This is a genomic window from Archangium violaceum (assembly GCF_016859125.1).
Lineage (GTDB): Bacteria > Myxococcota > Myxococcia > Myxococcales > Myxococcaceae > Archangium > Archangium violaceum_A.
In genome coordinates this window covers 1,247,832-1,304,936 of sequence record NZ_CP069338.1, presented here as the reverse complement: position 1 = coordinate 1,304,936, position 57,105 = coordinate 1,247,832, and the positions used below count along the sequence as shown (strand labels likewise).

Annotated in this window: 47 protein-coding genes (2 of these 47 running past the window's edge); 28 read left to right on the top strand and 19 right to left on the bottom strand. The window is 70.0% G+C overall.

The features are described 5' to 3' along the window. Both JQX13_RS05565 and JQX13_RS05560 read right to left on the bottom strand, forming a co-directional pair. Positions 1-236, bottom strand: partial view of a hypothetical protein gene (locus JQX13_RS05565; protein ID WP_203408031.1) — the 5' portion only. It extends 160 nt beyond the left edge of the window; the window shows 236 of its 396 coding nt (coding positions 1-236); the start codon lies at positions 234-236; its stop codon lies beyond the left edge, outside the window. A 68-nt stretch (positions 237-304) separates the two neighbouring features. Next, complete coding sequence (locus tag JQX13_RS05560) at positions 305-1,852, bottom strand: 4-alpha-glucanotransferase (protein ID WP_203408030.1); 1,548 nt, start codon at positions 1,850-1,852, stop codon at positions 305-307. A gap of 159 nt (positions 1,853-2,011) precedes the next feature. On the opposite strand from JQX13_RS05560, the gene JQX13_RS05555 reads away from it, so the two are divergent. From JQX13_RS05555 to JQX13_RS05535, 5 genes are read left to right on the top strand one after another with little or no spacing between them, the layout of a single operon-like run. Beyond that, positions 2,012-2,593, top strand: a complete 582-nt coding sequence (locus JQX13_RS05555; RefSeq protein WP_239014557.1) for a DNA-3-methyladenine glycosylase — start codon at positions 2,012-2,014, stop codon at positions 2,591-2,593. A gap of 33 nt (positions 2,594-2,626) precedes the next feature. Continuing rightward, the gene (locus JQX13_RS05550; RefSeq protein ID WP_203408028.1) at positions 2,627-3,241 is read left to right on the top strand and encodes an RNA polymerase sigma factor; all 615 of its coding nucleotides are present in this window, start codon (positions 2,627-2,629) and stop codon (positions 3,239-3,241) included. Between the two features lie 60 nt (positions 3,242-3,301). Further along, entirely contained in the window at positions 3,302-3,541 is a 240-nt protein-coding gene (locus JQX13_RS05545; protein ID WP_203408027.1) for an anti-sigma factor family protein, read from the top strand. Beyond that, positions 3,538-4,605, top strand: a complete 1,068-nt coding sequence (locus tag JQX13_RS05540; RefSeq protein ID WP_203408026.1) for a radical SAM protein — start codon at positions 3,538-3,540, stop codon at positions 4,603-4,605. The genes JQX13_RS05545 and JQX13_RS05540 overlap by 4 nt, the downstream gene beginning before the upstream one ends. Before the next feature lie 11 nt (positions 4,606-4,616). Continuing rightward, positions 4,617-5,231, top strand: a complete 615-nt coding sequence (locus JQX13_RS05535) for a DedA family protein (RefSeq protein ID WP_203408025.1) — start codon at positions 4,617-4,619, stop codon at positions 5,229-5,231. 53 nt (positions 5,232-5,284) lie between these two features. Here JQX13_RS05535 and JQX13_RS05530 read toward each other — a convergent pair whose 3' ends face one another. Then, positions 5,285-8,440, bottom strand: a complete 3,156-nt coding sequence (locus tag JQX13_RS05530; RefSeq protein ID WP_203408024.1) for an ABC transporter substrate-binding protein — start codon at positions 8,438-8,440, stop codon at positions 5,285-5,287. A gap of 70 nt (positions 8,441-8,510) precedes the next feature. Between JQX13_RS05530 and JQX13_RS05525 the strand changes: the two genes are divergently transcribed. Next, a complete protein-coding gene (locus tag JQX13_RS05525) occupies positions 8,511-9,533 on the top strand; it encodes a lasso peptide biosynthesis protein (protein ID WP_239014556.1) in 1,023 nt (340 codons plus the stop codon). A 12-nt stretch (positions 9,534-9,545) separates the two neighbouring features. On the opposite strand, the gene JQX13_RS05520 is transcribed toward JQX13_RS05525, so the two are convergent. Further along, positions 9,546-10,571, bottom strand: a complete 1,026-nt coding sequence (locus tag JQX13_RS05520; RefSeq protein WP_203408022.1) for an arginine N-succinyltransferase — start codon at positions 10,569-10,571, stop codon at positions 9,546-9,548. Between the two features lie 314 nt (positions 10,572-10,885). On the opposite strand from JQX13_RS05520, the gene JQX13_RS05515 reads away from it, so the two are divergent. Together JQX13_RS05515 and JQX13_RS05510 are read left to right on the top strand one after the other, a co-directional pair. After that, positions 10,886-11,809: a polysaccharide lyase gene (locus tag JQX13_RS05515; protein WP_239014555.1), complete on the top strand. Its 924-nt coding sequence runs from the start codon at positions 10,886-10,888 to the stop codon at positions 11,807-11,809. A 57-nt stretch (positions 11,810-11,866) separates the two neighbouring features. Further along, a complete protein-coding gene (locus JQX13_RS05510) occupies positions 11,867-13,384 on the top strand; it encodes a pyridoxal-dependent decarboxylase (RefSeq protein ID WP_203408021.1) in 1,518 nt (505 codons plus the stop codon). A gap of 15 nt (positions 13,385-13,399) precedes the next feature. Here JQX13_RS05510 and JQX13_RS05505 read toward each other — a convergent pair whose 3' ends face one another. Further along, positions 13,400-13,702 carry a hypothetical protein gene (locus JQX13_RS05505; RefSeq protein ID WP_203408020.1) on the bottom strand — a complete coding sequence of 101 codons (303 nt, stop codon included), beginning with the start codon at positions 13,700-13,702 and terminating at the stop codon, positions 13,400-13,402. Between the two features lie 177 nt (positions 13,703-13,879). On the opposite strand from JQX13_RS05505, the gene mug reads away from it, so the two are divergent. The 5 genes from mug to JQX13_RS05480 all read left to right on the top strand — a co-directional run bounded on the left by mug (position 13,880) and on the right by JQX13_RS05480 (position 21,815). Further along, positions 13,880-14,392 (top strand): G/U mismatch-specific DNA glycosylase, encoded by a 513-nt coding sequence (gene mug / locus JQX13_RS05500; protein ID WP_430384151.1) that lies wholly within the window; start codon positions 13,880-13,882, stop codon positions 14,390-14,392. 202 nt (positions 14,393-14,594) lie between these two features. After that, entirely contained in the window at positions 14,595-15,902 is a 1,308-nt protein-coding gene (locus tag JQX13_RS05495; protein WP_203408019.1) for a pyridoxal-dependent decarboxylase, read from the top strand. Positions 15,903-15,945: 43 nt separating this feature from the next. Then, positions 15,946-17,226, top strand: a complete 1,281-nt coding sequence (locus JQX13_RS05490) for a TIGR04013 family B12-binding domain/radical SAM domain-containing protein (RefSeq protein WP_203408018.1) — start codon at positions 15,946-15,948, stop codon at positions 17,224-17,226. A gap of 114 nt (positions 17,227-17,340) precedes the next feature. Continuing rightward, the gene (locus JQX13_RS05485) at positions 17,341-18,597 is read left to right on the top strand and encodes a metallophosphoesterase family protein (protein ID WP_203408017.1); all 1,257 of its coding nucleotides are present in this window, start codon (positions 17,341-17,343) and stop codon (positions 18,595-18,597) included. Beyond that, the gene (locus JQX13_RS05480; RefSeq protein WP_203408016.1) at positions 18,594-21,815 is read left to right on the top strand and encodes an ATP-binding protein; all 3,222 of its coding nucleotides are present in this window, start codon (positions 18,594-18,596) and stop codon (positions 21,813-21,815) included. Before JQX13_RS05485 ends, JQX13_RS05480 begins: the two co-directional genes overlap by 4 nt. 39 nt (positions 21,816-21,854) lie before the next feature. On the opposite strand, the gene aceA is transcribed toward JQX13_RS05480, so the two are convergent. After that, positions 21,855-23,141, bottom strand: a complete 1,287-nt coding sequence (gene aceA / locus JQX13_RS05475) for an isocitrate lyase (RefSeq protein ID WP_203408015.1) — start codon at positions 23,139-23,141, stop codon at positions 21,855-21,857. A gap of 73 nt (positions 23,142-23,214) precedes the next feature. Next, the gene (gene aceB / locus JQX13_RS05470; RefSeq protein ID WP_203408014.1) at positions 23,215-24,861 is read right to left on the bottom strand and encodes a malate synthase A; all 1,647 of its coding nucleotides are present in this window, start codon (positions 24,859-24,861) and stop codon (positions 23,215-23,217) included. A 249-nt stretch (positions 24,862-25,110) separates the two neighbouring features. On the opposite strand from aceB, the gene JQX13_RS05465 reads away from it, so the two are divergent. Then, entirely contained in the window at positions 25,111-25,476 is a 366-nt protein-coding gene (locus tag JQX13_RS05465) for a PspC domain-containing protein (protein WP_203408013.1), read from the top strand. Between the two features lie 192 nt (positions 25,477-25,668). Then, entirely contained in the window at positions 25,669-26,235 is a 567-nt protein-coding gene (locus JQX13_RS05460; RefSeq protein ID WP_203408012.1) for a Uma2 family endonuclease, read from the top strand. On the opposite strand, the gene JQX13_RS05455 is transcribed toward JQX13_RS05460, so the two are convergent. Continuing rightward, complete coding sequence (locus tag JQX13_RS05455) at positions 26,236-26,718, bottom strand: MOSC domain-containing protein (protein ID WP_239014554.1); 483 nt, start codon at positions 26,716-26,718, stop codon at positions 26,236-26,238. Positions 26,719-26,831: 113 nt separating this feature from the next. Here JQX13_RS05455 and fumC point away from each other — a divergent pair, with 113 nt between their 5' ends. Both fumC and JQX13_RS05445 read left to right on the top strand, forming a co-directional pair. Then, positions 26,832-28,229, top strand: coding sequence for a class II fumarate hydratase (gene fumC, locus JQX13_RS05450; protein WP_203408011.1), 1,398 nt, complete (start codon positions 26,832-26,834; stop codon positions 28,227-28,229). A 41-nt stretch (positions 28,230-28,270) separates the two neighbouring features. After that, positions 28,271-31,846 (top strand): serine/threonine-protein kinase, encoded by a 3,576-nt coding sequence (locus tag JQX13_RS05445; protein ID WP_203408010.1) that lies wholly within the window; start codon positions 28,271-28,273, stop codon positions 31,844-31,846. A 264-nt stretch (positions 31,847-32,110) separates the two neighbouring features. Here the strand turns inward: JQX13_RS05445 and JQX13_RS05440 are convergent, their stop codons facing one another. Further along, a complete protein-coding gene (locus JQX13_RS05440) occupies positions 32,111-33,052 on the bottom strand; it encodes a LysR family transcriptional regulator (protein WP_239014553.1) in 942 nt (313 codons plus the stop codon). A 159-nt stretch (positions 33,053-33,211) separates the two neighbouring features. Here JQX13_RS05440 and JQX13_RS05435 point away from each other — a divergent pair, with 159 nt between their 5' ends. Together JQX13_RS05435 and JQX13_RS05430 are read left to right on the top strand one after the other, a co-directional pair. Beyond that, on the top strand, positions 33,212-33,793 hold the full coding sequence (locus JQX13_RS05435; RefSeq protein ID WP_203408009.1) for an SDR family NAD(P)-dependent oxidoreductase: 582 nt from the start codon (positions 33,212-33,214) through the stop codon (positions 33,791-33,793). A gap of 36 nt (positions 33,794-33,829) precedes the next feature. Then, a complete protein-coding gene (locus JQX13_RS05430) occupies positions 33,830-34,825 on the top strand; it encodes an SMP-30/gluconolactonase/LRE family protein (RefSeq protein ID WP_203408008.1) in 996 nt (331 codons plus the stop codon). Between the two features lie 53 nt (positions 34,826-34,878). Here the strand turns inward: JQX13_RS05430 and JQX13_RS05425 are convergent, their stop codons facing one another. Continuing rightward, complete coding sequence (locus JQX13_RS05425; protein WP_203408007.1) at positions 34,879-35,571, bottom strand: hypothetical protein; 693 nt, start codon at positions 35,569-35,571, stop codon at positions 34,879-34,881. 87 nt (positions 35,572-35,658) lie between these two features. Beyond that, positions 35,659-37,299, bottom strand: coding sequence for a sigma 54-interacting transcriptional regulator (locus tag JQX13_RS05420; protein WP_203408006.1), 1,641 nt, complete (start codon positions 37,297-37,299; stop codon positions 35,659-35,661). 112 nt (positions 37,300-37,411) lie between these two features. Here JQX13_RS05420 and JQX13_RS05415 point away from each other — a divergent pair, with 112 nt between their 5' ends. Together JQX13_RS05415 and JQX13_RS05410 are read left to right on the top strand one after the other, a co-directional pair. Next, positions 37,412-38,506, top strand: a complete 1,095-nt coding sequence (locus tag JQX13_RS05415; RefSeq protein ID WP_203408005.1) for a D-TA family PLP-dependent enzyme — start codon at positions 37,412-37,414, stop codon at positions 38,504-38,506. 47 nt (positions 38,507-38,553) lie between these two features. Beyond that, positions 38,554-39,009, top strand: coding sequence for a DoxX family protein (locus JQX13_RS05410; RefSeq protein ID WP_239014552.1), 456 nt, complete (start codon positions 38,554-38,556; stop codon positions 39,007-39,009). A gap of 15 nt (positions 39,010-39,024) precedes the next feature. Here the strand turns inward: JQX13_RS05410 and JQX13_RS05405 are convergent, their stop codons facing one another. Then, on the bottom strand, positions 39,025-39,771 hold the full coding sequence (locus JQX13_RS05405) for a hypothetical protein (RefSeq protein WP_203408004.1): 747 nt from the start codon (positions 39,769-39,771) through the stop codon (positions 39,025-39,027). A 90-nt stretch (positions 39,772-39,861) separates the two neighbouring features. After that, positions 39,862-40,548, bottom strand: a complete 687-nt coding sequence (locus JQX13_RS05400) for a phospholipase D-like domain-containing protein (RefSeq protein WP_203408003.1) — start codon at positions 40,546-40,548, stop codon at positions 39,862-39,864. Between the two features lie 96 nt (positions 40,549-40,644). Here JQX13_RS05400 and clpP point away from each other — a divergent pair, with 96 nt between their 5' ends. Together clpP and JQX13_RS05390 are read left to right on the top strand one after the other, a co-directional pair. Next, entirely contained in the window at positions 40,645-41,262 is a 618-nt protein-coding gene (gene clpP, locus JQX13_RS05395; RefSeq protein ID WP_203408002.1) for an ATP-dependent Clp endopeptidase proteolytic subunit ClpP, read from the top strand. 142 nt (positions 41,263-41,404) lie between these two features. Further along, complete coding sequence (locus JQX13_RS05390; protein WP_203408001.1) at positions 41,405-41,764, top strand: hypothetical protein; 360 nt, start codon at positions 41,405-41,407, stop codon at positions 41,762-41,764. 10 nt (positions 41,765-41,774) lie between these two features. Here JQX13_RS05390 and JQX13_RS05385 read toward each other — a convergent pair whose 3' ends face one another. Both JQX13_RS05385 and JQX13_RS05380 read right to left on the bottom strand, forming a co-directional pair. Beyond that, positions 41,775-42,749 carry an alpha/beta fold hydrolase gene (locus tag JQX13_RS05385; protein ID WP_203408000.1) on the bottom strand — a complete coding sequence of 325 codons (975 nt, stop codon included), beginning with the start codon at positions 42,747-42,749 and terminating at the stop codon, positions 41,775-41,777. A gap of 88 nt (positions 42,750-42,837) precedes the next feature. After that, complete coding sequence (locus JQX13_RS05380) at positions 42,838-44,520, bottom strand: bifunctional metallophosphatase/5'-nucleotidase (protein WP_239014551.1); 1,683 nt, start codon at positions 44,518-44,520, stop codon at positions 42,838-42,840. Positions 44,521-44,605: 85 nt separating this feature from the next. Here JQX13_RS05380 and JQX13_RS05375 point away from each other — a divergent pair, with 85 nt between their 5' ends. Continuing rightward, on the top strand, positions 44,606-46,417 hold the full coding sequence (locus JQX13_RS05375; RefSeq protein ID WP_203407998.1) for a M48 family metallopeptidase: 1,812 nt from the start codon (positions 44,606-44,608) through the stop codon (positions 46,415-46,417). 6 nt (positions 46,418-46,423) lie between these two features. Here the strand turns inward: JQX13_RS05375 and JQX13_RS05370 are convergent, their stop codons facing one another. Further along, positions 46,424-47,617: an SRPBCC family protein gene (locus JQX13_RS05370; RefSeq protein ID WP_203407997.1), complete on the bottom strand. Its 1,194-nt coding sequence runs from the start codon at positions 47,615-47,617 to the stop codon at positions 46,424-46,426. A 144-nt stretch (positions 47,618-47,761) separates the two neighbouring features. Here JQX13_RS05370 and JQX13_RS05365 point away from each other — a divergent pair, with 144 nt between their 5' ends. After that, positions 47,762-48,058, top strand: coding sequence for a hypothetical protein (locus JQX13_RS05365; protein WP_203407996.1), 297 nt, complete (start codon positions 47,762-47,764; stop codon positions 48,056-48,058). Positions 48,059-48,121: 63 nt separating this feature from the next. Here the strand turns inward: JQX13_RS05365 and JQX13_RS05360 are convergent, their stop codons facing one another. The 3 genes from JQX13_RS05360 to JQX13_RS05350 form a co-directional block, all read right to left on the bottom strand. After that, entirely contained in the window at positions 48,122-49,945 is a 1,824-nt protein-coding gene (locus JQX13_RS05360; RefSeq protein WP_203407995.1) for an AMP-dependent synthetase/ligase, read from the bottom strand. Between the two features lie 115 nt (positions 49,946-50,060). Then, the gene (locus JQX13_RS05355) at positions 50,061-50,489 is read right to left on the bottom strand and encodes a hypothetical protein (protein ID WP_203407994.1); all 429 of its coding nucleotides are present in this window, start codon (positions 50,487-50,489) and stop codon (positions 50,061-50,063) included. Between the two features lie 18 nt (positions 50,490-50,507). Then, a complete protein-coding gene (locus JQX13_RS05350) occupies positions 50,508-50,984 on the bottom strand; it encodes a hypothetical protein (RefSeq protein WP_239014550.1) in 477 nt (158 codons plus the stop codon). A 353-nt stretch (positions 50,985-51,337) separates the two neighbouring features. Here JQX13_RS05350 and JQX13_RS05345 point away from each other — a divergent pair, with 353 nt between their 5' ends. The 3 genes in view from JQX13_RS05345 to JQX13_RS05335 are tightly spaced (at most 1 nt apart) and all read left to right on the top strand, a layout consistent with a single transcriptional unit that may run on beyond the window. Further along, on the top strand, positions 51,338-52,762 hold the full coding sequence (locus JQX13_RS05345; RefSeq protein WP_203407993.1) for a WGR domain-containing protein: 1,425 nt from the start codon (positions 51,338-51,340) through the stop codon (positions 52,760-52,762). Between the two features lies 1 nt (position 52,763). Continuing rightward, positions 52,764-55,838, top strand: coding sequence for a hypothetical protein (locus tag JQX13_RS05340; protein ID WP_203407992.1), 3,075 nt, complete (start codon positions 52,764-52,766; stop codon positions 55,836-55,838). Next, positions 55,828-57,105: the 5' portion of an SWIM zinc finger family protein gene (locus JQX13_RS05335; protein WP_203407991.1), read on the top strand. The gene runs 369 nt beyond the window's last position; 1,278 of the gene's 1,647 nt are visible here — the first part of the coding sequence; the start codon lies at positions 55,828-55,830; its stop codon lies beyond the right edge, outside the window. The genes JQX13_RS05340 and JQX13_RS05335 overlap by 11 nt, the downstream gene beginning before the upstream one ends.

Below are 57,105 nucleotides of genomic sequence, written 5' to 3'. Positions count from 1 at the left end.
GTGCGGCAGGTCTCGGCGATGGCGTCGATGTCTCGCGTGCAGGTGCGCACGCAGTCATCCCAGTAGTCGTCGTCGGATGACGCGCACGACGTCGCGCCCTGGGTGGGGACGGCGCCTATCTGCCCGTAACAATAGCGCTGGCAGAGCCGCTCCTCGGGAGAGGGCGTCTCCGCGCACCCGGTCATCAGGGCGCCGAGGCCCACCAGCAGCACCGGCATGAGGCGGCGGTTCGTCATACGTCCCCCGGAGGTGGGCGCGGCGCCGGGCCACCCGCGGGGGAGTGGCCCGGGCCGTGGAGAGAGCCTCAGCGACGGGCCGAGGCGGTGAGGAGCCCCAGCCGCTCGGCGGCCGTGCGCGTCTCCTCGAGCGTGAGGAGATCCTCGACGTTCTGGGTGATGCGGTAGGACCAGTTGGCGTCGCTCATGGAGCCCGGCAGGTTGATGCGGTCGCGGGTGCCGAGCACGTCCTGCCAGGGCAGCACGCACAGGTCGCTGCCCGCGTTGAGCGCCGCGGCCAGCGTGGCCCGGTGGACGGCCGGGGAGAACTCGCGCGTGGCGGTGATGCTCTGGAACTCGGGGTAGACGCGCGCGATGGCCTGACGCTCGTCCTCCGAGGCCATCTCCCACCACTCGGCCACGGGCTCGGTGTCATGGGTGCCGGTGGTGACGAGCGACACGGCCGGGAAGTCATGCGGGTTGCGGTAGACGTGGTCGTCCCGCTCCCAGCGCAGCACCCGGTAGCCGGGCAGGCCCAGGTCCCTGAGGATGGTGCGCACGAAGGGCGGAATCACGCCCAGGTCCTCGGCGACGATGCCCGCGTCCTGTGACAGCAGGCGGAAGTGCAGCTCGCCGTAGCGCCTCCAGGCCTCCTCGTTGTCGGGGACGAAGCGGCCGGTGGGCGTCTGCTCGTCGCGGATCCACTGGCGGAAGTAGCCCACCGCGTGGTCCACCCGGCGCAAGTCGTAGTAGCTGGCGGCCTTGGCGGCGCGCGACTTGAGCCAGCGGTAGCCGTCCTTCTCCATCTGCGCGAAGTCGAAGTAGGGCAGGCCCCAGTCCTGGCCCGTGGCGGAGAAGGCATCCGGGGGAACGCCCAGGCGCGCGTCGCGGCGCAGCACGTCCCGGTGCGCCCACACGTCCGAGCTGTCCTGGCCGATGATGAAGGGCTCATCGCCGCACAGCAGCACGCCGCGCGCCTTGGCCAGCCCACGCACCGCGTTCCACTGCACCTCGGCCACCCACTGCAGCCAGGCGTGGTAGCGCACCTCGCGCTCCAGCCGCTCCGTCTCGGCCGTCAGGGCCGCGGCGTGCCGGTCCCGCAGGGGCTCCGGCCACTCCCACCAGGGGGTCTGGTTCCGCTCCTGGGAGATGGCGGTGTAGAGCGCGTAGCTCTCCAGCCACTCGCCCTGCTGCTGGCGCCAGTCGCGGAACTCCCGGGCGCGCGGACCGTTGGGCCACTCGTTGCGCTCGAAGTGCTCGAAGGCGCGCCGGAAGGCGGCGCCCTTGAGGCGGAAGACCAGGTCGTAGCGGATGCGGGGCGCCGCGCGCGCCTCGGCCAGCATGTGCTTCTCCTCGTCGGAGAGCGCCGCCTCGCCGCCGGTGGCGTGGAACTCGGGCAGCATCTCCAGGTTGATGAAGAGCGCGTTGAGACCGAACGCCGAGCGCGTGGAGTAGGGGCTGGGGTCGCCAGGGGCCGTGGGAAGCAACGGCAGCAACATCAGCAGGCGCTGACGCGCCGCCTCCATCCAGTGGAAGAGGCCATCGAGCCCGCCGAAGTCGCCGATACCGAAGTCGGTCCTCGAGCGGAGGGAGAAGAGGGGCAGCAGGAGACCGGAAATTCGGCCGGTGGAAGCCATGGTGCGCGCACAATGCACCACGCGCACCCCGCTGTGAACTGTCCTGTCGGCCGGACGTGCCGCGCCGTGCCCGCCCGCCATCCCGGAGGGATTCCGGGCATCCCGGCCCCACCCCAAGGGTTGACGGCACAATGGGCCGGCGGCATCCGTTCTTCGTCCGTGCGCCTCCCCGTCTCCTTCTATGCGCGCCCCGCGCTCACCGTTGCCCGTGAACTCCTGGGTGCCCACCTCATCGTCGACGAGGGGGGTTGGCGGCGCGTGGGGCGCATCGTGGAGACGGAGGCCTACGTGGGGGAGCACGACCTGGCCTGCCATGCCGCCAAGGGGCGCACTCCCCGGACGGAGGTGCTCTTCGGGCCGCCGGGGCGGGCCTACGTCTACCTCATCTATGGCATGTACCACTGCTTCAACGTGGTGACGGACGTGGAGGGGGTGGCGTCGGCGGTGCTGGTGCGGGCGGTGGAGCCGGTGGAGGGGCTACCCGCCGGGGCCCGGACGGACGGGCCGGGCAAGCTGTGCCGGGCCCTGGGGCTGACGCTGGCCCACAACCGGGAGGACCTTCAGGGCGCTCGGCTCCACCTCGAGGCGGGGACGCCCCTCCCGGAGGCGCAGGTGGCGCGCGGGCCGCGTATCGGGGTGGATTATGCCGGAGCATGGGCCCTGGAGCCCTACCGGCTCTGGCTTCGAGGCAGTCAACACGTGAGCCGTCCCCCGTCCAGCAGGCGTCGCGAGCGTGCTTGACGTGGGACGGCGTGACTGGAAGGGTGCGCCCACATGTCCGACGAGGCCGTCAAGGAAGAGGACCGGCAGCTCGTGGCGCGGGCCCAGGCCGGCGACATCAGCGCCTTCGAGGCATTGGTGGACGCCCACAGGGACAAGGTGTACGGCCTGGCGTTGCGGATGACCCGCTCCGAAGCGGATGCCGCTGAAATCACCCAGGACACATTCCTGTCCGCCTACCAACACCTCAAGGACTTCCGCGGGGATGCGGCCTTCAGCTCCTGGGTTCACCGCATCGCGGCGAACAACTCGCTGATGCGGCTGCGGCACCGGCGCGTGGTGCAGGCGGCCGAGGAAGAGCTCCAGGGCCCGGAGTTCACCGAGCGGGGGAGTCTGGCCGAGTACCCCGCACAGGACTGGAGCCGCAACGCCGAGGGCAAAATCCTCGACGCCGAGCTGGGGCGGGCCATCCAGGAGGCGACCGACCGGCTGCCCGAGGGGTACCGGGAGGTCTTTCTCTTGAAAGACCTGGAGGGGCTCAGTTACGAACAGATCGCCGAGGTGACGGGGGACACCATCCCCGCCATCAAGAGTCGGTTGCACCGGGCCCGCCTTGCGCTTCGCGACGCCATCGATCGATTCTATAATCAGAGTGATGTGCGCGAGTGAAACCCATCAGGGGGCTGGGCATCTTCGTGAGTAACGGGGCAAGCCACGGCCGAGGTTCGGATGTACACGTGTAAAGACGCCATCAACCTCCTGTTGGACTTCATCGATGGCGAGATGTCGCCCGAGGAAGCACAACGCCTGCGCGAGCATCTGTCCGGTTGCGCGCCGTGCATCGATTTCCTGCGGACCTACAAGGCCACGCCGGGGTTGTGTAAGCGTGCGCTGGCCCAGCAGATGCCGCAGGAAGTCTCGACGAAGCTCACCGAATACCTGCGCGCGCGCATCAAGTCCGCCTCGTGAAGCTCAACCTGAAGTCGCTGTCGCTGCTGGAGTTGCAGCAGGCCCTGGCCCCCGCGGAGCCCTCGCCCGTCGCGGTGCGCAAGGTGTTCGCCGCCATCTTCGCCCATGGCGCCTCCTCGGTGGAGGAGGTGTGCCAGGCACCCCAGGTGCCACGGCGTGTCGCGGACTTCCTACGTGGAAACACGGAGATGACCCGGCTGGAGGTGGTGGAGCGCCGCCAGGCCGAGGACGGCTTCGTGAAGTACCTCTTCGCCTCGCCCCTGGGGGGCCGGGTGGAGGCGGTGCGCATCCCCATCTTCGATGAGAAGTACGTGGTGTGCGTCTCCAGCCAGGTGGGTTGTGCGCTGGCGTGCGACTTCTGCATGACGGGCAAGCTGGGTTTCAAACGCAACCTGCGCACCTGGGAGATCCTGGATCAGGTGATGCAGATCCGCGCCGAGGCGGACAGGCCCGTGCGCGGCGTGGTGTTCATGGGGATGGGGGAGCCGCTGCTCAACTACACGGAGACCCTGCGCGCGGCGCAGATCCTCTCCCACCCGGCGGGCTTCGCCATCTCCGGCCCGTCCATCACCTTCTCCACCGCGGGCCATGTGCCGGCCATCCGGCGCTACGTGCGCGAGGGGCACCCGTACCGGCTGGCCTTCTCTGTGACGAGCGCCATCCCGGAGAAGCGGGTGAAGGTGCTGCCCATCGAGAAGACGCACCCGCTGCCGGAGCTGGTGGAGGCCATCCGCGAGTACGCCACCGTGCGCCGCGAGCGGGCGATGATCGCCTACGTCGCCATCAGCGGCTTCAACCTGGAGCGTGAAGATGCGCTGGCGTTGAAGCAGGCGTTCGAGGGCATCCCCATCAAGGTGGACCTCATCGACGTGACGGATCCAACGGGCAAGTACCTGCCACCCTCTCCCGAGGAGCTGAAGGCGTTCAGGGATCACCTGCAAATCCTGGGGGCGCCCATCGCCCGGCGGTATTCGGGAGGCAAGGAGATCGGGGCGGCGTGCGGGACGCTGGAAGCTTCACAATACGGGGGCGTGGTGCTGCCCCCGCCCGTCAACGCTGGTTAGTTTGACGGGGCATGGTCGAGTACCTCGACAATCTCATCGCGCACATCGGACTGTTGGGACTGCTGGTGCTCGGATTGGCGGCGGCACTGGAGTACGTGGTGCCACCGTTCCCCGGAGACACCATCACACTGCTGGGCGGGGTGTATGCCGTGCGGGGCGAGCACCCATGGCCCCTGGTGTTCCTGGTGGTGGTGGCGGGGAGCGTGGCGGGGGCGTTCATCAACTACCAGGTCGGGCGGTGGTTGGTGGGGCGCTTCGAGCGGCGGCCGGGAGACGCCTTCTTCGGCATCACCCACGCGCGGCTGGAGGCGGTGCAGGGGCAGATGCGGCACAAGGGGCCGTGGCTGTTGTTGGCCAACCGCTTCATCCCGGGCGTGCGGGGGTTGATCTTCGTGGCGGCGGGGGCGGCGCACATGCCGCGCAGCAACGCCCTCATCCTCGGAGCGCTGTCGGCGATGGCGCACACGGGTCTGGTGCTGGCGCTCGGGGCGGCGGTGGGCGGCAACCTGGAGCGGCTGGAGGCGCTGATGTGGCGCTACCAGCGAGCGGTCCTCGGGTTGGTGGTGGTGGGCGTGATGGCGGTGGTGGTGCGCGCCCTGGCGAAGCGCAAGTCGCCCGCCACCTGAGGGGCGAGCGCCGAAGCCCGTCGACGTCACCCGAATGACAGGGCCAGGGTCGTTCATCCACCCATTTGCGGCTCCTGCTTGTCCACCCACAAGTCCTCGAAGCGCACCTGCGGCGGCGTCTGGTGCAGCCGCAAGGCCTGCACCCGGCCGCTCGCGGCGGCGTGTATGCGGTGGTGGAAGAGGGGGATGATGGGACAGTCCTCGTGGGCAATCCGCTCCGCGAGCCGGTAGAGCTGCTTGCGCCGCTCGGGGTCGATGGTGACGCGCGCCTCCGTCGTGAGCTTGTCCAGCTCCTCGTTGCGGTAGCCCAGCGAGTAGACCGTCTGCGCCTTCGAGTTGAGGTGGAAGTAGAGGAAGTTGTCCGGGTCCGGGTAGTCGGCGAGCCACCCCACCCGGAAGGCGGGGAGCCGCCCCTCGCGCCGCCGCTCCGCGAACTCCTCCGCGCTCAGTTGCACGTGCTCGAGCTCCACCAGCCCCGCCTCCATCAAGAGCCGGAAGAGGACGGCGTCCTCGGCCGAGGTGTCACGTCCCACCGCGTGGTAGAGCGTCAGCTTCAGTTTCCGCATCCCGGCCTCGCGCAGCAGCCGCTCGGCCAGGCCGAGGTCTGGTTGCGGCTCGGGCATCACGCCCTCGTCGTCCAGCAACTCCGGGGGCGTCACCGTGCGGGCCACGCGCGCGCCCCTGTGGAAGCGGTCCACCAGCCCCTGGAAGTCCAGGCCCGCGCGGAGGGCCTTTCGGACACGCACGTCGCTGTACGGGGGCTCACGCAGGTTGAAGCCGAGGAACGACGTGGACGGCGTGGTGCTGGTGACCACCTGCTGTCCGTCCTGCTCGAGCGATTCCACGTGCTGGGCGAACAGGTGCGAGACGATGTCCACCGTGCCCTCCCGCAGCGCGCTCACGGCCTGCTCGCGAGACGCCAGCAGGTGGAACTCGAGCCGGTCCAGCAGGGGCTGTCCCCCGCGCCAGTAGGTGGGGTTGCGCTCGAGCACGATGCGCTCCGAGCCGAAGCTCGCCTGCCGGAACGGACCCGTGCCCAGCGCCTGTCCGTTCGGGTTCAGCCGGGCCACCGCCGTGCGCGGCAGGGCCATCAGATGGAGGAAGAAGGCCTTGGGCTCCACCAGCCGGATCTCGAGCGTCTGATCATCCAACACCTCGATACCCGACACCTCGCTGGCACGACCCGCCGCGAAGTCCCTGGCTCCTTCCACGTCCTCCAGCAGGCCCCGGTCCGGTGACTTCACCGCTGGATCCAGCAGCCGCTCGAAATGGCGCTTCACGTCGCGCGCGTTCAGGGGCGTCCCGTCATGGAAGGTGACACCCTTGCGCAGGTAGAAGCGGTAGCGACGTGCCGAGGGGTCCGCCTCCCAGCGTTCGGCCAGGTCCGGCACCAGCACGCCATCGTCCAGCCGCAGCAGGCTGGAGAAGACGCAGCAGCTCATCTCCAACAACTGGTTGTCCACCGCGAAGAGGGGATCCAACCCGCCCAGGGCCCGGACGAAGGCCGTCTGGTGGATGCCCGCGTGCAACGTGCCGCCCGGGTGCGGGGCCGGGAGCCGGAAGCGGAACACCTCGCTGTCCAGGCTGGCCGCTTCGTGCGCCAGCTGGTCCACCGTGCGGCTCAGTCCATCTCCGATGCGGATGACCTGGAGCGCGTCCTCGCGCACCCGCGCCACCTCCTCGCCAATGGCCGAGTCCCCGCGCATCAGCACCACGTGCGCCGCCCGGATTTCCTCGATGGCCGTGCTCAGCCGCACCACCGCGCTGGACAGGTCCCTGCCGGTGCGTGCCTGGCCCTCGGCCTTCTGCGAGGCCTCCTGTGCCAGCCGCGCCATCTGCTGCGTCTGGTGCACCAGCTCGCGCCCGTGCGCCGCCTGCTCCATGGCCGCCCGGGTCACGTCATCCACGCGCCTGGCCACCCGCCGGCTCGCCTCCACCACCGTGGAGCCCTGCGCCTCCAGCCGCTTCGTCTCCGCCAGCGTGGCCTCCACCGCCGAGAAGGTGCGCTGGGTGATGGTGCGAATCTCCATCAGCGCCTCGGCCGCGCGGTCTCCCAACAGCACGCCCGTGCCCGCCTGCTCCCGGCCCTCCTTCACCAGCGACACCGCCGTGTCCACCTCCCGGCGTACGCCGCCCACCATGCTGGCGATCTCCCGCGTGGAGCGCGCGGTGCGCTCGGCCAGGTTGCGGATTTCGTCCGCCACCACGCCGAAGGGCCGCCCCTGCTCTCCGGCCTGCGCGGCGATGATGGCCGCGTTGAGCGCCAGCAGGTTCGTCTGGTCGGCAATCTCCTGGATGACGTCCACGATGCGGCCAATCTGCGTGGAGCGCACCCCGAGCGAGTCGACCAGCTCCGCGGCCTTGCGGACCGTCTCCTCCACCCGGTACATGCCCTGGACGCAGTCGTTGACGAGCACCTCGCCGCGCTCGGCGGTGGCCGTCACTGCGTGGGCCAGTTGGTTGGTCTCCGAGGCACGGTGGCGCACCGCATCGATGCCCGTCTGCACCACCTGGACGAAGGCCTCGGCCTCACTGGCGAAGCGCGCCAGCTCGTCGCCCGAGGAGGCGATGTGGTGCAGCCGCTCGCTCATGGCCTGCACCTGCTGGGTGGTGCGGTGGGAGAAGTCGTCCAGCGCGAGCAGCGCCTCGGCCACCTGTCCGAGCCGCTCGCTCATCTCCCCCAGCGAGCCGTTGGTCTCCTGGGCGAAGCTCTCCAACTGCGTCACGCGCTTGCCGGCGGCCTGGAGGCTCTGGCCCATGCTGTTGACGGACTCCTGCGAGCGCCCCACCGCTCCGCCCTGGCGGCGCGCGGCCTCCAGCAGCACGCGCACCTCCTCGGACACGCCCTGGCAGGTGCGGCGCACGTTGCCCGTCACCCGCTGCACCTGGCCCAGCGCCCGGCGCAGGGAGAAGAGGAGTCGGCGCACCTCGCGCTCGTCCTCCATCCCCGAGTAGGCGGTGTGGGTGAGGTCTCCCTCGGCCAGCCGGGTGAGCAGGCTGGTGCGCTCCCGGGACTGCCTCGCCTCCCAGAAGAACCAGAAGGCATGGTGCGTCAGCAGCAGCACCAGGGGGGAGCCGATGACCAGCACGGACCAGCCCCGCCAGTCATTGGGTTGGCCGGTGAGGGCATGGAGCAGCCCGCCGATGAAGAGGGCAATGGCGAGCCCTCCGACGACCAGGAATGCGAGGAGGTGCTTTTTGGGGGCCATGAGAGAACGAGGACGTCCCAGGGTATCCCGCATTCTCGCCCGGATCCTCAAATCGGCGCAGACTGGGGGCGTGTTCGCTTTCGTCCCCGTGCTCCTGCTCGCCCTGTCGGCGGGAGGCGTTCCGCCCGCTTCCCCTCCCGAGGAGTCGGCCAGCTTCGTCTTCGCCTGGAGGGGCGTGCCGGTGGGCACCGTCTCCCTCACCTTCTCATCCGAGGCGAATCGCTTCCATTACACCTCGCGACACCTGCACACCCGCGGGGGTCACCTGGGGGAGCGCGTGCGGGAGGTTTCCCTCGAGACTGGCCCGGGAGGCACCGTGGTGGGGCGCACGAGCATCCCGCAGGCGTTGTGGCTGTGGCGGGGCCCCCCCGCCCTCGGGTGTGTGACGGGACGGGAGGAGCTGTCCGGCCGCGAGGGACCCCACTGCGTCACCGCTGTCCGGGGAGACGCGGTGGAGGGGACGATGTTCGGCCAGGCCTTCACCGCCCGCTACGACACGCGCGGACGGATGGTGATGTTGGAGGTGGGCGAGTCACGCTTCACCTCGGTGCCTCCGGGCGTGCGGTTGAAGCCTCCACCGGACCTCTTCTCACGGGGCCTGCCGGTGGAAGGGGAGGTGGGGCCGCTGTCCTTCTCGCCCCCGTGGCCTCTCGACGCGCGTCCCGAGTGGCTGACGACCTGGCGGGTCGGGGAAGCGCGAGCGCTCGCGGCGGCGGTCCACGCGGCCTTCGCGGAGAAGGGCCCCGGGGCCGCGGACTGGAACGAGAAGGGCGAAGGCGAGGCCGGTGGGTGTCTGGCCCATGCGCTGCGCTTCGCGGCCCGGGCGGCGGCGCGGGGGCAACGCGTGGCATTGGTGCACGGGCTGCTCGTCGTGGACGGAGGCCCCGCCCGGCCTCATGCGTGGGTGCGCGTGGGACTCGAGGGCGGCGGAACGTTGGACCTGGATCCCACCTCGTTGGATGCCGTCACTCCCGAGACCCACCTTCCCCTCGCGGTGGCCGAGCCGGGAGGGCCCTCGGTGGAGGCGGGGGAGCGGTGGTTGGCGCTGCTGCGCGGCGAGCACCGGGTGGTGCGCCGGCCTCGCGCGCGGTAGCGGGGCCCCTGCTCACTCGAAGGGGATGACGGACACTTTCGCGCCCGCGGGCGCGTCCAGCAGCTCCTTGGCCCTTGCCGGCAGGTAGGCGTTCTTGTCGTCCAGCCGGGCCATGGTGCGCACCGCGCGGAAGCGGTTGCGCCCCGACTCGCGCTCGAAGGCCACGAGCACGTCGTCGCCCTCCAGGTCGAAGTCCGCCTCGGCCAGTTTCACCGAGCGGTAGCGGCGCACCACGGAGATGTCCGAGAGGTTGGCCTCGAAGTGGGGGCCCCCGTCGAATGGATCGATGCGCTCCACGTAGCGGAAGCCGACGCGCTCCAGCATCCGCTGCACGCCCTTGGTGTTGGGCCCCACCTCACCGAGCACCTTCTGCACGCGCTCGGGGAAGAGCGACGCGTAGACGTCCGAGGAGGGGAAGAGCTCCTTGATGAACTCCTTGTTCTGCCGGCTGAGGCGATCCGCCTCCTGGTAGGTGAGGCCGGTGAACTTCTTGCCGCACGCCTCCCACAGCAGGCTGCGCCCGTCGGGCAGGAGCGGTGGCAACAGCTCGGCGAGCACCCGCGGGCGGAAGATCCGCTTGTGCATGGCCATGAAGAGGAAGCGCACGAAGGACAGCTGCTTGCCGGGCTTGTCCGGCGTGGCGCGGTAGGGCGGATCCACCACCAGGCCGCCGATCTCCGTGGGGCCCTCGTAGTTGTAGCCGATGGACAGCACCTTGTGCCGGAAGTGCCGGCCGATGGTGGCCGAGTAGTGCTCGCGCTCGGAGACGTCGTAGTAGATGTGCGGTGACTCGTAGGTGCCGTGCTGCGCGATGATCATCGACGTGCCGATGATCAACTCGTTGCGCACGTCCTCCAGGACGAAGAGGTATTCGCGCTCGAAGGGGTTCTTCACCTTGCCCGCGAAGCTCTTCACGGACTTGTCGATGATGGCCTCGAGCGTCTCCTCGTTGTTGGGCAGGTTGACGGTGTTGAGCACCGCGGCGAGCCGCTTCAGGCCGGGTAGGTCGGTCTTCTGGACATCGCGCAGGACGAGCATGGGTGTACCCGGATTCCCCCCCCTCATACGGGGGGAACCGCAGAGAGCGCGCACCATACACCACCCATGCACGCCGTCAGCCGGTTGCATGCCCGTTCCCTCCAACGCGCCGCGTTGAGACCGGTGCTCGTCCGGCTGGCCGCCCGGTTCACCCAATTCCTTCCACTTCTCGAGAGGTTTCCCAGAGGGAACAGCCGCTCCTCTGGCCGCCTGCCGGGCTGTCAAGGCGAAAGAAATAACAGCCGCTTGAAATAAAGAAGGAACGTGGGAGCGTGGCCCTCGTCGTTGAGTGTCAAACATCGTGAGGGCGCGCCTTGAGAAGACTCCTGGTTCCACTGCTCGCCATGTTGCTGTCGGGGCCGTCGTGGGCCGGTATCGTCTGGAAGGGGGACTTCGAAACGGGGAACACCTCCCAGTACTCGAGCGCCCAGCAGGTGAGCGCGGACCGGCTCCGGGTGGTCTCGTCACCGGTGTACCAGGGCCGCTACGCGCTCGAGGCCACGGTGAGGCAGGGGGATGACCCCATCAACTCCAGCGGCAACCGCAACGAGCTCGTCTACCAGGGCCGTGAGAAGGAGGGCTCGGAGTACTACTACCGCTGGCAGGTGATGTTCCCTGCGGACTACCCCAGCGTGAAGACGTGGCAGGTCTTCACCCAGTGGCACCACAATGGCTGCTGCGGCTCTCCTCCGGTGGAGTTCTTCGTCTACGGCGAGGAGATCCGCCTCACGCTCACCGACAGCGACACGCCGTGGAAGACGACGCTGAAGCGCGGCGAGTGGCAGGACTTCATCTTCCACGTGAAGTGGTCACCGGATGCGAGCGTGGGCTTCGTCGAGCTGTGGCACAACGGCCAGCTCGTGCTGCCCCGTTACGCGCACGCGACGATGTACCCGGGGGATGGCATCTACTTGAAGCTCGGCCTCTACCGGAGCGACACCGTGCAGCCCGTGGGCGTCGTGTACCACGACGGTTTCATGCAGGCGACGCAGCTGCGGGATGTGCTGCCTCCCGTCTCCTCGCCGGACGCGGGCACGCCAGCGCCGGACGCGGGCACGCCAGCGCAGGATGGGGGCGTCATCTCCACCTCCCCGCAGCCGGACAGTGGCTCCGCTGGCCCGCCGCTCCCCGAGGAGCCGGTTCGCGTCGGGTGCTCGAGCGCGGGCGGGCCGCTCTGGGTGATGGCGCTGCTGGGATTAGGTGGTCTGCTACGACGCGCCCGGCGCCGGGAGAGGTAGCGCTACCCGTCCTCCATGAGGCGTCGTATGAGACGCCCCATCGAGAGGAGAACCGGGATGAGCGACGCACGTGAAGGAGCGGTGCCCCACTTGAGCCCCGAGGAGTTCCGGCGGCTGGGCCATCGGATGGTGGATTGGATCGCGGACTATTGGTCCCGCCTGGAGTCCTTCCCGGTGCGCTCGGCGGCGGCTCCGGGCGAGGTGATGGCGAAGCTCCCCGCGCACCCGCCCGAGGAGGGACTCGGCGGTGACGCGGGCTGGGAGGCCGTCTTCCGCGATCTGGAGCAGGTGGTGCTGCCCGGCATCACGCACTGGCAGTCGCCGTCCTTCTTCGCCTACTTCCCCGCGAACGCCTCCGGGCCCGCGGTGCTCGGCGAGCTGCTGTCCGCGGGCCTGGGCGTGCAGGGCATGCTCTGGTCCACCAGCCCCGCCGCCACCGAGATGGAGACGCGCGTGCTGGACTGGTTGGCCGAGCTGACGGGACTGCCGGCCTGCTTCCGCTCGGACTCGGGCACCGGTGGCGGCGTCATCCAGGGCACCGCCAGCGAGGCCACCCTGGTGGCCATGGTGGCGGCTCGAGAGCGGGTGCGGCGCACGCTCGGCAAGGAGCGGGAGCTGGTGGCCTATACCTCCACGCAGGCGCACTCGTCCGTGTTGAAGGCGGCCATGCTGTCCGGCGTGGTGAGCGGCGTGGCGGATGACGTGCACCTGCGCCAGCTCGGGACGGACGCCGGGTACGCCCTGCGCCCGGACGTGCTGGAGAAGGCCCTTCGCGAGGACCTGGCCGCTGGCCGCCAGCCCTTCTTCGTGTGCGCGTCGCTGGGCACCACCTCCTCGGGCGCGATGGATCCGGTGCGCGCCATCGGCGACGTGCTGGAGCGCACGGGCGTACGCGGCGCGGGCGGCTGGCTGCACGTGGACGCGGCGTGGGCGGGCTCGGCGCTCATCTGCGACGAGCACCGCGCGATGTTGGACGGCCTGGAGGGCGTGGACTCCTTCGCCTTCAACCCGCACAAGTGGCTGCTCACCAACTTCGACTGCAACGCCTTCTACACGCGCGAGCGCAAGGCGCTGCTGGACGCGATGAGCGTGATGCCCGAGTACCTGCGCAACGCGGCCACCGCGAGCGGCGCGGTCATCGACTACCGGGACTGGCAGGTTCCGCTCGGCCGCCGCTTCCGCGCGCTGAAGCTGTGGTTCGTGCTGCGTCACTATGGCGCCAGGGGGCTGCGGGCCTACATCCGCGAGCACGTGCGGCAGGCGGAGCTGTTCGCCTCGTGGGTGAAGGCCGACGAGCGCTTCGAGCTGGCCGTGCCGCGCTCGCTGGCCCTCGTGTGCTTCCGGCTGCGGCCGAGGCCGGGCGAGGAGCCCTCGGCCACGGACGCGCGCAACCGCCAGCTGCTGGAGCGGCTGAACGCGAGCGGCAAGGCCTTCCTCACCCACACCGTGTTGCCCGGCGTGGAGGGCGCGCCCGCGCGCTACGTGCTGCGCATGGCCATCGGCTCCCCTCGTACCGAGGAGCGGCACGTGCGCGCGGTGTGGGAGCAGCTCGCCGCGCTCGCGAAGGAGTCGTGAGCCGCTGTCCGCCGCCTATTGGTTGATGGGCGGCTGCAGCACGCCGAGGCGCTCGAGGTCGTGGCTCATGGCCGCGCGCACCGCCTCGAGGATGGCATCGTCGGAGAAGTACTTCACGATGATCATCCCGGGGGAGACGAAGGAGAGCGCCCGGTCGAGCTGTCGCCGCAGGTGCTCGAGGGTGAAGAGGGTGAAGCCGAAGCGCCTGCCGTCCTGCAGGCGGACCACGACGTCCAGGCTGCCGTCCTGGTTCGAGGCGAGCTCATCGGCGACCAGGATGGAGGCAATCGTCCCATCCTTGATATCGAGGGTGCGCATGGTGGGCCGACTGTAGTCGCCCGCCAGGCGGGGAGGAGGGGCGGGGTGCGGCTCCCGTCCTCTGCTGCACCAATGCCGAGGGGGATGCCGACGCGAGGGAGACGGTATAGGTTCAGGGCACGGGAGGAACGCCTGAAGTCACCTCGCAGACCCACGAAGGAGGAGCTCCTCGCCGCCGTGGGGCGGACGATGCCGGACCTGATCGCGCCCGGGCTGCGGGTCCTCTTCTGTGGCATCAACCCCAGCGTGTACTCGGCCGTCGTGGGCTACCACTTCGCGCGGCCGGGCAACCGGTTCTGGCCGGCGCTGTACGCCTCGGGTTTCACGGAGCGTCTGCTCGCGCCGCACGAACAGGACGAGTTGCTCGCACGCGGCTGCGGCATCACCAACGTGGTGGACCGGGCCACCGTGTCGGCGGACGTGTTGACGGACGAGGAGCTCGCCGAAGGAGGGCGACGTCTGGATGCGAAGGTGCGGCGCTACCGTCCCCAGTGCCTCGCGGTGCTGGGCATCGGCGCATGGCGCACCGCGTTCAAACGCCCCAGGGCCTCGCTGGGTCCACAGCCGGAAACGCTGGGTGACACGCGCGTATGGGTTCTCCCCAATCCGAGCGGGCTCAACGCGCACTACCGGCCCGAGGACCTGGCGCGGTTGTTTCAAGAATTGAGAGTCGCGATGGCGTCGCGCTAATGGCGTGCTCGCTCGTGGCTGCTCTGTGAAGGGATTGAATCCCTATTCGGTGCGTTCCTGGCGCCGTGTGTCGTGATTCGTCACTCGACAGCGAAGCGCCCGACCGGGTACATCCGCTGTCATTCCCTTTCTTGATGATCCTTCCGGACGATCGGGTTTCACTGTTCGTGCGGAAGGTGTGTGCCCATCTGAATTCGCACCCATGAGCCCGTCCATCCACGCACTGGAGCGCCTGTTTTTCCCCGAGGGGAGTACCCCGGAGCAGCAGCGGCGACTGATGAGTCTGCTGGATCGGCTCGTCACGTCCGCGGGCCCGGCGCGGGAGTCCTCCCGGCGCGCGGAGGAGTGGGAGCGCGCGAGCACGCTCGATGATGGGCGCCGTGTCGATCCGCGTGAGCTGCCCGCGCGGGGCGAGAGCCTGGATGCGGTGGTGGCGCAGCTGCTGCATCTCATGAAGGGCTCCTCCTCCGGCCTGAATCTGCCCGGGCTGATGGGCGCCGTGGCCACGGTGCTCGCGAGCGGTGGCGAGGTGCGGGACGAGGAGGGACTCCGGGCGGACGAGGCGGAGTCGCGCGTCGTCGCCATGGTGTCGCGGATGGTGGGCTACGACGCGGAGCGGAGCGGAGGCCGCGTCCTGTGGAGCGCACGCGCGGCGGTGCTCGCGGGGTTGCGCGTGGCCCTCGCGAAGCATGCGCCGGAGGCCCGGCGGAAGGGGGTGCCGCGCAACCTCTATTGCTTCGCGGTGGAGTCGGGAGACGACGCCCTGCTCGAGGCGGTGGAGACCACGGGCCTGGGTGGCTACCACCTCATCCGCGTGAGGAAGCGCGAGGACGGCACGATGGATCCGGTGGATCTGCGCGCCAAGATGCTGGCCGTGACCTCGGGCGGGGATGTGCCCGTCTATGTGGTGGCGGCCATGGGGGCCGAGGGCTCCTCCGCCATCGATGATCTGCGGGAGCTGCGTGAGGTGGTGGACTCCATCACCACGCTGTACGGACTGCGGCCCGTGCACCTCCACGCGGACGCGGCGTGGGGTGGGCTCTACGGCGTCTTCAACAGCTACGACTTCCACGCCAACCCGCTGGGCTTCGAGCCCCGGGTGCTGGAGGCGCTCGCGCTCATCCAGACGCGGATGCGGCACCTGCACCTGGCGGACTCGGTGGGAATGGATTTCCGGTGGCTGGGACGGGCCTCGTTTCCGGCGGGCTTCTTCCTGCTCCGCAATGGCGTGGAGTTGCGCATGGTGGGCCTGCGCTCGCTGGAGGCGCAGAACGGTCTGGCCCTGCTCGCGCAGCTGCGTGCCTTCGGGCTGGAGGGGTACCGGCAGGTCCTGGCCGAGGTGCTGCTGGACGAGCGCGCCGCGCGTGGTGGCGTGGGACGGGGCCTGTCCGGAGACTCCACTGAGGTCGGGGCGTCGCACCCGAGTGGTTCGGAGGTGGCCTCGGGCCTGGCTCCGGAGGTGATGACCCTGCCCGGTCTGCGCTCGCTGCTCGCCCGGCCGAGGAACTGAGCGAGCCGTCCCCGGCGGACTTCCCGTGTTAATTTCCGGGGAGATGTCGTCCAAGAACAAGGTCGCGCTCGTCCTGAGCTACCAGTACCCGGGCAAGTACGCGCTCACCGTCCTCGCGGGGGCGGTGGAGGCGGACGCGGTGGGGCAGGACGTGGCCCTGCGCTTCCCGAGGGACCGGGAGTCGTTGCTGGCCACGGTGCGGGAGTGCCTCGACGAGGGGTACCGGGTGGTGGTGGCGTGGTCGTTCTACTCGGCGAGCTTTCCCGGAGCGGCGGAGGAACTGGCCTGGCTGCGTGAGCGGCTGGAGGGCCGCGAGGTGCTGTGCATCGCGGGTGGGGTGCACGCCACGGCGGAGACGGAGCAGACGCTGCGAGCGGGCTTCGAGCTGGTGGCGGTGGGAGAGGGCGAGCCCGTGCTGCTGGAGCTGCTCGGCCGGCTGGTGCGCGGCGAGGACCCGAAGCAGACGCGCGGAATGTCGCGGCTGGTGGATGGGCGGATGGTGTCGCAGGGGCGGGGCGAGGGCGTGGTGCTGGACACGTACCCGCCGTTCGCGGCGAAGCACTCGAAGTTCGGGGCGCTGGAGATCACGCGTGGCTGCATCTACGCGTGCCGGTTCTGCCAGACGCCGTTCATGAACAAGGCGCGCTTCCGTCACCGGAGCGTGGAGAACATCGCGCACTGGACGCGGGTGTTGCGCGGGGCGGGGAAGCGGGACGTGCGCTTCATCACGCCGACGTCCATGTCCTACGGCTCGCCGGACGAGTCGGTGAACCTGGAAGCGCTCGAGCGGTTGCTGGCGGCGGTGCGCGAGGCGATGGGCCCGGACGGGCGGGTGTTCTACGGAACATTCCCCTCGGAGGTTCGTCCCGAGCACGTGACACCCGAGTCGCTGGCGCTGCTCAAGCGCTACGTGGACAACGACAACCTGATCATCGGAGGCCAGTCCGGGAGCGAGCGGATCCTCCAGGCGAGCCACCGTGGGCACGACGTGGAGACGGTGGTGAGGGCGGCGAGCCTGGCGGTGGAGGCGGGCTTCGTGCCGAACGTGGACTTCATCCTGGGGTTGCCGGGAGAAGCGCCGGAGGACGTGAGGGCGACGCTGGCGTTGATGAAGCGGTTGTCGGAGCTGGGAGCGAAGGTGCACGGGCACACGTTCATGCCGCTGCCGGGAACACCCTACCGCGATGCGCCGCCGGGAGCGGTGGACGCGGAGACGCAGAGGGAGCTGGACCGACTGGCCTCACAGGGCCGGCTCTACGGCCACTGGAAGCAGCAGGTCGCACTGGCGAACGGAATCGCGGCAAGACGCCAACCCAGACGCTAGCCGAGCCTCCACGCCCTCTCCCTCCGGGAGAGGGTCGGGGTGAGGGTAGGTGTCAAAGTGTTCCACCCGGGGATTCGTGGCCCGGTTCCAGGACGACTACTGTGCGGGACCGAGATGCGCTTCAAGTTCGTCCACGCCGCCGACCTGCACCTGGATACTCCCTTCCGAGGAGTCCCCGCCGACTCGGGGCTGCTGAGCACCTTCCAGCAGGCCACCTTCCGGGCCTTCTCCCGCATCGTGGACCTGTGCCTGCGCGAGCACGTGGCCTTCCTGCTGCTCGCGGGAGATCTCTTCGACGCGAAGGACCGCTCGGTGCGCGCGCGACTGGCGCTGAGGCGCGAGCTGGACCGGCTGGACGTGGCGGGCATCCAGACCTTCATCGTGCACGGCAACCATGATCCACTGAGCGGGGACACGGGAGCCCTCGGTCTGCCCGGCTCGGTAAAGGTCTTCGGTGCCGACTGGGAGGAGGAGGAGGTCCGGAGGGACGGACGGCTCCTGTGCCGGGTGCAGGGAATCTCCTACCCAGAAGTGGAGGTGCGCGAGAACCTGTCGGCGCGCTTCCGCCGGACGGCGCCGGACTTCACGGTGGGCCTGCTGCACGCGAACCTGGGCGGGGTGGAGGGCCACGGCAACTACGCGCCCTGCACGGTGGAGGACCTGTCCGCACGAGGCCTGGATTACTGGGCATTGGGCCACGTGCACACCCGTGCCGAGTACACGCTCGGGGGTGGGGCGGTGGCCGTGTACCCGGGCAACCCGCAGGGGAGGCACGTCAACGAGCCGGGCGAGCGCGGCTGCATGCTGGTGGAGGTCGAGGACGGGAGGACGCGGCGCCGCTTCGTCCCGGTGGACCGGGTGCGCTGGCACCGGCTGGAGGTGTCGCTCGAGGGGCTCGGGTCGCTCGACGCGCTCTTGGCCGCGGTGACGGAGCAGGTGGACGCGAGCTGCGCGGACGAGCTGGAAGGCCACGCGGTGCGCCTCACGCTCACGGGCCGGGGACCGCTGCACCGCGAGCTGTCCAGAGCCGAGGCGCTCACCCAGCTCGAAGCGGACCTGCGCGAGCAGCTCGCCCAGCGACACCCGCCGGTGCTGGTGGAGTCCCTGCGTGACGCGAGTCGGCCCGAGCTGGACCTCGAGACGGTGCGCCTGGCGGGAGGCTTCTCCGGGACATTGCTGGCCGAGGCCGAGTCACTGACGAAGGACCCCGAGGCCCTGGCCGCGCTGTGGGCGGAGGACGCGGAGCTGCGCTCGTTGTGCCAGCGCTTGAAGAGGCTGGGCGTGGACGCGCTGGAGAAGCCCCGGCCGGAGTGGGTGGAGCAGGCGGGAGTGCGGGTGGTGGAGCAGCTGCACGAGGAGGACGAGGCGTGAGAGGGGGACTGCGAATCGACGTGCTGCGCGTCCTCGGCTTCGGCCACTTCTCCGGCTACGAGCTGGAGTTGGGGCCGGGCCTCAACCTGCTGTACGGGCCGAACGAGGCGGGCAAGAGCACGCTGCTCGCCTTCATCCGCGGCATGTTGTTCGGCCTCGAGAAGCGGGGCCGCTCGGAGTCCCGGTACGAGCCCGAGGCGGGGACCTTCGGGGGAGAGCTGTGCGTGAGCTCGGGCGTGGGCCCGCTGGTGGTGCGCCGCGTGGCGGACAAGCGCGGCAGGGCGCCGGTGACGGTGCTCAGCCCGGAGGGACACGAGCTGCTCTCCTCGCGGCTGGACGAGGCACTGGCGCACGTCTCCCGCGAGCTCTTCTGCGAGGTCTTCGCCTTCAGCCTGGACGAGCTGTCCAGCTTCGAGATGCTGGCCGAGGAGGACGGAGTCTCCCGGGCGCTCTTCGCCGCCGGTCTGCGAGGTGCGCGCAGGCTGCCGGAGGTGGAGAAGCACCTGGAGAAGCGGGCCGGAGAGCTCTTCAAGGTGAGCGGGAAGAACCCCGAGCTCAACCAGCTCCTCCGCCAGCTGGAGGAGGTTCGAGGGCAGCTCGACAAGCTCAAGGATCGCCCGGAGAAGTACTTCGAGGAGCGCGAGCGGCTGGCGTCCCTGGGGAGGCAGCAGGAGGAGACGGCGGCGCTCCATGCGTCCCTCGCGCGTGAGCTGGAGCGGCTGTCCCGGCTGGAGTCGGCGCTCGGAGACCTGGGGGAACTGGCGCGCCTGAGAGTGGAGCTGGCCGCGCTGCCGGACCTGTCGGCCTTCCCGATGGGAGGAGAGGCCCGGTTGGATGAGGTGCTCCACCGGTTGAAGGAGCTCCGCGCCGAGCAGGCCCGCGTCGAGCAACTGTTGTCCGGGGCAAGAGCCGAGCTGTCCCGGCTGTCCGCCTCCTCGGCGGTGCGGGAGCGGGAGGAGGGGCTGCGTTCGGTGCTGGTGGCCTTCACCGCGCGGGCCGAGCTCCTGAGGGCACTGCCAGGCCGCCGCGCGGCGCTCGATGCGAGACGCCGGGAGGTGGAGCAGGCCCTGGGTGGGTTGGGGCTGCGCGTGGACGCGGCGGGGCTGCTGGCGCTCGAACTGGGCGCCGCGGCGCGAGGGGCGCTGGAGTCCCTGGCGGATCGCCTGTCGAGGGCGGAGGCCGAGCGACGCGAGGCGGAGGTGGCGCTCGGGCGGGCGCGTGCGGAGCGGGAGCGCATCGAGGCCTCCCTGGCGAGGCTCGAGGCGGAGCGCGCGAAGCTCCCGGACGTCTCCGCGGCGGAGCTCCGCCAGCGGCAGGCGGCCCTGGGTCGCACGAAGTTGCTGCGTGTGGAGCGGGACCAGGTCGCGGCGCAGCGGGCGGAGATGCAGCAGCGGCTCCAGGCCCTGCGAGCCCAGGCGGAGCCCGAGCCCGGAGCGGCCCCCGCGCCCTGGTCGGTGCTGCTGGGGGTGCTGGTGGCGGTCATCTGGGTGGGGACGCTGTGGCTCCACTCGGGGGTGACGGAGGCCGCCATCGCCCTGCTGGGGGCGCTGTTTCTCGTCGTGCCGCTGGCGCTCGGTTACCGGCGTGCGGTGAGGAGCCATCAGCGGGCGGTGGACGCCCACGCCGCGCGCCAGCACCAGCGTGCCCAGGAAGTAGCCCGGCAGCAGTCGGCGCTGGACACCCTGACGGGACGGTTGGTGGGGCTGGAGCGGGAACTGGCGACGGCCGCGAGCGAGGCGGGCGTATCGGCCCAGGCGACGGTGGCCGGGCTCGCCGGGGCGGACGCGGCACTGGCGGAGGCGCTGCGGCAGGCGGAGCGCGTGGAGCACCTCGGGCGCGAGCGTGAGGCACGCGAGGCGGAGCGGGACGGCGTGGTGCGCGAGGCCCAATCCGCGGAGCTGGCGGGACGGCGGGCCGACCTGCAGGCGAGGACGCTCCGGGCCGAGCTGGCCGCGTTGCTGGAAGCGCGAGGCTTCCCCACGGACCTCTCTCCCCTGCGGGCGCTGGCGCTGTGGCGCGACGCGGCCGAGCAGCGGCAGCGGCTGGCGGACCTGGAGGCCGACGCGCGGGCCCTGGCCGTGGACGAGGCCGCCTGTGAAGCGGTCGTCTCGCGGTTGCACGAGGAAGCCCGGGCCGTGGGGCTCCCGGAGGGGCCGGCGGAGTCGGTGGCCGCGCGGGTGGCCTCGGAGCTGGAGGATCTGAAGACCCGGGACGCCCAGGCGAAGACCCTGCGTGCACGCGGAGACGAGTGGGCGGCGGACAGGGCCCGGCTCACGCGCCTGCGGGAGTCCGAGGAGCAAGCGGTGGCGGCGCTGCTGGCCCAGGGCGGTGGCGACACCGAGGAGTCCTTCCGGCAGCGGGCGCGGCAGGCGGAGCGCTTCGACACACTCACCCGCCGCGCACGAGAGCTGACCTGGCGCATCGAGGCCACCACGGGCCTGGAGGAAGCGACGGCGCGGGAATCCATCCTGTTGGCGGGAGGCGAGGAGCGCCTGAAGGAGAAGCTGGCACAGCTGCGGATGCAGGAGCCCGCCTGCGCCGAGCGCCTGAAGGTGCTGCACACCGAGTACGGCGCCGCCCGGAACCAGCTCGCGCAGTGGGAGAGCGACGAGCAGGTGGCCGCGCTGCGGATTCAAGAGGAGCGGCTGCGGGCCCGGGCCGCGGAGCTGGCCACGCGCTATGCCCAGGACCGACTGGCGCTGGCCCTGCTGGCCCGAGCGCGGCGGCGCTTCGAGGAGGAGCAGCAGCCGCGCGTCATCCAGCTCGCCTCGGAGCACTTCGCGACGCTCACGGGAGGCCGGTACCGGCGGGTGTTCGTCCCCGCGGGAGGCAAGCGGGAGCTGCGGGTGAGTGACGCACGCAGGGACTGGAGCGCCGAGCAGCTCTCGCGAGGCACCCGGGAGCAGCTCTACCTGGCGTTCCGGCTGGCGGTCATCCAGGACTTCGGGGAGACGCGCGGGGCGTTGCCGCTCATCGTGGACGACATCCTGGTCAACTTCGACCTGGAGCGGACGCGCGGCACGCTCCGGCTGCTGTCCCGCCTGTCCGAGCACCACCAGGTCATCGCCTTCACCTGCCACCCATGGATGCGCGAGTGCTTCGAGGCCGAGGGCGCGCGGGTGGTGGAGCTGACGTCCGGAGGGCCCGGAAAGCTCGAGGCCGCGAGCCCCCGGGGACAAGCCTCGGGAGTCGCGGCCTCGACGGGGCGGGTGGGGTGAGGGAAGAGAGAGGAAAGACCCTCACCCCGCCTGCGTGTCTCAGAACTGGTGGGCCTCGGTGGAGTCGTTCAGGGCCAGGGTGCTGGCGCAGCCACCGGAGATGACCTCGGCGACCTTGTCGAAGTAGCCGGTGCCGACCTCACGCTGGTGACGCGTGGCCGTGTACCCATCCTTCTCCGAGGCGAACTCCTTCTGCTGCAGCTCGGAGTAGGCGGCCATGCCGCAGTCCTTGTAGTTCCGGGCCAGCTCGTACATGGCGTAGTTGAGCGCGTGGAAGCCGGCCAGGGTGACGAACTGGAACTTGTAGCCCATGGCGCCCAGCTCGCGCTGGAACTTCGCGATGGTCTTGTCGTCCAGGTTCTTCTTCCAGTTGAAGGACGGCGAGCAGTTGTAGGCCAGCAGCTTGTTGGGGAACTTCGCGCGGATGCCCTCGGCGAACTTCTTGGCCTGGTCGAGGTCCGGCGTGCTGGTCTCGCACCAGATGAGGTCCGCGTAGGGCGCGTACGCCAGGCCGCGGGCGATGGCGCACTCCAGGCCGCCCTTGAGGCGGTAGAAGCCCTCGGCCGAGCGGCCCGCCTTGCGGTCGATGAAGGCGTGGTCGTACTCGTCCGCGTCGCTCATCAGCAGCTTGGCGCTATCGGCGTCCGTGCGGGCCACGAGGATGGTGGGCACGCCCATCACGTCCGCGGCCAGACGCGCGGCCGTCAGCGTGCGGATGAAGTTGTTGGTGGGCACCAGCACCTTGCCGCCCATGTGGCCACACTTCTTCTCGCTGGCCAGCTGGTCCTCGAAGTGCACGCCCGCGGCGCCCGCTTCGATCATCGACTTCATCAGCTCGTAGGCGTTGAGCGGCCCGCCGAAACCCGCCTCCGCGTCCGCCATGATGGGGGCGAACCAGTAGCGGTCGTGCTTGCCCTCGGCGTGCTCGATCTGATCCGCGCGACGGAGGGAGGCGTTGATGCGGCGCACCACGTTGGGGACGCTGTCCACCGGGTAGAGGCTCTGGTCCGGGTACATCTGCCCGGCGGTGTTGGCGTCGGCCGCCACCTGCCAGCCGGAGAGGTAGATGGCCTCGAGACCCGCGCGCACCATCTGCACGGCCTGGTTGCCGGTGAGGGCGCCGAGCGCGTGGACATAGTCCCGGGTGTTCAAGAGCTCCCACAGCCGCTTCGAGCCCATCTCGGCCAGCGTGTAGCTGATGCGGATGGAGCCGCGAAGCTTCTCGACATCCGCCTCCGAGTAGTTGCGGGTGATTCCCTCGAAGCGCTGGGTGTGGAGCTTGGCGTGGGGAGAGGCCTCATTCTTCGTCGTCACGGCGTCGTACATGTCTCGGCTCCTCACTGAAATTCGTGGATACGGCGTGGAAGAGAAGGAACTGCGGTTCGTTGAAGACGGCCTCTCAGCCGTGGGACATCAGTGCTTCGTAGGCGGGCAGGGTGAGGAAGTCCTCGAACCTGTCCGCGGTGGAGAGCTTCTCGAAGAGGGCGGTGGCCTCCTTCAGACGCTCGGCGCCGTAGCGCTCGCTGGCGCCCTCGGACTCGATGCGCTTCACCTCCTCGGCGAGGACCTGTCGGAAGCGCTCCGGGGTGACGGGCTTGCCGTCGGCGAGCGGCACGCGGTGGTGCATCCACTGCCACACCTGCGCGCGTGAGATTTCAGCGGTGGCCGCGTCCTCCATGAGGTTGTAGAGCGGCACGCAGCCCAGGCCCCCGAGCCAGGCGGCCATGTACTGCACGCCCACGCGGATGTTGTGGCGCAGGCCCTCCTCGGTGCGCGTGCCCTCGGGCATGGCGATGAGGTCCGCCTCGGAGATGCGCACGTCCGGGCGCTGCTTGGAGAGCTGGTTGGGCCCCGGCATGGACTTGTCGAAGATTTCCCGGGCCACCGGCACCAGGCCCGGGTGGGCCACCCAGGTGCCGTCGTGGCCGTCGCGCACCTCGCGCTCCTTGTCCGCGCGCACCTTGGCGAGCGCCGCCTCGTTGGCGGCCGGGTCGCTCTTGATGGGGATGAAGGCCGCCATGCCGCCCATGGCGTGCACGCCGCGGCGGTGGCACACCTGGATGAGGCGCAGCGAGTAGTTGTGCAGGAAGGCCTTGTCCATGGTCACCTGCCCGCGGTCGGGCAGGACGAACTTCGGGTCGGCCTGGAGCTTCTTGATGAAGCTGAAGATGTAGTCCCAGCGGCCGCAGTTGAGCCCCGCCGAGTGCTCGCGCAGCTCGTAGAGGATTTCGTCCATCTCGAAGGCGGCGGGCAGCGTCTCGATGAGGACGGTGGCCTTGATGGAGCCGCGGGGGATGCCCAGCTCGCCCTGGGCCAGGTGGAACACGTCGTTCCACAGCCGGGCCTCCAGGTGGCTCTCCATCTTGGGCAGGTAGAAGTAGGGGCCGCTGCCCTTCTCCAGCAGGGCGCGCGCGTTGTGGAAGAAGTAGAGGCCGAAGTCGAAGAGCGAGGCGGAGACGGGCTTGCCGTCCACCTCCAGGTGGCGCTCCAGCAGGTGCCAGCCGCGCGGCCGGGCGAAGAGGACAGCCGTCTTCTCGTGGAGCGCGTAGTGCTTGCCGTTGTCGGCGGTGTAGCTGATGGTGCCGCGCACCGCGTCGCGCAGGTTGAGCTGCCCGCGCACCACGTTGTCCCAGGTGGGGCTGTTGGCGTCCTCGAAGTCCGCCATGAAGACATTGGCCCCCGAGTTGAGCGCGTTGATGATCATCTTGCGCTCCACCGGGCCGGTGATCTCCACGCGGCGATCCAGCAAGTCCTTGGGGAGCGGGGCGACGGTCCACTCCGACTCGCGGATGTCCTTCGTCTCGGAGGGGAAGCTCGGCCGCTCGCCCCTGTCATAGGCGGCCTGCACGGCCTTGCGTCGCTCGAGGAGGGACTCGCGCCGCGAACCGAAGGTGCGCGCCAGCTTCGCCACGAACTCGACGGCCTCGGGCGTGAGGATGGCCTCGTACTCGGGCAACCAGGCCCCGCGAAGGGTGACTCCCTGTCCCAGGGTCCGATGTCCCCCGGTGCGTTGCGACGTAGAGGAGGAGGGAACGGCCGCGTCCATGCAAAGCTCCTTGACGGGGTGCGTTGTAAAAAGCGCCAACGGGCTCCAATCTGTGTCCGTCCCGAGGAAGTGTGAACCCCCTATGATCGAAAGTCGACAGGTTTGTAAGGATGTCAACACGAGCGGGATTAAATTTGTAAATTGACCGACCTGAAAAAAGCGAAAAGGGGGGCTGCAATGGGGGGGAGGCGTGGTGCGTAGGGAGGAGTGAGGCCGGTTGAGGGTGGGGCCTCCACGAGGAGCGGAGCCATGGAAGAGACGAAGCAGTGCGTGGCGTGCAGGATGGACATCCGGGCGGATGCCGCGAAGTGCCCGCACTGCCGCGAGCGGCAGGCGGCGCCGGGGCCGATGCACCGAGGAGGAGAGGGGCGGGTGGTGGCGGGCGTGTGCCTCGCGCTGGCCAGGCAGCTGGGCCTGGACGTGGGGCTGGTGCGGGTGGCGTTCGTGCTGGCGCTGGTGGTGACGGGCGGGTCGGCGCTGGGGGTCTACCTGCTGCTGTGGATGCTCACGCCGGCGACGGCGATGGGGCGGGCGCCGGTGCAGCGGGTGATGAGCTGGGTGGGGAAGGTGGCGGGCTCGGCCGTGGAGGAGCCCCGGATGGAGCGCAAGGTCTGAAGCCCGCCTGCCCGCGGTAATTTTGTAAATGCCGAGGCGGCCCCCTCCCCCCTCGGGGGAGGGCGGGGGGTGAGGGTAACGGGCATCCCGGGTTCCCTACGCGTGGCATGACACGACGTCAGAGGTCAGGTGCATCCTGGGCGTACGAGTCAGAGAACCCCGGTTGTCCCACCTGACTTCAGAGGTGCTCACATGGCGGACAAGCCGCCCCGGCGCGAAGCCACATACGCGGACCTGGAGGCGCTCCCGCCCAACCAGGTAGGCGAAATCATTGGAGGCGAGCTGTACGTCAGCCCGAGGCCGAGGCCGAGACATGGTCGGGCGACCGTTCGTCTCATCGGTGCACTGAGCCCGTTCGACCGGGACGAGGGAGAGGAGGGACCTGGGGGCTGGGTGCTTCTCGTCGAGCCCGAGTTGCACCTGGGTGGCGAGGTCCTGGTGCCGGACCTGGCCGCGTGGCATCGCGAGTGGATGCCCGAGATACCCGAGCAGGTGGGTATCGAGCTCGCGCCGGACTGGGTCTGCGAGGTGCTCTCCCCCTCGACGGCGGCGATCGACAAGGGCCGGAAGATGGGCTCGTACGCACGCGAGGGCGTGAAGAACCTGTGGCTCGTGGATCCAGTGATACGGACGTTGGAGGTGTTCCGGCTGGAGAACGGCCGCTGGTCGACGCGGGGCACGCACGCGGGAGAGGTGACGGTAAATGCCGCGCCCTTCGAGGCGCTCTCCCTGGAGTTGGGGCGCCTCTGGGCGCGTTGATCAGGGCAGCTTCGGGCGGATGGGGCGGGGCGCCTCGGGGTTGACGTCGAGCAGGCGCACGCCATCTCCCTCCCGCACCGTGCCTCCGCGCAACACCCTGGCGAGCTGACCCCGCCTGCCCCAGGACTCCTTCAACAACCCAGGGCGGATGCGCTCGAGCTTCGAGCAGGGCACGCAGGGCTCGGTCAGCTCCACCACCACCTCGCCGCCGAGGGCCAGACGCTGCCCGGGCGGCAGGGACTCCAGCGGCAGCCCGTGGATGACCACGTTCTCCTTCAGCGCTCCGGGCCCGAGCCTCAGCGCATCATGGGAGGCCTCGTCCAGCAACAGGAGCTGCCGCTTGCCGTGGGGCTTCTTCTTCCCATGACGGTCGCCCACGAAACCCCGGCCCTCGAGGGCCTGGGCCTCGGGGACGCGCTTCATGGGGGTGCCTCGCTCCTGGGCGAGCAGCAATGCGCGGATGGTGCCGGTGGGAGTGTCCACTTCCGGAATCCTGTGCGTGGCCTCGTCCCACCGCAAGACGGATGCGGAGACTCGCGGGGGCGGGGGCGTCTGGCCCGTGTTATCGCACCGGCTCCCGTCGAGGAGGCAGCCACGTGAGCAACCAGAACGTTCGCATCGAAAAGGACACGTTCGGCCCCATCGAGGTGCCGGCCGATCGCCTGTGGGGCGCGCAGACGCAGCGCAGCCGGCAGAACTTCGCCATCTCCACCGAGCGCATGCCGCTGGCCCTCATCCGCGCCCTGGTGTTGGTGAAGAAGGCGGCGGCGATCGTCAACATGGAGAACGGCACGCTGCCGAAGGACAAGGGCGAGGCCATCGTGAAGGCCGCCAACGAGGTGCTCGACGGCCAGCATGACGAGGAGTTCCCGCTGCTGGTGTGGCAGACGGGCAGCGGCACGCAGACGAACATGAACGTCAACGAGGTGCTGGCCAACCGGGCCTCGGAGCTGCTGGGCGGCGAGCGCGGCGAGGGGCGCAAGGTGCACCCCAACGACGACGTCAACAAGGGCCAGAGCTCCAACGACGTCTTCCCCACCGCCATGAGCGTGGCCGCGGCGGAGGCCGTTGTGCGCAACGTGCTCCCCGAGCTGCAGGCGCTGCGGGACGTGCTCGCGGAGCGGTCGGAGAAGTTCCGGGACATCGTGAAGATCGGCCGCACGCACCTGCAGGACGCCACGCCGCTGACGCTGGGCCAGGAGTTCAGCGGCTACGTGGCGCAGCTGGAGCACGCGCGCAAGCACCTGGAGCTCGCGCTGCCGCACCTGTCCGAGCTGGCGCTCGGAGGCACCGCGGTGGGCACGGGCCTCAACGCGCCCAAGGGGTTCGCCGAGCGCGTGGCCCAGGAGATCGCCCGTCTCACGGGCCACCCCTTCGTCACCGCGCCCAACAAGTTCGAGGCGCTCGCGGCCAACGACGCGCTGGTGCACGCCCACGGTGCGCTCAAGGGGCTGGCCGCCGCGCTCTTCAAGATCGCCAACGACGTGCGCTGGCTGGCGTCGGGGCCGCGCTCGGGCATTGGTGAAATCACCATCCCCGAGAACGAGCCGGGCAGCTCCATCATGCCGGGCAAGGTGAACCCCACGCAGTCCGAGGCGCTCACCATGCTGTGCGCGCAGGTGATGGGCAACGACGTGGCGCTGTCGCTGGGTGGCGCGTCCGGCAACTTCGAGCTGAACGTCTTCAAGCCGCTCATCATCCACAACTTCCTGCAGAGCTGCCGGCTGCTGGCGGACGGCATGCGCAGCTTCCGGCTCCACGCCGCGGTGGGAATCGAGCCGAACCTCGGGCGCCTGAAGGAGAACCTGGAGCGCTCGTTGATGCTCGTCACCGCGCTCAACCCGCACATCGGCTACGACAACGCGGCGAAGATCGCCAAGAAGGCGCACAAGGAGGGCAAGACGCTCAAGGAGGCCGCCGTGGAGCTGGGCCTGCTCACCCCCGAGCAGTTCGACCAGTGGGTGCGCCCGGAGAAGATGATCGGCAACCTGTAGGAGTAGGCTGGGGCTTCGCCTGGTACGGAGGCAAGCCCCGGATGCACGAGGAGCATGAAGTCGAACTGCGCGTGGCCGTCGCCGAGGGGCTCCTCTCGCGGGAGGAGGTGGACGCGCTGCGCGAGGAGGCCGGGCGCGCGGGGATGAGTCCCCTGCGGCTGCTCGTGGAGCGGGGCCGGCTCTCCGAGGAGAGCCTCGTGTCCCTGCGAGGCCTGGTGAGGGAGGCGGTCCCGGACACCCGTCCGGACGAGGCGCCCCGCTTTCCCGTCGCGGGCTGGGAGCGCTACCAGCCCGTGAGGTTCCTCGGCCAGGGCGGCATGGGGCGGGTGTTCCTCGCGTACGATCCCCGATTGCGTCGCGACGTGGCCCTCAAGTTCGTCCGGGATGGAGACCCCGAGCTCACCCGCCGCTTCCTCACCGAGGCCCGCGCCCAGGCCCGGGTGCGTCACGCGCGCGTGTGCGAGGTGTATGAGGTCGGTGAGGTCGACGGGAAGGTCTTCATCGCCATGCAGTACATCGACGGGCAGCCGCTCAGCGTGCTCGCGCGAGCGCTCACCGTCGAGCAGAAGGCGATGGTGCTCCGCGAGGCCGCGCTGGGCGTGCACGAGGCGCACCGGGTGGGGCTCATCCACCGGGACCTCAAGCCCTCCAACATCCTGGTGGCACGCACCGCGGAGGGCTCCCTCGAGCCCTATGTGATGGACTTCGGGCTGGCGCGCGACTGGAACGAGCAGGGGACCGCCACCGGCACGGTGCTCGGCACGCCCCACTACATGGCGCCCGAGCAGGCCCGGGGCGAAGTGACGACGTTGGACAGGCGGGCGGATGTCTACAGCCTGGGCGCCACGCTCTACAGCGTCCTCACCGGCCAACCGCCCATTCCGGGCAGCAATGGCCTGGAGGTGCTCAACAACATCGCCAACTGGGAGCCGCGCCCGCCGCGCGCGCTGGATCCGGACCTGCCGGCGGACCTCGAGGCCATTGCCCTCAAGTGCCTGGAGAAGGACCGCTCCGCCCGCTACGACTCGGCGCGTGCCCTGGCCGAGGACCTGGATCGGTTCCTGGCGGGCGAGCCCATCCAGGCCCGTGCCGCGGGACTCGCGTACCGTCTGCGCAAGAAGCTCCGCAAGCACCGCGCCATCGCCTCGGTGGCCTCGGTCTCGCTCGTCGCCGTGGTGTTCGCCCTGGGGTGGGCGGGCCTCCAGCGCCGCGACGCCGTGCTGCGCGAACATCTGGCGCGGCGCTTCACCGAGCAGGTCGCGAGCGTCGAGTCCGCCGCCCGCTACTCGGACCTCTCACCCCTGCACGACACGCGCGCCGACCACGAGGCCCTCCGGGCGAGGATGACCGGGCTCGAGGAGGAGATCCGCCAGGGGGGTGAGCGCGCGGTGGGGCCGGGCCATTACGCCCTGGGGCGTGGCTACCTCGCCCTGGGTGACGAGGCGAAGGCCCGCGAGCTCCTCGACTCCGCGTGGGCGCACGGCTTCCAGGAGCCCCGGGTCGCCTATGCGCTGGCGCTCGTGATGGGCCGCATCTATCAGCGGGAGCTCGACGAGGCACGGCGGATCCGGGATCGGGACCAGCGGGAGGCCCGTCTGCGCGAGGCCGGGCGTCGCTATCGGGAACCCGCGCTCGCGTACCTCCGGCGGAGCGAGGGGGCGGACGTTCCCTCCGCGGGTTACGTGGCGGCGCTCATCGCCTTCTACGAGGAGCGCTACGAGGACGCCCTGGCACGGCTCGATGCCGTGGGGGATGCGCTCCCCTGGTTCTACGAGGCCCCGCTGTTGCGAGGCGACATCCTCGTGGCGCGTGCCTGGCGGCGGTGGGAGCGGGGCGAGCGCGATGGGGCGTTGGATGACTTCGATGCGGGCCGCCGGGCCTACGCGAAGGCCGCGAGCATCGGCGAGAGTGTGCCCTCCATCCACCGGGCCCTGGCGAACCTCGAGTTCTTCGCGCTGATGACGGAGTTGTATGGCCAGGGAGAGGTCCTGCCTCCCTTCACCCGTGCGCAGGAGGCGCTCTCCCGCGCGCTCACGGCCGCGCCGGACCACTACCCGAGCCGCGTGCTCCAGGCCCGGCTCTACCGGAGGCTCGCCGAGTTCCGGCTCCACCAGGGCGGCGATGTCGGGGCTCCGTTGAAGCAGGCCGAGGAGGCGGCGCGGAGTGCCCTCGAGCTCGCGCCCACGTCTCCGGACGCGCCCCTGGAGCTGGCGCAGATCCACTGGGTCTGGGGCGGCTACCTGGAAGGCCGCTCCGAGGATCCTCGTGAGCACCTGCGCCAGGCGGCCGGGTTGTTCGACGGCATCGCCCCGGAGGCACGGGGCGTCGAGTTCCACCTCAACCGGGGCCTCGTCTTCACCACGTGGGCCGACTACGAGGATCAACTCCGGGAAGACTCCTCGGCGCACCGGGAGGCGGCCATCCAGGCCTATCTGGCGGCCATTGCCCTGGACGAGCGCATGCCGGCGGCCTGGAGCAACCTGGGGACGGCGTACTTCTCCCGGGCCTCGCTCCCTCGCGCCAGTGCGCCCGAAGGAGACCTGGAGAAGGCCCGGGCCGCGCTCGAGAGAGCCCAGGCGCTCAACCCCGGCTTCGTGGTGCCCTACTACTACGCGGGTCAGGTCTTCGAGCTGCGGGCCCGGCTCCTGCGCGCGCGGGGGGCGGATGCCCGGCCGGAACTGGCGCTCGCCCTGGAGCAGTACCAGAAGGGACTGGCCATCAATCCCCGCTTCCTGGCGTTGCTCAACGGCATGGGCACGGTGCTGCTGGCCCGGGCACAGGAGGAGTGGGACCACGGGGGCGATCCCTTCGTGTCACTTGACGAGGCCCGGGCCTCCTTCGCGCGGATGCTGGAGCTGGAGCCGAAACATCCCGCCGCCCTCAACAACCTCGGTGAGGCGAGCGCGCGCCGGGCCTTCTACCAGACACGGCTCGGGGTGGAGCCCGGTCCGGCCACGCGGCTGGCGGTGGAGTCCTTCCGGCAGACGCTGCCGCTGCTTCCCTCCAGCGCGACGCCGTGGACGAACCTCGCCCTGGCCTCCACCAACCTGGCCCTCTTCGAACTGGAGCACGGGCGCGACCCGGGGGCGAATCTGGCGAGTGCGTCCGAGGCCCTCCGGGAGGCGCTCGCCCGCGACCCGAACGATGAGAAGGCCTGGCAGGGGCTTGGGGAGCTCCGAGGGCTGGAGGCCCGCTGGAGAGCACTGCGAGGGCGGGCCCGCGCCGGGGATTTCGAGGCGGCGGCACAGGCCTACGAGAAGGCGCTCACGCTGGCGCCGGACAACCAGGAGGCGCGTGTCGGCTTCGCCCACTTGTGCCGGGAGTGGGCCGTCTGGCTGCGGGGAGCGCACGGTGAACCCGGTCCGGTGCTGAAGCGTGCGCTCGGACTGGCGGAGGAACTGCTGAGGGCGGGACCCGGAGGGCCGGAGGCGCACGTCCTGCACGCGAGCGTGCTGGCGGAGCTGGCGGAAGGGGAGTCCGTTGCCGAGGAGCGGCGGAGTCTGCGTGCCAGGGCGCTGGAGGAGCTCACCGAGGCGCTCGCACGCAACCGCAACCTGGAGCCCGGAGGGAGTGGTCTCCTGTCGTGGCTGCGGCGGTCCGGCGCCGATTCGCCATAGTGGAGTATCCACGAAGTTCTTGGACCTGGTCCGAGAACCCGTGGATGTCCCCTCTCCCTCTGGGAGAGGGCTAGGGTGAGGGTGTTCCCCTGGACTGCGCATCATACGAGCGCTCGAGTCAGCGGCTGGTGATGGGGCATGGATGCGCCGCGATGTGAACCGGGGCTGCGGAACACGGGTGTAGACCCTCACCCCCCGCCCTCTCCCAGAGGGAGAGGGAGCATGCGCAACACGACTCTGTCCAAAGACTTCGTGGACATGCCACTAGCCCATCCGGCGCGCTCCGGCCCGCTCCCAGGGCGGGGTGCCCGCATAACGCTCCGCGAGGAACGAGACGAAGGCCTTCACCTTCGAAGGAACCAGGCGCCCCGGCGGGTGGACGGCGAAGATGCCGGTGTCGGGTATCGACCAGTCGTCGAGCGCCCGGACGAGCCTCCCGGCGCGCAAGTCCTCCGCGACGAGGAACGTGGCCAGCACCGCGAAGCCACAGCCGCCCACCGCCGCGAGCCGCAGTGCCTCCGCGTTGTCCGAGACGAGCACCGGGCGCCCCCGCGCCTGCACTTGCTCGTTCCCTCGATGAAGGGTCCACATCAGCCCCTCCGAATAAAGGCTGAAGTAGAGGCATGCGTGTTGGGCCAGGTCCTCGGGCTTCGTCACGGGCCTGCGGCCCCGGAGGTACGAGGGCGCCACGCAGAGGACGCGGTGGTTGGTGGCGAGCCGGCGGGCGACCAGGCTGGAGTCCGCCAGTGTGCCGATGCGGATGGCCACGTCGAAGCCCTCCTGGACCAGGTCCACGTAGCGGTCCAGGAACGAGCACTCCAGCGCGATGCGCGGGTAGCGGCGCAGGAACTCCGGCAGAGAGGGGGCCACCTGGAGCTGCCCGAAGAGGTTGGGCACGGCCACGCGGAGCCGGCCCCGAGGCTCCGCGGCCAGACCGGAGACGAGCGCATCCGCGTCCTCGACGCGGGTGAGCACGTCCGCGCACCGTTCCAGGTACAGTGTCCCTGCCTCCGTGAGTGACACGTGGCGGGTGGTGCGCCGGAGGAGCGCGGTGCCCAGTGCACCTTCCAGGCGCGCGATGCGCCGGCTCAGCGCGGAGGCACTGATGCCCAGCTCTCGCGCCGCGTCCGCGAAGCTCAAGGCCCGCGCCACCGCGGTGAAGCTGAGCATGTCTTCCAGCCGGTCCCTCATCGCCACACGCTCCATGCCGAGCGCCTCCCGATTGTTGCACGTGGTGCACGAGTCTAGTGCCGCGCTCCCCGATGATGGAGCCGGGCCCGCGGGCTACGTCTGCACTGCACGCATCGGGGGCGCGGCGGCCATCCAGGCCCTGTGACTTCCCGCCTCCGTGGGAGCACGAACATCATGACGGATACGAGAGTTTCCAGGACGTTCCAGGGGAAGGTTGCCCGCGTCACGGGGGCTGGCAGTGGAATGGGCCGCGCCGCGGCCGTGGCCTTCGCGCGCGAGGGAGCCTCGGTCGTCCTCGCGGGACGGCGCCGCGCGGAGCTGGACGCGGTGGCCGTGGAGGTCGAGTCCGCGGGCGGGCGGGCCCTGGCCGTCCCCACCGACGTCGCGAAGGCGGAGGAGGTGGAGCGGCTGGTACGCACGACGCTCGAGCGCTTCGACCGGCTGGACGCGGCCTTCAACAACGCGGGCGTGGAGGGCGTCTTCGCTCCCATCCATGACTCGAAGGTCGAGGACTTCGACTCCACCTTCGCCATCAACGTCCGGGGCATCATCGACACGCCCATGCTCCGCCGCCTATCGACGGAGGAGTCGCGGCGGCCCTTCATCGCGCACGTGCCCGCGCGCCGGCTCGGCAGCCCGGAGGAGGTGGCGGACGTGGTGCTCTGGCTGTGCTCCGACGGAGCGCGCTTCGTCACCGGCCAGAACATCCTCGTCGATGGCGGGTATGCCATCGCCGGCCACCGTCCCTGGGCCTGATCGGACGCAAGGATTCCAACTCGGGATGACATCCACATGAACTGCTTGCACCTCATTGGAGCCCTCACCGCGGCCCTGCTCACCGCCGCTCCCTCGGCCTCCCCGATCACCACCCGTCTGCCCCTGCCGGCGGGCTTCACCTATCCCAATGGCATTGCCCACGCGGAGGACGGGACGCTCTTCGTCGGCTCTGTCTCGAATGGCCGCATCCTGCGCCGGGCTCCGGGAGGTGACTGGACGGTGCTGTTCCCGGGCTCGAAAGAGGTCTTCGCCGTGACGAGCCTGCGGCTGGATGTGGCTCGCGGGCTGCTGTGGGGCACCTCTCCCGATGCCATGGGCCTGCTGCGTCCGGGCGGAGCCCTGGGGCGGCGCGCGCCCCGGATCTTCTCGATGGATGCTCGCACGGGCGAGGTGCGGCGAATCGTTGCCATCCCGGAAGGCGGCCTGGGCAATGATCTCACCGTGGCGCCGGATGGCGGCCTGTACGTGACGGACAGCACCCGGGGCTCCGTCCTCCACCTGCGCCCTGGAGGCGAGCGACTGGAGACGTACGTGTCCGACGCGCGCTTCCTGGCGAAGGGGGCGGGGATGAGCAGCGTCGGCCCCGCCGGTATCGCACTGGCACCGGATGGGCGGACACTCGCCGTCAATACCTACGGGCCCGGACGGCTGTTCCTCGTGCGCCTGGGCTCGGCGGGAGCGCCGCCCACCGTGAGCGAGGTGGAACTGCCGCGCCGGCTGGAGAACCCGGACGGGATGCGCTTCGCGCCGGACGGCCGGCTCCTGGTGCTGGAGGGAGCGACGAGCAGCGGGGATGGGCGCGTGGTCCGCATCGACGTGCTCGGCACCGCGTCCGGGCCCCGGCCCATCGAGGTGCTGGCCTCCGGAATGGAGTCCCCCGTCAACCTCACGGTGGACGCGAATGGCCGGCTCTGGGTGACCGAGGCCCGGCTGCGCGACCGGCTGCTTCGAGGCGCCGAGGCGAAGGTGCCGGACGCGTTCTGGGTGACGGAGCTGTCCGCCCGGAAGTGAGGGGCCCATGACGGTGGGCTCCACCCGCTCCGCGCTGACCACGGCCCTCCGATTCAGCGGGGACGCGGCGGCCGGGCCTCCTCGTCATCGGGGAGCGGGGTCGACGTGCCGACCTTGATGGAGATGGTGGAGCCCGTGTCGTGGATGGGGGAGCTCGCCCCGCTCTTCGACGTCTGCTTGAGCTCGTACGTCTTCTCCGGGGCGTCCGTGCTCACGGTCTCGCTCTTCGGCTGGGCATTCTGACCCGACAGGTGGAAGTGTGACGACCCGAAGAGCTTGGACGAGGGAGCGCCATGCTTGTTGTCGACCTCGAGATGGACGGTGTCGGGGGTGGCGTTCTCGAAGTAGAGGATCGCGCCCCGGGTCACTTCCACGCTCGAGGGTGAGACGTTGGCGGTCCCCATCCCCAGGAAGGTGTTCACGCTGAAGCTCTTGGAGTGCTTCTGGTCCGACCAGGTGTACGTGAGCGTGAAGTACTGATTCTGGTTCGAGGCCCCGGGGGCGATCTGCGCCGGGGTCGTCCCCGAGACTTCGACCGTGGCCGTGTTCTGGCCGGAGACCTGGAGGAACGCGTTCGAAGGGGTCGTGGAATCCTGCTGGCCGGCGTAGACGCTGACGGTGATGGAGCCGGTGAGCCCGTCGAGGGAGAAGGACAAGGTGTCCCCCTCGAAGGCGTTGCCCCCCCAGCTGCTGTCCTCGAATTCGAAGCCGCTCGTGGTCAGTTTGATGCCGAAGGTATTGGGCACGATCGTGTTCCTCCGTGTGGGGTGTCGGGAGTCCGCTTCGGGACTCGGGGCCGCGTCCATAGCAACCCCCGTGCCCGCGTCCGCCGCTCATCGCTCCGAGTTGCCCAGGCCGAGCTCCTTGATGCGGCGGTTCAGCGCCCGCTTGGACACCTCCAGGCGGCGGGCCATGGCCTCCAGGTCGCCCCCGCTCTCATGGAAGCAGCGGGTGATCTCCTCCGCGCTCAGGTCTCCCGCGGTGCGGATGTTCGGGCTCTTGTCGATGAGATCGTAGATGGAGGAGCGGGGAATGCCGAGCCGGTCCGCGGCGGCCTTGAGATCCCAGGAGTGCTCCCGCAGGGCGGCGAGCAGCTCCTCCTCGGCCACGTCGGAGGCCTTGCGGCGCGAGCCCGCCTTTTCGGGAGCCGGGGAAGCGGAAGACTCGGACGCGCGGGGCGGGAGCGGGGCCGAGGCGGAGTCCAGCTCCTGGGCGAGCCTCGGGTCGAGCCGCAGGGCGGGCTGGCCGCGGCTGCCAATCACGAGCTGCCGGGTGAGGTTGCGCAGCTGTCGGATGTTACCGGGCCAGGCGTAGCGGAGCAGACGCACCGCCAGGGAGGAGGGCATCCACGGCGCGGCGTGGGCATCCTGGGGCGAGAGGCGCCAGAGCTCGCCGAGGGCCTCGAGCTCCTCGCGGGCGAAGTGGTGGAAGAGCAGGCCGATGTCCTCGCGGCGCTCGCGCAGGGGCGGCAGGCGGATGTCGTAGCCGGCCAGCCGGTGGAGCAGCGGGGCCTTGAAGCCACCGTCGCGGATGCGCTCCTCCAGGTGGGCATCCGTCGCGGCGATCAGCCGCACATCCGTCTTGAGGGGCGTCTGGCCACCCACCGGGTACATCTCTCCGGTCTCCAGCACCCGCAGCAGCATGACCTGTACCTCGGGAGGCGCTTCGCCCACCTCGTCGAGGAACAGGGTGCCGCCCTGGGCGGCGCGGAAGAAGCCCTCGCGGTCGCGGGTGGCACCGGTGTAGGCGCCCCGGTGCGCGCCGAACAGCTCGGCGGCGGCCAGCTCCTTGGGGATGGCGCCGAGGTTCACGCTGACGAAGGGGCGGTCGCGGCGAGGGCTGTGGCGGTGGATGGCCTGGGCCACCAGCTCCTTGCCCGTGCCCGTCTCGCCGCGCACCAGCACCGGCACGTTCAGGTCGGCGATGCGAGCGATGTGCTCGCGCACCTGGCGGATGCCCGTGCTGCCTCCCACCATGCCCAGGGAGTCCCGGGGCTCCTGCACCTCGGGTTCGGCCAGGTGCAGCAGGAGCACCACGCGCTCGGAGAGCTCGAGTGGCACGCCGGAGACCAGCGCCTCGGGTGACAGCTCCCAGCTTCCGAGGATGGGCGCTCCCGAGACGACGCGCGTCCCGCCCTCGGGGACGGACACCACGAACCGCCCTTCCCTGCCGGGGGAGAAGCGCAGGGGCATCCGGCTCACGAAGGGGTCCGACAGAGGCAGGCCGAAGGGACTTCCGGGCCGGGTGAAGTCCGGGCTGTTGCGCGAGACCTCCACCGTCCTTCCAGCCAGCAGCGCGTCGAGCAGCAGCCGCTCGCCCACGCGCTGCGGCATGGGATGGGAGACGATGGTCAACGAGGGGACGAGGTGGGGGCCCTGCTCCCCGAGGGGCTGTTGCGGTGTGATGGCCGTGGAGACATCGGCCACGGGTGGAGCAGTGGGGGTGGAGTCGCGGGCTCCAGGGCGGTTCCGCATGGCCTGGAGTCTACGTCGACCGACGTGTCGGAGTGTCGCGCCGGCGTGTCGTCCATGTCCCGACGTTTCAGGTCGGCACGCGCGCCCCCGCGGAGTACCTTCACGGCCCCATATGAGCTTCCCCTCACTGGACGATATCGAGACCCCGGCGGCGCTCGTGGACGAGGAGCGCCTGGAGCGCAACCTGGCGAAGGCCTCCGCGTACATGCGCGAGCACGGGCTGCGGTGGCGGCCGCATACGAAGACGCACAAGGTGCCGGAGCTGGCGGCGAGGCAGCTCCAGGCGGGCGCGGTGGGCGTCACGGTGGCCACGCCCCGCGAGGCGGAGGTGATGGGCGCGGTGGCGGACGACGTGCTCCTGGCCTATTCGCCCGTGGGCGCCTCGAAGCTGGCGCGGCTGATGGCACTGCCCCGGCGCGTGCGGCTCTCGGTGGGGCTGGACTCGCGGGAGGTGCTGGGGGGGCTGGCGGAGGCCGCGCGTGGGGCGGGGCGCACCGTGGGCGTGCTGGTGGAACTGGACCTGGGGATGCGCCGGGTGGGCGTGCAGACGCCGGAGGAGGCCGTGGCGCTGGCCCGCGAGGCCTCGGGGGCGGAGGGACTCGAGTACCAGGGCGTGATGTTCTACCCGGGGCACATCCGCATGCCGCTGGCCGAGCAGGGCCCGGTGCTCGCGGAGGTGTCGAGGCGGCTGGGCACGTTCCTGGACGCGCTGGGGGCGGTGGGGCTGAAGCCGGGAATCGTGAGTGGCGGCTCCACGCCCACCCTGTGGCGCTCGCACGAGGTGGTGGGGATGAACGAGGTCCGTCCGGGCATCACGCCCCTCTTCGACCGGGCGAGCGCGTGGATGGGCGCGTGCGGTTGGGAGGAGGTGGCCTACTCGGTGCTCGCGACGGTGGTGAGCACGGCGGTGCCGGGGCAGGCCGTCATCGACGCGGGCTCCAAGGCGCTGGCCAAGGAGGAACTGCCCGTGGAGGGCTATGGCGCGCTGTTGGACCAGCCCGAGGTGGTGGTGCGGACGATCTCCGAGGAGCACGGAATCCTGGACCTGTCGCGCACGGCGTGGAGGCCGCGCGTGGGCGAGCGGGTGCGGGTGGTGCCCAACCACGTCTGCGTCTCGGTGAACCTGCAGGACGAGCTGTGGGCCGTGCGCGGCGGCCGGGTGGTGAAACGCTGGGACGTGACGGGGCGGGGCCGGGGGCCTGTGTAGCGCGCATGCGCGTTGCCAGCATGCCCCGAGGTCGGCATGGTGGGGCCATGAATGATGTCGCCTCGAAGGAGTCGGTTTCCACGACCTCGCGTGCGGCGCTGTCCGACGCCGCGCTCGGTCATCTCGTGCTGCGCCTGGTGTTGGGAATCAACATCGCCATGCATGGCCTCACGCGTGTCGGCGACCCGGCCGGGTTCGCGCAGGGCATCGTGAACGGGTTCGCCCAGACGCCCCTGCCCGTGTGGAGCGTGCGCCTCTTCGGGCTCGTCCTCCCGTTCCTCGAGCTCGTGACGGGAGTGGGGATGCTGCTCGGGTGGCGCCTGCGGGCGTTCCTCCTGCTGGGCGGCGTGACGATCGCGGCCCTCACGTTCGGAACGTGTCTGCGGCAGCAGTGGGAGACCGCGGGGCTCCAGCTCTTCTATGCCCTCGCGTACGCGTGGCTCCTGCACCATGCCGCCGAGGCGCGCTTCACCGTGGACTCCTGGTTGGCCCGGCGCCGCTGAAGCGCCGCTCCGTGCTCAGTGGACGGTGCGGCCCTCCTGGCTCTGCCGGTAGACGGGGAGCCGCAGGGAGTGCAGGAAGCCGATGGGCCGGATGCCTCGGCCGTCCAGGAAGGGATTGAAGCGCAGGCGCTCCGGATCCAGCCTCACCTCCTCGCGCAGGTGGATGTCCGCCAGGGGCGTCCAGGTGTGCGGCAGCCCATCCTCCAGGGGAAAGACCTCGAAGGTGAGGAGGGCGGTGCCCGCGTGCATGGCGTCCTTCAACCGCTGCACCCGTGTGCCGGACCGCTGGGGCGCGCCGCGCGGCGAGGTGAGCCGCAGCTTCACCTTCCCGAGCCCCAGGACCGAGAAGGGCGCGATGCCGAAGTAGTCGTTCTGGAGCCAGTCGTGGACGCGGGTGGTGAGGAGCGCGGGGGCCAGCGACCAGAAGTGGCGCGCGGTGGCGAAGAGGACGTCCTGGTCCTCGGGTGAGGCCTCCTCGGTGATGCGCGCGTCGCGCCGGAAGCGCACCGAGGCCCCGAGGATGTCCGGCCACTCGCGTCCGCCCCGCCAGGTGGCGGTGGACAGCCGCACGAGCGCCGGGCCCGCGAGGCGCTCGGCCACGCTCGAGAAGGGCGGGTCGGTCCGGATGGGCACGGCCTCGGCCTGGAGGCAGATGCCCTCGGGATGGAGGGCGCGGGCGTGGCGCAGCTCCGCGGCCACGCGAAAGGATGGACTCCACAGGGTTCCCACGACCCGTCCGACCGCTTCTCCCAGCACGCCCATGTTGCACCTCCTCCGGGAGCACAGGGTGGGGGGTGATGGGGCCTTTGGCCACGATGGGTGCCCCGCCAGGAAGGAGGGCGGGCGGGGGAGCTACTCCAGGGCCGTCCAGAGGTCGTCGAAGGCCCGACAGAAGGGCTGCACCAGACGTGGGTCATCCGACACGAGCACGTTCTCGTGGTTCTGGTCCGCCGCCGAGCGCGTCCAGTTGTAACTCCCGGTGAGCAGGCGCATCCGGTCGAACACGGCGAACTTGTGGTGCATGTGGGCCTGCGTGCGGTCCACCCGGACGGGCACGCCCGCCTCGCGCAGCCGGTGGATGTCCGAGCCGGGATCCAACGCCTTGTCCCCATCCGACACCACCCGCAGCCGGACGCCCTTCTCATGGGCCTCCATCAGGGCCCGGGTGATGCGGTCGTCCGTGAGGGTGAAGACGCACACGTCCGCGCTGCCCCGCGCCTCGCCGATGAGCCGCACGATGGCCCTCAGGGGGTCCTCCCCGGGGCTGAACCAGGCCTCCACCCGGCTCGTCTCGCGCAGCTCCCGGGAGGGCAGCAGGGCCTTTATCGTGTCCTCCAGCCAGGAGATGACCTCGCGGGCGCGGAGGTCGGTGACGGAGGTGCGCGCCAGCTCGAAGGCCCGCGAGCGGAACAGGGCCAGCACCGCCTCGCCGGCCTTGCGGTCGTCCAGGACGGCCTGGAGCGCCTGCCGCTCGGTGCGGGTGAGGGTCCTGTCCTCCAGGGTGGAGGCGAGGATGGCGTCGATGTCGGAGGCGTTCATGGGGATACCCGGGAAGGGTCCCGAGCGTAGCCTGGAGTACGATCTGGAAAGAACGGGGGGGCGCCCGGGTCGAAGGCGCATTAGTGTTGGGGGGCCATGAACATCCCTTTCGTCATCGAGACCACGCACCGGGGCGAGCGCGCATACGACCTCTACAGCCGGCTCCTCAAGGACCGGATCGTCATGCTGGGCACGCCGGTGACCGATGAAGTGGCCAACGTCATCGTCGCCCAGCTGCTCTTCCTCGAGTCCGAGGACCCGGACAAGGGCATCAACCTCTACATCAACTCGCCTGGCGGCTCGGTGACGGCGGGTCTGGCCATCTACGACACGATGCAGTACGTCAAGTGCCCCGTGTCGACCATCTGCGTCGGGCAGGCGGCCTCCATGGGGGCGCTGCTGTTGCTCGCCGGGGCGACGGGCAAGCGCTACTCCCTGCCCAACTCGCGCATCATGATCCACCAGCCTCTCGGTGGCGCGCAGGGCCAGGCCTCGGACATCGACATCCAGGCCAAGGAAATCCTCCGTCTGCGCTCGTACATCAACGGCCTCATCGTGAAGCACACGGGCCACTCCATCGAGCGTATCGAGAAGGACACCGAGCGCGACTACTTCATGAGTGCCGAGGAGGCCCGGCAGTACGGCATCATCGACGAGGTCGTCACGAAGCAGCTGCTGACGCCCTCCGCGCCCGCCACGCCCACCAAGGGCTAGGCGTCCTCGAAGGACCTCGTTCCGCGCAAGCGCTGCGGCCCGTCATTCCCGCGGGTGCAACGCTTGCGTGCCGGACACCGGGGCTCTCGTCGCGTCGCGAGGGAGCACTCGTGGCACGGACCATGCTCACCTTTGAACCGTCATGGTCCCTCTTCGTCCCGCCATTGCTTTCGTCTTCTCCTGCTCGCTCCTCGGCATCGGCTGTGCTGGCCCGACGCAGGAGCGCCGCATGTACCCGGAGCCGTCCAACACCGTGCAGCAGGAGCTCGGCTACCGCGACGTCGTCCGCATCGGCCAGGAATACGCCGTCTCCTCGGGCTATGAGGTGACGGAGGTGGCCGAGGCCGTACAGGTCCGCCCCAACTACTGGCGGATCCGCTTCGGCCTGGCACCCCGGGGCTCGGGGCGGCTGCTGGATATCGAGTTCGACCAGGCCCAGCGTCAGGTCGTGGGCGCCACCGAGGTGGGTGGCGCCGCGGGCCGTGTGACGCCGGGTCCGTGAGCGGGCGCCGTCAGGGCAGGGTCGACAGGAATCGCGTCACGTCCTGCTCGAAGCGGTCCGCCTCTTCCAGGTACGGGAAGTGCCCGCTCTTCTCGTACTCGAGCAGGGTGGCGTTGGGCAGCGTCTTCACCAGCGCCTGGATGCTCTCCAGACCGACGGAGTGGTCGTACCGGCCGCCGATGGCGAGCACCGGCGCGGTGACCTGGGCGGAGCGCGTGAAACGGTAGCTCGTCAGCTCGGTGGAGAAGAGAGCGCGGGACATCTCACCCGTGTTGCGCAGGCCGCTCTCCGCGTCGATCGACTCCTGCATCTGGAGGTACGTGGCGTCGTGGAACTGCAACTGGTTGAAGAAGGACTGCGCGTCCACGCCCCGCAGCGCCCGCATGACCTGCTCGTAGTCCGACGTGTCCTCCTGCGAGGCCAGCGTGGTCAGCCGCCCGGGGTACAGGCGCTCGAGCTCGCGCTTCCAGGTGGCGAAGGAGAGCGCCGTGTCCGAGATGCCGCTCACGTACACCACGCCCGCCACGCGTTGGGGATGACGCACCGCGTACTCCAGCGCGAGCGTCCCGCCGAAGGAGTGGCCCATCAGCACCCAGCGCTCCACGCCCAGCTCCTGGCGCAGCGCCTCCAGGTCCGCCACCAGCACCTCCAGCGAGTAGCGGCCGTCCCAGGGGCGCTCGGAGCGGCCACAGCCCCGCTGGTCCAGGTACACCATGCGCCGGGACTTCTCGAGGCGCGCGCCCATGAGCTTCGAGAAGCTGTAGCTGTTGTAGCCGGGGCCACCGTGGAGGAAGAGCACCGGGGCGCGCTCCGCCGGAGCCTGGCCGGCGATGCGGTAGTACAGCCTCACCCCGTTGATGATGCGCTGGTGCTCGCCAGCGCTCAGCGGTGGCTCGAAGTTGGAGAGGGGCGCGTGGTGCGTACAGGCGGTCACCAGCGCGCACAGGACGGCACAACCCAGGAGTCCGAGTCTCGAGAAACGCATGCCCCGTATGTGTCACCTCTGGTCTCGGGTTGCCCGTGCCCGCGGTGGGAAATGTCGCCCGCTGTCCGGCGCGACTGTTGGCTGGTGGTTACTCCACCCGGGTGATGCGGTTCGTCTCTGGCGGAGAGAGCGGCGAGTGGGCCTTCAGCCACGCCTCCAGCGCATCCACGTCCACCATGCCGCCGCGCCGTTCGGTGCCCTCGGCGAGCACGCGGAAGCCATCTCCGCCGCCGGCGAGGAAGCTGTTCACCGTCACTCGGTAGCGGCCCGTGGGGTCCACGGGCACGCCGTTCAGCCGGATGCTGGCCGGGTCCACCTTGTGGCCCACGGGCGCCGAGGCCTTCCATGTATAGGAGAAACCCCGCGAGGGCTGGAGGATGCGCACGAGGTTTCCCTCCCACTGCTGCTCCAGCAGGGTGTGGAGCTGCGCGCCGGTGAGCGTCAGCGTCACCAGGGTGTTGCCGAAGGGCTGGAGGGTGAAGGCCTCGCCGTAGGTGACATCGCCCGCGTCGAGCTCCCCGCGGATGCCTCCCGGGTTCATGAAGGCCACCTGGGCTCCCGCGTCCTTCGTCGCCGCGAGCTGTACATCGGCGAGGGTGTTGCCCAGGGTGGACTCGCCCGAGGGCCAGCGCCTGTCGTCCGGTTGCTCGAGCGGCGCCGACGCCCGGCCGAGGACGCGATCCCTCATGGGCGCGGCCAGTCTGTCATAGCGGTCGATGAGCGCCTGCACCTCGGGGGGGCCCTCCGCGTCCCGGGTGACGACGACGTTGCGCGCGGTGCTCTCCACCACGTCGCCCGTGGCCGCGTCCAGCACGAGGTCCAGGTCCGTGATGAGCCGCCCGTAGGACGCCGCGCTGGTGACGCGCTTGCCGTCGATGACGCAGTTGTAGGACTGGTGGGTGTGGCCGCTCAGGACGGCGTCCACCTCTGGATCCATGCGGTGGACGATGTCCACGATGGGGCCGGAGATGCCCTCGCATCCGTCGTACGACGAGCCCGTCTGGACGCCGCCCTCGTGGAGCAGCACCAGGATGGCCCGCACGCCCTGCTCGCGCAGCTGGGGCACCAGGGTGTTGACCGTGTCGGCCTCGTCCCGGAACTGGAGCCCCTGGATGCCGGCGGAGTCGACGATCTCCGGGGTGCCCTCGAGCGTCATGCCGATGAAGGCCACCTTCACGCCCCCGAAGTCGCGCACGACATAGGGGGGGAAGAGCGTGTGGCCCCGGGCGTCGACCACGTTGGCGGCGAGGAACTGGAACTTCGCGCCCTCGAAGGGCGTGCCGTCCTGGCAGCCATCCACCGGGTGACAGCCGCCGGCCTGCATGCGCTGGAGCTCGGCCGCCCCCTCGTCGAGCTCGTGGTTGCCCACGGCGTTGAGCGTGAGCCCCGCGAGGTTCATCGCCTCGATGGTGGGCTCGTCATGGAAGAGGGCGGAGACGACGGGGCTGGCACCGATGAGGTCCCCCGCGGACACCACGAGGGTGTTCTCCGGGTTGCTCGCGCGCAGCTCGGCCAGATGGTGGGCGAGGAAGCTGGCGCCTCCCGCCTTCACCCTGAGGGGGCTGCCGTCAGGGCCCTGCCCGGTGCGGATTTCTCCCGAGGAGCCTGGAGGCGGCGCGAGGTTTCCGTGGAAGTCATTGAGGGCCAGCACCTGCACGTGCACCTGACGGGGGCTGGAGGCTGGCTGGGTATGGGCGCAGGAGAGCAGGAGCGCGGCGGCGAGCGGAAGGGCGTGGAGCGGAGAGGGGCGGGAAGGCGAGGGGGGGCGCATGCGGTTGCTCCTATCTTTCACAACCCAGGTGTTACCGCATGTCTCGGTATTGGCCCTAGACTCGACTGACTGGAGGGGGAACGTCATGTGGGCCCGCTCGTACACAGTCCGCGCGATGTTGGCCGTGGGGTTCCTGCTCCTCTATTACACGGCGACGTTGGGTGTGGCGGTCGTCCTGCTGAGCCTCCCGTTCCGCGTCGACACGACGCACCGCTTCCACGCGCTGTTCGCCGCGCTGTGCCTGGCGGGGGCGGGCGCCATCCTGTGGAGTCTGTTGCCGCAGCGCGAGCGCTTCGTGTCACCCGGGCCCCGGCTCACCGAGGACGCGCACCCGAGGTTGTTCGCCGCCCTTCGGGACGTGGCGCGGCGCATGGAGGTGGAGCTGCCCCCGGAGGTGTTCCTCGTCGAGGACGTCAACGCCTACGTGACCCAGGTGGGCGGCTTCCTCGGCTTCGGTAGCCGGCGCATCCTGTGCATCGGCCTGGGGCTGCTGGCGGTGGACAACCTCTCCCAGTTCCGTGCGGCCGTGGCCCATGAGCTCGGCCACTTCAAGGGCGGGGAGACGAAGCTGGCCGCGGTCATCTACTCCACGCGCTCGTCCATGAGTCGCGCCCTGTCGTTCCTGGGCGAGGACGACCGGATGCCGCTGCGCAAGCCCTTCACGTGGGTGCCGAAGCTGTTCCTGCTCATCACCCAGTCCATCAGCCGGCAGCAGGAGCTGGTGGCGGACGAGTGGAGCATTCGCATCGCCGGCAGGCACGCGCACATCTCCGGCCTGCGGCGCGAGTCGCTGCACGCGGTGGCCTACCGCCGCTTCCTGGAGCACGAGGTGTACCCGCTGGCGCACGAGGACGTGGTGCCGGACAACCTCTTCGAGGGGTTCCGGCGCTACCTGGCGAGCTCCGCCTGGGCGGAGGCGCAGCGGGAGCTGGCGGGGGGCGTGCCCGAGCGGGAGGCGGGTTCATACGACTCCCATCCGTGCATGAAGGAGCGCATCGCCTTCGCCGAGCGGATGGATGGAGTGGAGCAACCGCTGGACGAGACGCCCGCGTACACGCTGCTGTCGGACGCGGAGGCGCTGGAGCGGCGCTTCACGGCGGAGCTGTGGCCGAACGCGGTGGAGCTCATCCCCTGGGCCGGGGTGGGAGCGCGCTGGAGCGTGTTGTGGAACGAGACGGCCAGCCGGGTGCAGGCGCGGGTACCGGAGTTCTCGCTGGCCCGGGTGCCGTCGTTGCTGAAGGACGCCGCCGCGCGCGAGTCCTTCGCCGAGGCGGTGGATCCGCGGCTGGTGGGCTACCGGGCGCCGGACCGCACCGAGCGGGTGCACGAGGTGGTGGGCCACGCGGTGAGCGCGTACCTGGCGAGCATCCTCGCCCGGCACGGCATGGCCTGGACGACGTCCCCCGGCGAGTCGCTGGAGTTGGAGTGGAACGGGGAGCGGGTGGACCCCACGGCCCTGGTGGAGGAATGGCTGGCGGGGACGGGCGGGCCCGAGGAGCTGGAGCCCCTGCGGAAGCGGCTGGGCGTGGCGGAGGATGCCACCTGGAGCGTGGAGGAGGAGGAGCGCGTGAAGGCGCTCGCGCCGCGGGCTCCGGTGACGCTGCGGCGTGTGGGGGACGCGGTGACGGTGCGCGCTCCGCTCGCGCGGATGGGCCTGCCCCACTGCTGCGCGCTGTGCGGTGGGGCGCTCGCCCACCACGTGGAGACGCGCTTCCACGTGGGGGGCATGATGCGGGATGACGGGGAGATCACCATCCAGGTGCCCACCTGTGAGGCCCATGCGCGCCAGTCGCACAAGGCCTTCAAGGTGCGGCGCTACGAGGAGGAGTCGGGCTTCATCACGCTCGAGGTACCCGATCTCGCGTACGCCCGGCTCATCCAGCGCAGCAACGCGTGAGCGCCGTCAGTGCACCGGCCGCTGTCCGGAGCGCTCCGGCATCAGGGACAGCTGCTCGCGCGACACGGTCTCGTTCCCCGTGGCCTTGCCCGTCTCGATGAGCGACTTGAAACGTAGCAGGTCGTCATCCATCTGCTTCTTGGGAGAGACCCCGAGCAGCCGCGCGAAGGCATGGCCCAGCGCGCCCGCGGGCGGGTTGTAGCTCATGCGGATGTCCAGCCGCGTGGAGCGACCTTCGTTGAGGGACTCGAAGTGGATGATGCCGGCGTGCTCCACCGTGGAGCCCTCCACGCTCTTCCAGGCGAGGACCTGATGGGGGATGAGCCGGGTGATGAGGGCATCCCACTCGAAGACGATGCCGGCCGGGCCCTTCACCCGCCAGTGGGAGCGGTCCGCGCCGCTGGTGCGCACCTCCTCCACGTGGCTCATGAAGCGGGAGAAGTTCTCCATGGCCCGCCAGAAGCGGAACACCTCCTCCACCGGTGCATGGACGGTGATGTCCTTGTGGATCTCGATGCCCAGACGCCCGCCCCCCACGCCGGTGAGGCGCTTGAGCTCGATGTTGGTGATGCTGCGCAGGGTGAGCAGCGAGCCGAGCAGGGTGGAGGTCAGGCCCGGCACGCCCCAGTGCGACAATCCCCACATCAGCAGGCTCGCGCCCCCGAGGCCCCCCACGAAGCGCGCGGCGGGTGACCAGTTGCGCTGGAGGAACTCGGGGCGGTCCCCCGGCCGCAGCGCGCCGCCTTGCAGCTCGGGGTGACTTCCGGGTTGCTTGAACACCCTCAGGTTGTCCACCACGTCCCTCACGCCAGACACGTGCGAGACGCGGGAGAGGATCTTCGGGTGCTCGACCTTGAGGGCGACCCCCTCGAGCCGCACCCGTCCCCGCTCGACACTCACCTGGATGGCATGCGGGTGAGAGCACACGCGGCCAAGCGCGGAGCGGATACGGGCCTCGATGGTCCTGTCGTCGGCCTCCTCACGGCGTATGCGGCCCAGGGAGTTGAAGAAGAAGCCGCGCGTGCGATGGACGAGGTCACGTGTCACCACGCACGCGGCGTTCTCGGCCTCGTGCACGGCGTGAAGTACCTTGTCGTGGGCCACGGCGCGGCGACGCCGGCCACTGCGAGGATCCGCGAGGTACATCAACCCCGCTCCCAAGCCCACTCCCCCTCCCACCAGCCACCAGGTAGCTCTCATTTCCCCGCCCTCCTTGGAACTCCTGTGCACCAAGCTGGGGTTGCGCGTGCGGCTCGGCAGCAGGCGGGCGAGGGCTTCTTCCCTTGGCTGTCTCGTACCCGGTCCCACCTGGATGCGCAGATTGAGGGGTCAGGAGGGGAACGCATGCCAGAGCAGCCGCCCAGGACACCCGGCTCACCGATGAAGGAGCCGGAGCCGCAGAAGACGCCCCAGAGGGAGCCGGGGCCCGTGGGTCCACCGGAGATCGAGCCCCCCTCGCGGAGGCACGCGCCGGAGATCGAACCGCCCACGCGTCAGCCGCCGGAGATCGAACCTCCCCGGCGCGAGCCGGACGACAATGAGCCGGGCCGTCATCATGAGCCGGAGATCCAACCTCCGGGCATCCACGAGGCGCCCAACCCGGACAATCAGCCGCCGGGCGCGCCGACCATCATCGCGTGAGTCGAGGACATCTCACGGCTCGCCGTGCCCGGTCCCGCTGGGGCTGGAGCACGGCGGGCCGCTTCAGTCGCCACCGCCCGCGCGCTCGTACAGGTGCTCGATGACCTGGGCGTAGTGCTGGGTGACGACGTGGCGCCGCACCTTGAGCGAGGGCGTGAGCTCGTTGCGCTCGATGGTGAAGTCGTGCGGGAGGATGACGAACTTGCGGATGGACTCCGCGCGCGACACCGAGCGGTTGGCGGATTCGATGGCCTGGCTCACCTCGTTGCGCAGCGCCTTGTCCTCCACCAGGGACTCCAACTTCTGCCCGTCCTTGCCGTTCTTCCGGGCCCAGTTGGAGAAGGCCCCGGTGTCGATCGTGACGAGCGCCGACACGAAGGGCTTGCCCTCGCCCACCACCATGGCCTGACTGACCAGGGGGTGCTCGCGGATGCGGTCCTCCAGAGGCCCCGGCGCGACGTTCTTGCCGGCCGCGGTGACGAGGATCTCCTTCTTGCGGCCGGTGATGCGCAGGAAGCCCTGCTCATCCAGGCTGCCGAGGTCTCCCGTCTGCAGCCACCCGTCCGGGGTGAGCGTGCGCTGGGTGGCCTCCGGGTTGTTCCAGTAGCCGACGAAGACCTGGGGCCCCTTCACGAGGATCTCCCCATCGTCCGCGATGCGCACGGTGGTGCCGGCCAGGGGCTGGCCCACGGTTCCAATGCGGTTGGAGCTATCGGAGTTGAGGGTGAGCACGGGGCTCGTCTCGGTCATGCCGTAGCCCTCGAGCACCGTGATACCCAGGCCGTTGTAGAAGTGATTCAGCCGCTCCGGGAGGGGCCCGCCGCCGGACACGACGAATTGGAGCTCCCCGCCGAGGACCTTGCGGAGCATGCGGTACACGAGCCGGTCGAACACCGCGTGCTGGAGCCGCGTGAGGAGTCCGATGCGGCCCTGGGAGCGCTCGCGCGAGTACTGGATGGCCGCGTTCGTGGCGAGCTCGAACACGCGGCCCTTGCCCGCGCTCTCGGCCTTCTGTTGGGCCGTCTGGAATACCTTCTCGAGCACCCGGGGCACGGTGCCGAACCAGGTGGGCCGGGCCATGGCCAGCTCCTCGGTGATCTTGCCGGGGCTGGTGGCGAAGGCGACCGTGTTGCCCTTCTCCACGGCGGCGAGGAAGAGGATCTTGGCCAGCGCGTGGGCGAGCGGCAGGAAGAGGAACGTCCGGTCCTGCTCGGTGATGACGCCACCCGCGTGGGCCAGCACCTGGAGGGTGTTCACGCGGATGTTGGCGTGCGTGAGCTCGCAGCCGCGAGGGCGGCCCGTGGTGCCCGAGGTGTAGATGAGGGTGGCGAGGTTGTCGGTCCGCAGCCCCGACAGCCGCTCGTCGAGGCGGGCCTCGTCGACCTCGTCTCCGCGCTGCTGGAGGTGCTCGAGCGCGGCCTGGTCGATGACGAAGGTGTGGCGGCAGTCCGGGAGCCGGTCCGCGGACTGACGGTAGAGGGCGTGCAGGGTGTCGGTCTCGAAGAACGCGACCACCGCCGCGCTGTCCTTGAGGATCCACTCCACCTGATCGGCGGAGGAGGTCTCGTAGATGGGGACGGTGGTGGCTCCGGCGGCGAGGATGGCGTAGTCGAGCAGGACCCACTCGACCCGCGTCTTGGACATCAGGGCCACGCGTTGGCCGGGCTCGACGCCGAGCGCCATCAATCCCCGGGCGAGCCGACGCACCGTGCGCGCGATGTCACCCGCGGACAGGGGCTCGAAACGGTCACCGGCACGGCGCGAGAACAGGGGCTTGTCCGGGTTCTTGCGTGCGTGCTCGAACAGGGGTTGGAGCAGGTGTGCATCCGGTGCGAGCGCGACCTGCCCCTGACCCGCCATCTCCTTCTTTTGAGTGCTGCCGCTCATAGTGGGGGCGCACCATAGGGCCTCCAGATGGTCGCGACCACGGATTCGCGGCACACGCTGTTAGAGAGCGCGCATCACGACTTTTCTCGGAAGCTGGGACGCTGGCTGTTTCCCGCTAACGCCGCGAGAGGATGCGGCCCTGTCCGTCGATCGCGTACTCCGCTCCCGCGTCGGGCACGATGAACCCGGGAGCACATTTCGACAGGTCGGGGGAGAGCAGGACGAAGAAGAGATCCTCGTGGGCCCGCATCACCACCGTCCGATACGTGTCCCAGCGGGCGAGGCATTGATACTCGGGTCCCTTCTGGTTCTCGGCCTTGATGTGGGAGGGCAGGTAGTCATTCATGGCCACCGAAAGGGCTTTCATCATGGCCCCCTCGAGGCGAACGCCACGCTCGTATGAGTCCGGGAACTTGATTCGTGCCGCCTCCTCGGGAGGCGCCATCTCGGCCTTCTGGTATTTGTGATACCCGAGACGTTCGAACAGCACACAGCCCGAGAGCGTGCAGGCGCAGAGGAGGACGGAGGGGGTGAGGGATCTCATGTGTGGAGCCCGAAATGCTCAGGGGAGCCAATCCTTGCCTTCATACAAGCGGAAATCGCCCAGATCATTGTAGACCTCCCCAATGGGAACCCATGTTTCCTCGCGTAGGGCCGAGACGATGCGCGTGGAGTTGTTGTAATTGTAGGCCCTGCATTCACCGGTCTTCTCTCGGAAGAAGATCATGAGCTGGCGGTCCCAGACCTTTCCGGTACCGGTATCGAAGAATCTCACGGGCCGCCAGGCGACACTCAGGTCTCGCCGGGAGAACTCCCGATTGTTGGGATGGGTGTGTGCACCTCCGAGGACGATGGGGTTCGCGTGGCTCGGATCCTGGAGGTGATTGGGCAGGGTGCAGGTCTTGGCCACTGGAGCCAACTGTCCTCGGATGTCCGAGAGGTAGCTGAGGAAGTACGCGTTCTCTTCCCGTGCGTAGTAGTACAGGGCGCAATACTCGAAGCCGTAGGGCCCATTGGACGTACCGGGTTGGCTGGTCATGATGTCGCAAGCCCGCGTGGCCAGTTGCTCCAATGAGTTGAAAGGGCCTGCCAATGGTCCATCGACTTGAAGGTGTCCGGTCGGCAAGCGGCGCACCCGTACGTTGGGGTTGGGGCTCGAGCAGCCCAGGGTGTTTCCCATCAGGGACAGTAGGAGCAGCCAGCAATACCTGTCGGGCACACCCCCTCCTCGGGTCGTCAATGCCTTGGAGTGAAATCATCTCGTTCTGACTGTGCTGCCGTCAAGGCGGACCAGTTCCGCGGCTTCACGGCGAAGGTGCTGGGACGTGGGCTTCCGTGGTGTCAGTGCCCCGGACTACTCTGTACGTACTGCGTCGATAGGGGGACCTGAGAATGGCCGAGGAACGGACGTACCTGGAGCTGTCGGAAGAGGGGGGCGGCTCGCACAAGTTCTACGAGGTGAAGGTGGAGGGCAACTCCCTCACCGTTCGCTACGGCCGCATCGGCGACAAGGGCCAGACACAGGTCTCCCAGTTCCCGTCCCCGGACAAGGCGCTCGCGGAGGCTCGCAAGAAGATCAACGAGAAGGTCCGCAAGGGTTATGCCCCCGCCGTCATGGGCCAGCGTACGAAGCGCTCGGTCACCCGCCGGGAGATCACCAGCGGTCGCTCCAACGCGAACCAGGCTCCGCTCCTCTGGAAGTTCAACTCGGGCGATCGCGCCTTCGGCATCTTCGTGGACGACTCGCGCTGCTGGGTGGGCAACGAGAGCGGTTCCATCTACTCGGTGGACCATGAGGGCCGGACGCTCTCCCAGTTCCGTCTCGCCGATGGCGTGAAGTGCATCGTCGCCGATGACCGCTGGCTCTACGCCGGGTGTGACGATGGTCGTGTCTACGACCTCGGGGGCAAGGTGCCCCGCGTCGCGTACAACATCTCGGACGACGTGGACATCTACTGGCTGGACATCAAGGACGGTGTCCTCGGCGTGTCCGACGCGGGCGGCAAGCTCACCGCCATCAACCACGAGGACGAGTCCCAGTGGGAGAAGCAGAGCGTCGGCACCCATGGGTGGATGGTCCGCTGCGACGAGCTGGGCATGTACCACGGCCACGGGCGTGGCCTGACCATGTACGACTGGGAGGACGGCCGGGAAATCTGGCACCGCCCCACCCAGGGCAACGTGCTCTTCGGCTGGCAGGAGGAGTCCTCCCTCTACGCCTGTACCAACCTGGGCTTCGTGCACCGCTTCACCAAGAAGGGCGACGCGGGGCCCGTCATGCAGTGCGACGCGGCGGTGTTCTCCTGCGCCGCGGTGGATGACGGCCGGTACGTCTTCGCTGGTGACAACATGTCCAGCGTCTACTGCTTCAACGACAAGGGCCAGCGGCTGTGGAAGTTGTCCACCGGCTGCGGCTCGGCGTTCTCCATGCAGTTCTTCCAGGATCGGCTCTACCTCGTCACCACCGAGGGCGTGCTCGCCTGCGTCGACGCGAGCGAGAAGGCCATCCAGGCCGCGCAGTCCGGCTCGCTGCCCAAGGCCCGCGACATCAAGGCGCCCGCGCCCGTGGCCGCCGTGCCCGTGGGTACCGTGGAGACGACGCGCGAGGCGGACAGCGGCGTCATCGTGGAGTGCTACCAGGACGGCCCGAACCTGCGCGTGCGCGTGGTGTCCCCCGGCTACCGTCCCGACTTCCACGTGCAGTTCCCCAAGGACATCCGCCAGGCGGGGAGCCGTTACGTGGTAGAGGGTGTTCACGAGTCCGCGCGCGGTGGCTTCTACCGCGCCTATGGCGACATCCGCAGGCTGGTGAGCTGACGTGAAACTGCTCGAGCAGGTGAGCCTGCTCTTCCAGGAGGGGAAGAGCGACAAGGTGTACGAGGTGGACCTCCTGGAGGTCTCCCCGGGCCAGTGCGTGGTGAACTTCCGCTACGGGCGGAGCGGCACCGCGCTCAAGGACGGCTCGAAGACGCCCGTACCCGTGTCCCAGGCCGAGGCGAAGCGCGTCTTCGACAAGCTCGTCCAGTCCAAGCTGGATTCGGGCTATGTGCGTGGAGGCGCGCCCGGTACTCCGGCCTCGCCGCCCGTGCCTCGCACTCCCGCGCCGCCTCCTCCGACGGTGGAGGCTCCGGCTGGCACGTCACCTCGGGAGCGCGTCCTCCTGGAACAGCTCCAGCAGGAGGCCCAGGCCCGGCGCTGGTTCCGCCGCGCTACCGTGCGTGCCCAGCCTCGGGACCTCGAGCGCGTCATCTGGCGCCTGGGGGAGCTGCGTGTGCGTGCCGCCGAGCCCCTGCTGCTGCCCATGCTGGAGCGGGCCACGCCCCTGCGCGCGTATTGCGTCGCCGCGGCCCTGGGTCGCCTGGGCTCGGAGGCCTCCGTGTCCGCGCTCGGGCGGCTCTACGCGAATGCCTCCACGCCGGACATGGTGCGCCGCATCGCCACCGAGGCGCTGCTGCGACTCTCCGACGAGTCCACCCGCGCCGACTTCCGCCGGGACGTGGTGGGGAAGCTGCCTCCCGCGCTGCGCGAGCCGGCCCGGGGTGGGGACGCGGAGCCCTTCGGCAAGGCGCTCGATGCCTGGCTCGCCTCCGGGAAGGAGGAGGCGGTCGATGTCCTCGAGCCCCTCTATCTGGTGGACTCGGAGACGGTGCGGCCCGCGCTCCTGCGGGTGCTCCGCACGGTGCCCTTCACCCTGCGCGCGGTTCGGGTGCTGCGCCACCTCTTCAAGGCGGCCGAGTACCGGTACGACGGCGAGGTGTTCGGCCTCATCGCTTGGCGCTACGAGAAGGAGCGCCATCTCAGGCTCAGCCACCCGCGCGGCTATACCCGCGAGACGCGCACGTATCTCCGGCGCCGGGTGTGGCGCACGCTGCGCCGGCTGGGCGAGCTGGAGCGCCCTGAGTTCGTGAAGATGGCGGTGGGCGTGCTGCTCGCCTTCAACGACGCGGACGCCGTCCCCGTGCGCACCACCGGCTGGGGCCGCGACCAGAAGCAGTGGGACGTCTGGTGGCCCTACTGGGCCTTCAACCAGCTGCTCTACCGCGAGAGCTCGCGCTACGAGCCCCTGGAGAACTCGCTCGCCTTCCGTTGCCTGGGTGCGTACCGGCCCGGAGACAAGGCACCTGACGTCCGCGAGGAGGCCTTCCCCAAGCTGTGGGAGCGCACCCCGGCGGGCCTGCTGCACCTCCTGGACGAGAGTGGCTGCGCTCCGGTGCACGACTTCGCCTCCCGCGCGCTGCGCGCCTGCCCGGACTTCCTCGCGAAGCTGGACGTGGACGCGGTGGCCATGTTGCTGGAGCGCCCCTATGTGTCCACCGCGCGCCTCGGCTTCGAGCTGGCCTCTCAGAGGCTGGACGCGCGGCGCGAGCCCCGGGCGCTGCTGCTCGCGGTGGCGCGCTCCTCGTACCCGCCCGCCCGCCAGCAGGCGTTCCGCTGGATGGACGAGGTGCGCCACTCCCTCATCGAGGACACCGGCTTCATCGCGGGGCTGGCCACCGCGCGGCACGCGGATACCCGGGCCTATGCGGCCAACCTGGTGCGCGGCTCCGTGCTCTCCGAGCAGGCCGTGCGGACGCTCGTGGGCCGGTTGGTGGCGGCGCTGCTGTCCCTGAAAGAAAAGGAGGACGGCCCCCTCGCCACGGACGTGGCCCGCGTGGTGCTCGCCGCGCTGGGGCCTGTCTCCCGCGCGGTGGGGCTGGAGGTGGTGCGCGACCTGCTCGCCCACCCGATGCCCGAGGTGCAGGAACTGGGCGGCGAGCTGTTGCTGCGCAGGGAGCTGCGCACCGAGCCCGTGCCGGAGGACCTGCTCCTGCTGCTGGTGCAGTCCGAGCACGCGCCGCTCCGGGCCCTGGGGCTGCGGCTGCTCGCGCTCCTCTCCGAGTCCGAGGCCACGCTGCTGGCCCAGGAGGATCTCCTCACGCGTCTGGCCACCAGCCGAGTGGCGGATGTGCGCGCAGCCGTGCGCCCGTTGCTCGGGCGGCTCCTGGCCGCGAGCCCCTCCGCCGGAGCGCGGGTGGTGGAGGCCCTGCTGGGCGCGCTGCTGCGCCGACGCCTCCCGGAGGGCGTGCCGGCCCACGTGGCCGCGCTTCTCTCGGGAGAGCTCGCGCCCGCGCTGGCCGCGCTGCCGGTGGAGACGGCGTGGCGGCTGCTCGAGTCCGAGGACGCCGACGCGCAGACGGTGGGCGCGGAGCTGCTCGCCCGCCATGGCGCGGTGTTGACGGTGGACGTGCCTCGCGCGGTGAAGCTCGCCGGGCATGACGTGTTGGCGGTGCGCGAGTGGGCGTGGCGCTGGCTGGAGGCCCACGTCCCCGAGGTGCGCGCGGAGCTATCCACGGCGGTGGGCCTGCTGGACTCGCGCTGGGACGATGCCCGCGCCTTCGGCTTCCGCTACTTCCGCGAGCGCTTCGCCCCGGAGGACTTCTCCCTGGAGGTGCTCGTCTCCGTGGCGGACAGCGTGCGCAAGGACGTGCAGGCCTTCGGGAGGGACATGCTCACGCGCTCCTTCCGCGAGGAGGACGGGCCCACGTTGCTCCTGCGCCTGTCCGAGCACCCCGCGCCCGCGGTGCAGCTCTTCGCCACCAACTACCTGGACCGCTTCGCCCGTGGCAACCCGGCCCTGGTGGAGCAGCTGACGCCCTACTTCACCCGGGTGTTGAGCCAGGTGAACAAGGGGCGGGTCGCGCGACAGCGCGTGCTGGGTTTCCTCCAGCGCGAGGGCCGGAGCACCGAGGCCAGTGGCCGCGTCGCCATGGAGGTGCTGCACCGGATGTCAGCCACCATCGCTATAGAGCATCGGGCCGCGGCGCTGGAGGCGATGCTCTCCATCGCCAGGGCACAGCCGTCCATCCCCGTTCCCTTCCACGTCCGCCCGGTGGAGGTCCGCCGTGCAGTTTGAGTATTCCTACGCGGGCAACACCGCGGTGCAGCACCGGGGGGACAGCACCCAGCTGTCCTTCGCGCCGGACCTCAAGCGCCAGCCCACCTTCTTCTCCGGCGAGCTGCGCCAGAACGTGGCCTTCCGCGAGGCCATCTCCGCCCTGCACGACGTGGTGGTGTCGGACCTGCGCTTCAAGCCCAGGGACAAGACGGCCTACAAGCTCTGGGCCGCGCAGCAGGAGCAGGTGGACCTGGCGGCCGTCGCCTCGCAGCGCCAGGCGGTGGCCAGCCGCCTGAAGGCCCTGCGCGAGGAGCTCGCCGCGTTGGAGTCGGAGAGCTCCAATCGCATGCGGGCCTTCTACACGGCGCGCTCGCGCTACTTCCAATACCTCTACGAGAAGAACCGGGACCTGTGGTTCGTGTTCGATCCGGTCATCACCGTCCACCCGGACGAGTGCTTCTTCGAGTGCTTCAGCCAGGACGAGTCCAGCTACGGCCGGCTCGGCGCCAGCTACGAGGTCTTCCAGGACATCGGCGAGTTCTCGTGTGGCACCACCAACATCGACTACTCGACGCCGCTCTACGACGAGTTCCAGAAGATCCGCTCCTACAAGCGCACGCGCTTCGAGGTGGACCCGAGCGGCTTCACCACGCGGACGGGCACGGACACGGCGTACAAGGAGGTGAAGATCGACCTCCCGGACTCCTGGGTGCGCGGCTTCCTGCAGGTGAACTCGGCGATGGCCCTGCCGGCGGTGAGCTTCACGCTGCACCCCATGGACGTGCACAACTTCCTCTTCGTGCTCGCGCGGCACAAGGAGAAGAAGGGGCCGCGCTCCATGCGCTACAAGCTGGCGCCGGGGCAGCCGGTGAAGGTGGTGTTCGAGCCGTGGGGGACGGAGGTGGTGTGTCCGCGCTCGGTGTTCGAGGGCGAGGGCACGCACGACATCCGCGTGTGGGGCCGCCGGCGTCTGCGCGTGCTGGAGCGGCTCATCCCCGTGGCCCGGCGCTTCACCGTGCACCTGCTGGGCACGGGGCTGCCGTCCTTCTACGTGGCGGACCTGGGGGACCTGTCCTTCACGCTGGGTCTGTCCGGGTGGACGGCCAATGACTGGTCCACCGCGGGCAACTTCGATCTGATGGCGCCGCGCGGGCAGGTGGACGAGCTCACCCGCCGCCGGGTCTTCGACGCGCTCAAGGAGACGTGGTCCGCCAGGCCCGAGGCGCTGGCGGCGAAGCTGGGGCTGGAGCGGGGCGTGGTGCTCGGCGCGCTGTCGGCCTGGACG

Bases quoted from the DNA above. Each gene is read 5' to 3' on its own strand.
- JQX13_RS05505 (WP_203408020.1), bottom strand. From the start codon at position 13,702: ATGCGCACCCTCGATATCAAGGATGGGACGATTGCCTCCATCCTGGTC.
- JQX13_RS05460 (WP_203408012.1), top strand. From the start codon at position 25,669: ATGGCGGACAAGCCGCCCCGGCGCGAAGCCACATACGCGGACCTGGAG.
- JQX13_RS05485 (WP_203408017.1), top strand. From the start codon at position 17,341: ATGCGCTTCAAGTTCGTCCACGCCGCCGACCTGCACCTGGATACTCCC.
- JQX13_RS05350 (WP_239014550.1), bottom strand. From the start codon at position 50,984: ATGACCAGCCAACCCGGTACGTCCAATGGGCCCTACGGCTTCGAGTAT.
- JQX13_RS05345 (WP_203407993.1), top strand. From the start codon at position 51,338: ATGGCCGAGGAACGGACGTACCTGGAGCTGTCGGAAGAGGGGGGCGGC.
- JQX13_RS05445 (WP_203408010.1), top strand. From the start codon at position 28,271: ATGCACGAGGAGCATGAAGTCGAACTGCGCGTGGCCGTCGCCGAGGGG.
- JQX13_RS05560 (WP_203408030.1), bottom strand. From the start codon at position 1,852: ATGGCTTCCACCGGCCGAATTTCCGGTCTCCTGCTGCCCCTCTTCTCC.
- JQX13_RS05430 (WP_203408008.1), top strand. From the start codon at position 33,830: ATGAACTGCTTGCACCTCATTGGAGCCCTCACCGCGGCCCTGCTCACC.
- JQX13_RS05510 (WP_203408021.1), top strand. From the start codon at position 11,867: ATGAGCGACGCACGTGAAGGAGCGGTGCCCCACTTGAGCCCCGAGGAG.
- JQX13_RS05440 (WP_239014553.1), bottom strand. From the start codon at position 33,052: ATGGAGCGTGTGGCGATGAGGGACCGGCTGGAAGACATGCTCAGCTTC.
- JQX13_RS05530 (WP_203408024.1), bottom strand. From the start codon at position 8,440: ATGGCCCCCAAAAAGCACCTCCTCGCATTCCTGGTCGTCGGAGGGCTC.
- JQX13_RS05360 (WP_203407995.1), bottom strand. From the start codon at position 49,945: ATGAGCGGCAGCACTCAAAAGAAGGAGATGGCGGGTCAGGGGCAGGTC.
- JQX13_RS05410 (WP_239014552.1), top strand. From the start codon at position 38,554: ATGAATGATGTCGCCTCGAAGGAGTCGGTTTCCACGACCTCGCGTGCG.
- aceA (WP_203408015.1), bottom strand. From the start codon at position 23,141: ATGTACGACGCCGTGACGACGAAGAATGAGGCCTCTCCCCACGCCAAG.
- JQX13_RS05465 (WP_203408013.1), top strand. From the start codon at position 25,111: ATGGAAGAGACGAAGCAGTGCGTGGCGTGCAGGATGGACATCCGGGCG.
- JQX13_RS05535 (WP_203408025.1), top strand. From the start codon at position 4,617: ATGGTCGAGTACCTCGACAATCTCATCGCGCACATCGGACTGTTGGGA.
- JQX13_RS05545 (WP_203408027.1), top strand. From the start codon at position 3,302: ATGTACACGTGTAAAGACGCCATCAACCTCCTGTTGGACTTCATCGAT.
- JQX13_RS05490 (WP_203408018.1), top strand. From the start codon at position 15,946: ATGTCGTCCAAGAACAAGGTCGCGCTCGTCCTGAGCTACCAGTACCCG.
- JQX13_RS05420 (WP_203408006.1), bottom strand. From the start codon at position 37,299: ATGCGGAACCGCCCTGGAGCCCGCGACTCCACCCCCACTGCTCCACCC.
- JQX13_RS05370 (WP_203407997.1), bottom strand. From the start codon at position 47,617: ATGAGAGCTACCTGGTGGCTGGTGGGAGGGGGAGTGGGCTTGGGAGCG.
- JQX13_RS05520 (WP_203408022.1), bottom strand. From the start codon at position 10,571: ATGCTCGTCCTGCGCGATGTCCAGAAGACCGACCTACCCGGCCTGAAG.
- clpP (WP_203408002.1), top strand. From the start codon at position 40,645: ATGAACATCCCTTTCGTCATCGAGACCACGCACCGGGGCGAGCGCGCA.
- JQX13_RS05435 (WP_203408009.1), top strand. From the start codon at position 33,212: ATGACGGATACGAGAGTTTCCAGGACGTTCCAGGGGAAGGTTGCCCGC.
- aceB (WP_203408014.1), bottom strand. From the start codon at position 24,861: ATGGACGCGGCCGTTCCCTCCTCCTCTACGTCGCAACGCACCGGGGGA.
- JQX13_RS05375 (WP_203407998.1), top strand. From the start codon at position 44,606: ATGTGGGCCCGCTCGTACACAGTCCGCGCGATGTTGGCCGTGGGGTTC.
- JQX13_RS05400 (WP_203408003.1), bottom strand. From the start codon at position 40,548: ATGAACGCCTCCGACATCGACGCCATCCTCGCCTCCACCCTGGAGGAC.
- JQX13_RS05495 (WP_203408019.1), top strand. From the start codon at position 14,595: ATGAGCCCGTCCATCCACGCACTGGAGCGCCTGTTTTTCCCCGAGGGG.
- JQX13_RS05415 (WP_203408005.1), top strand. From the start codon at position 37,412: ATGAGCTTCCCCTCACTGGACGATATCGAGACCCCGGCGGCGCTCGTG.
- JQX13_RS05390 (WP_203408001.1), top strand. From the start codon at position 41,405: ATGGTCCCTCTTCGTCCCGCCATTGCTTTCGTCTTCTCCTGCTCGCTC.
- JQX13_RS05380 (WP_239014551.1), bottom strand. From the start codon at position 44,520: ATGCGCCCCCCCTCGCCTTCCCGCCCCTCTCCGCTCCACGCCCTTCCG.
- JQX13_RS05405 (WP_203408004.1), bottom strand. From the start codon at position 39,771: ATGGGCGTGCTGGGAGAAGCGGTCGGACGGGTCGTGGGAACCCTGTGG.
- JQX13_RS05355 (WP_203407994.1), bottom strand. From the start codon at position 50,489: ATGAGATCCCTCACCCCCTCCGTCCTCCTCTGCGCCTGCACGCTCTCG.
- JQX13_RS05365 (WP_203407996.1), top strand. From the start codon at position 47,762: ATGCCAGAGCAGCCGCCCAGGACACCCGGCTCACCGATGAAGGAGCCG.
- JQX13_RS05550 (WP_203408028.1), top strand. From the start codon at position 2,627: ATGTCCGACGAGGCCGTCAAGGAAGAGGACCGGCAGCTCGTGGCGCGG.
- JQX13_RS05385 (WP_203408000.1), bottom strand. From the start codon at position 42,749: ATGCGTTTCTCGAGACTCGGACTCCTGGGTTGTGCCGTCCTGTGCGCG.